This is a genomic window from Alkalicaulis satelles, from assembly GCF_008630495.1.
Taxonomy (GTDB): Bacteria; Pseudomonadota; Alphaproteobacteria; order Caulobacterales; family Maricaulaceae; genus Oceanicaulis; species Oceanicaulis satelles.
This window is the reverse complement of record NZ_VWOJ01000001.1, coordinates 1-56,216: the sequence shown is the minus strand read 5'-3', so window position 1 is coordinate 56,216 and position 56,216 is coordinate 1. Positions and strand designations below refer to the sequence as shown.

The 56,216-nt window shown below is 66.6% G+C and carries 53 protein-coding genes; 22 read left to right on the top strand and 31 right to left on the bottom strand.

Annotated elements, in window-relative coordinates:
• The first annotated feature begins 54 nt into the window (after positions 1 to 54).
• Entirely contained in the window at positions 55 to 573 is a 519-nt protein-coding gene (locus F1654_RS00265; protein ID WP_150021515.1) for an RNA polymerase sigma factor, read from the top strand.
• A 5-nt stretch (positions 574 to 578) separates the two neighbouring features.
• Entirely contained in the window at positions 579 to 1,397 is an 819-nt protein-coding gene (locus F1654_RS00260; protein WP_150021514.1) for a hypothetical protein, read from the top strand.
• An 84-nt stretch (positions 1,398 to 1,481) separates the two neighbouring features.
• Here F1654_RS00260 and F1654_RS00255 read toward each other — a convergent pair whose 3' ends face one another.
• The 9 genes from F1654_RS00255 to F1654_RS00215 all read right to left on the bottom strand — a co-directional run bounded on the left by F1654_RS00255 (position 1,482) and on the right by F1654_RS00215 (position 6,913).
• A complete protein-coding gene (locus F1654_RS00255) occupies positions 1,482 to 2,222 on the bottom strand; it encodes an ATP12 family protein (RefSeq protein ID WP_150021513.1) in 741 nt (246 codons plus the stop codon).
• Positions 2,219 to 2,905 carry an HAD-IA family hydrolase gene (locus F1654_RS00250; protein ID WP_150021512.1) on the bottom strand — a complete coding sequence of 229 codons (687 nt, stop codon included), beginning with the start codon at positions 2,903 to 2,905 and terminating at the stop codon, positions 2,219 to 2,221. The genes F1654_RS00255 and F1654_RS00250 overlap by 4 nt, the downstream gene beginning before the upstream one ends.
• A complete protein-coding gene (locus tag F1654_RS00245; RefSeq protein WP_150021511.1) occupies positions 2,902 to 3,882 on the bottom strand; it encodes an RluA family pseudouridine synthase in 981 nt (326 codons plus the stop codon). Before F1654_RS00245 ends, F1654_RS00250 begins: the two co-directional genes overlap by 4 nt.
• 64 nt (positions 3,883 to 3,946) lie before the next feature.
• Positions 3,947 to 4,354: a fluoride efflux transporter FluC gene (locus F1654_RS00240; RefSeq protein WP_150021510.1), complete on the bottom strand. Its 408-nt coding sequence runs from the start codon at positions 4,352 to 4,354 to the stop codon at positions 3,947 to 3,949.
• Complete coding sequence (locus tag F1654_RS00235; protein WP_233205031.1) at positions 4,351 to 4,725, bottom strand: fluoride efflux transporter FluC; 375 nt, start codon at positions 4,723 to 4,725, stop codon at positions 4,351 to 4,353. Before F1654_RS00235 ends, F1654_RS00240 begins: the two co-directional genes overlap by 4 nt.
• 55 nt (positions 4,726 to 4,780) lie before the next feature.
• Positions 4,781 to 5,572 carry a DUF3307 domain-containing protein gene (locus F1654_RS00230; protein WP_150021508.1) on the bottom strand — a complete coding sequence of 264 codons (792 nt, stop codon included), beginning with the start codon at positions 5,570 to 5,572 and terminating at the stop codon, positions 4,781 to 4,783.
• A complete protein-coding gene (locus F1654_RS00225; protein WP_150021507.1) occupies positions 5,565 to 5,801 on the bottom strand; it encodes a hypothetical protein in 237 nt (78 codons plus the stop codon). Before F1654_RS00225 ends, F1654_RS00230 begins: the two co-directional genes overlap by 8 nt.
• A complete protein-coding gene (locus F1654_RS00220) occupies positions 5,798 to 6,445 on the bottom strand; it encodes a MarR family transcriptional regulator (RefSeq protein WP_150021506.1) in 648 nt (215 codons plus the stop codon). The genes F1654_RS00225 and F1654_RS00220 overlap by 4 nt, the downstream gene beginning before the upstream one ends.
• 87 nt (positions 6,446 to 6,532) lie before the next feature.
• Positions 6,533 to 6,913, bottom strand: coding sequence for a hypothetical protein (locus F1654_RS00215; RefSeq protein WP_150021505.1), 381 nt, complete (start codon positions 6,911 to 6,913; stop codon positions 6,533 to 6,535).
• Between the two features lie 304 nt (positions 6,914 to 7,217).
• On the opposite strand from F1654_RS00215, the gene F1654_RS00210 reads away from it, so the two are divergent.
• Positions 7,218 to 7,793, top strand: coding sequence for a DUF805 domain-containing protein (locus F1654_RS00210; protein ID WP_150021504.1), 576 nt, complete (start codon positions 7,218 to 7,220; stop codon positions 7,791 to 7,793).
• On the opposite strand, the gene F1654_RS00205 is transcribed toward F1654_RS00210, so the two are convergent.
• Positions 7,790 to 9,100, bottom strand: coding sequence for a replication-associated recombination protein A (locus F1654_RS00205; RefSeq protein WP_150021503.1), 1,311 nt, complete (start codon positions 9,098 to 9,100; stop codon positions 7,790 to 7,792). The two genes, F1654_RS00210 and F1654_RS00205, sit on opposite strands and share 4 nt — an antisense overlap.
• A 57-nt stretch (positions 9,101 to 9,157) precedes the next feature.
• Positions 9,158 to 9,355: a hypothetical protein gene (locus F1654_RS00200; RefSeq protein ID WP_150021502.1), complete on the bottom strand. Its 198-nt coding sequence runs from the start codon at positions 9,353 to 9,355 to the stop codon at positions 9,158 to 9,160.
• A gap of 89 nt (positions 9,356 to 9,444) precedes the next feature.
• On the opposite strand from F1654_RS00200, the gene F1654_RS00195 reads away from it, so the two are divergent.
• Positions 9,445 to 9,819 carry a 6-pyruvoyl trahydropterin synthase family protein gene (locus F1654_RS00195; RefSeq protein ID WP_150021501.1) on the top strand — a complete coding sequence of 125 codons (375 nt, stop codon included), beginning with the start codon at positions 9,445 to 9,447 and terminating at the stop codon, positions 9,817 to 9,819.
• An 81-nt stretch (positions 9,820 to 9,900) separates the two neighbouring features.
• On the opposite strand, the gene rpmF is transcribed toward F1654_RS00195, so the two are convergent.
• The 4 genes from rpmF to F1654_RS00175 all read right to left on the bottom strand — a co-directional run bounded on the left by rpmF (position 9,901) and on the right by F1654_RS00175 (position 15,911).
• On the bottom strand, positions 9,901 to 10,083 hold the full coding sequence (rpmF, locus tag F1654_RS00190; RefSeq protein WP_150021500.1) for a 50S ribosomal protein L32: 183 nt from the start codon (positions 10,081 to 10,083) through the stop codon (positions 9,901 to 9,903).
• 274 nt (positions 10,084 to 10,357) lie between these two features.
• The gene (locus F1654_RS00185) at positions 10,358 to 11,986 is read right to left on the bottom strand and encodes a CTP synthase (RefSeq protein ID WP_150021499.1); all 1,629 of its coding nucleotides are present in this window, start codon (positions 11,984 to 11,986) and stop codon (positions 10,358 to 10,360) included.
• Positions 11,987 to 12,067: 81 nt separating this feature from the next.
• Positions 12,068 to 14,335, bottom strand: a complete 2,268-nt coding sequence (locus F1654_RS00180; protein WP_150021498.1) for an NADP-dependent malic enzyme — start codon at positions 14,333 to 14,335, stop codon at positions 12,068 to 12,070.
• Positions 14,336 to 14,405: 70 nt separating this feature from the next.
• Positions 14,406 to 15,911 (bottom strand): NAD(P)H-hydrate dehydratase, encoded by a 1,506-nt coding sequence (locus F1654_RS00175; RefSeq protein WP_150021497.1) that lies wholly within the window; start codon positions 15,909 to 15,911, stop codon positions 14,406 to 14,408.
• Positions 15,912 to 16,049: 138 nt separating this feature from the next.
• Between F1654_RS00175 and F1654_RS00170 the strand changes: the two genes are divergently transcribed.
• The 5 genes from F1654_RS00170 to parE all read left to right on the top strand — a co-directional run bounded on the left by F1654_RS00170 (position 16,050) and on the right by parE (position 24,242).
• A complete protein-coding gene (locus F1654_RS00170; RefSeq protein ID WP_150021496.1) occupies positions 16,050 to 16,388 on the top strand; it encodes a P-II family nitrogen regulator in 339 nt (112 codons plus the stop codon).
• A gap of 48 nt (positions 16,389 to 16,436) precedes the next feature.
• Positions 16,437 to 17,840 (top strand): type I glutamate--ammonia ligase, encoded by a 1,404-nt coding sequence (glnA, locus tag F1654_RS00165; protein ID WP_150021495.1) that lies wholly within the window; start codon positions 16,437 to 16,439, stop codon positions 17,838 to 17,840.
• Between the two features lie 201 nt (positions 17,841 to 18,041).
• Entirely contained in the window at positions 18,042 to 21,284 is a 3,243-nt protein-coding gene (locus tag F1654_RS00160; protein ID WP_150021494.1) for an autotransporter outer membrane beta-barrel domain-containing protein, read from the top strand.
• A 208-nt stretch (positions 21,285 to 21,492) separates the two neighbouring features.
• Positions 21,493 to 22,098 carry a transglycosylase SLT domain-containing protein gene (locus F1654_RS00155; RefSeq protein WP_150021493.1) on the top strand — a complete coding sequence of 202 codons (606 nt, stop codon included), beginning with the start codon at positions 21,493 to 21,495 and terminating at the stop codon, positions 22,096 to 22,098.
• 62 nt (positions 22,099 to 22,160) lie between these two features.
• A complete protein-coding gene (gene parE / locus F1654_RS00150; protein WP_150021492.1) occupies positions 22,161 to 24,242 on the top strand; it encodes a DNA topoisomerase IV subunit B in 2,082 nt (693 codons plus the stop codon).
• 3 nt (positions 24,243 to 24,245) lie between these two features.
• Here parE and F1654_RS00145 read toward each other — a convergent pair whose 3' ends face one another.
• Entirely contained in the window at positions 24,246 to 26,246 is a 2,001-nt protein-coding gene (locus F1654_RS00145) for a TonB-dependent receptor (protein WP_150021491.1), read from the bottom strand.
• A gap of 181 nt (positions 26,247 to 26,427) precedes the next feature.
• Between F1654_RS00145 and F1654_RS00140 the strand changes: the two genes are divergently transcribed.
• The 3 genes from F1654_RS00140 (at position 26,428) to F1654_RS00130 (ending at position 31,823) form a co-directional block, all read left to right on the top strand.
• Positions 26,428 to 29,013, top strand: a complete 2,586-nt coding sequence (locus F1654_RS00140) for a M14 family zinc carboxypeptidase (RefSeq protein WP_150021490.1) — start codon at positions 26,428 to 26,430, stop codon at positions 29,011 to 29,013.
• A 179-nt stretch (positions 29,014 to 29,192) separates the two neighbouring features.
• Positions 29,193 to 30,662 (top strand): DEAD/DEAH box helicase, encoded by a 1,470-nt coding sequence (locus F1654_RS00135; RefSeq protein ID WP_150021489.1) that lies wholly within the window; start codon positions 29,193 to 29,195, stop codon positions 30,660 to 30,662.
• A 108-nt stretch (positions 30,663 to 30,770) separates the two neighbouring features.
• Positions 30,771 to 31,823, top strand: a complete 1,053-nt coding sequence (locus tag F1654_RS00130) for a GGDEF domain-containing protein (RefSeq protein WP_150021488.1) — start codon at positions 30,771 to 30,773, stop codon at positions 31,821 to 31,823.
• Here the strand turns inward: F1654_RS00130 and F1654_RS00125 are convergent.
• A complete protein-coding gene (locus F1654_RS00125) occupies positions 31,778 to 32,482 on the bottom strand; it encodes a glutathione S-transferase family protein (RefSeq protein ID WP_150021487.1) in 705 nt (234 codons plus the stop codon). The genes F1654_RS00130 and F1654_RS00125 overlap by 46 nt on opposite strands.
• A gap of 155 nt (positions 32,483 to 32,637) precedes the next feature.
• Here F1654_RS00125 and F1654_RS00120 point away from each other — a divergent pair, with 155 nt between their 5' ends.
• Positions 32,638 to 33,372 carry a TMEM175 family protein gene (locus tag F1654_RS00120; protein WP_150021486.1) on the top strand — a complete coding sequence of 245 codons (735 nt, stop codon included), beginning with the start codon at positions 32,638 to 32,640 and terminating at the stop codon, positions 33,370 to 33,372.
• On the opposite strand, the gene F1654_RS00115 is transcribed toward F1654_RS00120, so the two are convergent.
• The 9 genes from F1654_RS00115 to F1654_RS00075 form a co-directional block, all read right to left on the bottom strand.
• Positions 33,360 to 33,965, bottom strand: coding sequence for a glutathione S-transferase N-terminal domain-containing protein (locus tag F1654_RS00115; protein WP_150021485.1), 606 nt, complete (start codon positions 33,963 to 33,965; stop codon positions 33,360 to 33,362). The genes F1654_RS00120 and F1654_RS00115 overlap by 13 nt on opposite strands.
• 80 nt (positions 33,966 to 34,045) lie before the next feature.
• Entirely contained in the window at positions 34,046 to 34,405 is a 360-nt protein-coding gene (locus tag F1654_RS00110; protein WP_150021484.1) for a HesB/IscA family protein, read from the bottom strand.
• 15 nt (positions 34,406 to 34,420) lie between these two features.
• Complete coding sequence (locus tag F1654_RS00105; protein ID WP_150021483.1) at positions 34,421 to 34,852, bottom strand: SUF system Fe-S cluster assembly protein; 432 nt, start codon at positions 34,850 to 34,852, stop codon at positions 34,421 to 34,423.
• 11 nt (positions 34,853 to 34,863) lie between these two features.
• Complete coding sequence (locus F1654_RS00100) at positions 34,864 to 36,108, bottom strand: cysteine desulfurase (protein ID WP_150021482.1); 1,245 nt, start codon at positions 36,106 to 36,108, stop codon at positions 34,864 to 34,866.
• Positions 36,105 to 37,196, bottom strand: coding sequence for a SufD family Fe-S cluster assembly protein (locus F1654_RS00095; RefSeq protein ID WP_150021481.1), 1,092 nt, complete (start codon positions 37,194 to 37,196; stop codon positions 36,105 to 36,107). The genes F1654_RS00100 and F1654_RS00095 overlap by 4 nt, the downstream gene beginning before the upstream one ends.
• Positions 37,196 to 37,960 (bottom strand): Fe-S cluster assembly ATPase SufC, encoded by a 765-nt coding sequence (gene sufC, locus F1654_RS00090; protein WP_150021480.1) that lies wholly within the window; start codon positions 37,958 to 37,960, stop codon positions 37,196 to 37,198. Before sufC ends, F1654_RS00095 begins: the two co-directional genes overlap by 1 nt.
• Before the next feature lie 269 nt (positions 37,961 to 38,229).
• Positions 38,230 to 39,735, bottom strand: coding sequence for a Fe-S cluster assembly protein SufB (sufB, locus tag F1654_RS00085; RefSeq protein WP_150021479.1), 1,506 nt, complete (start codon positions 39,733 to 39,735; stop codon positions 38,230 to 38,232).
• Between the two features lie 22 nt (positions 39,736 to 39,757).
• Positions 39,758 to 40,903: a cysteine desulfurase family protein gene (locus F1654_RS00080; RefSeq protein WP_150021478.1), complete on the bottom strand. Its 1,146-nt coding sequence runs from the start codon at positions 40,901 to 40,903 to the stop codon at positions 39,758 to 39,760.
• A complete protein-coding gene (locus F1654_RS00075) occupies positions 40,900 to 41,355 on the bottom strand; it encodes an Rrf2 family transcriptional regulator (protein WP_150021477.1) in 456 nt (151 codons plus the stop codon). Before F1654_RS00075 ends, F1654_RS00080 begins: the two co-directional genes overlap by 4 nt.
• A gap of 232 nt (positions 41,356 to 41,587) precedes the next feature.
• Here F1654_RS00075 and F1654_RS00070 point away from each other — a divergent pair, with 232 nt between their 5' ends.
• A complete protein-coding gene (locus F1654_RS00070; protein ID WP_150021476.1) occupies positions 41,588 to 42,271 on the top strand; it encodes an alpha/beta hydrolase in 684 nt (227 codons plus the stop codon).
• Between the two features lie 848 nt (positions 42,272 to 43,119).
• On the opposite strand, the gene F1654_RS00065 is transcribed toward F1654_RS00070, so the two are convergent.
• Together F1654_RS00065 and F1654_RS00060 are read right to left on the bottom strand one after the other, a co-directional pair.
• Positions 43,120 to 44,226 carry an anhydro-N-acetylmuramic acid kinase gene (locus tag F1654_RS00065; RefSeq protein ID WP_150021475.1) on the bottom strand — a complete coding sequence of 369 codons (1,107 nt, stop codon included), beginning with the start codon at positions 44,224 to 44,226 and terminating at the stop codon, positions 43,120 to 43,122.
• Complete coding sequence (locus tag F1654_RS00060) at positions 44,223 to 47,741, bottom strand: DUF3971 domain-containing protein (RefSeq protein ID WP_150021474.1); 3,519 nt, start codon at positions 47,739 to 47,741, stop codon at positions 44,223 to 44,225. The genes F1654_RS00065 and F1654_RS00060 overlap by 4 nt, the downstream gene beginning before the upstream one ends.
• 94 nt (positions 47,742 to 47,835) lie before the next feature.
• On the opposite strand from F1654_RS00060, the gene bcp reads away from it, so the two are divergent.
• The gene (bcp, locus tag F1654_RS00055; protein WP_150021473.1) at positions 47,836 to 48,303 is read left to right on the top strand and encodes a thioredoxin-dependent thiol peroxidase; all 468 of its coding nucleotides are present in this window, start codon (positions 47,836 to 47,838) and stop codon (positions 48,301 to 48,303) included.
• Here the strand turns inward: bcp and F1654_RS00050 are convergent.
• Positions 48,300 to 49,091 carry an exodeoxyribonuclease III gene (locus tag F1654_RS00050; RefSeq protein ID WP_150021472.1) on the bottom strand — a complete coding sequence of 264 codons (792 nt, stop codon included), beginning with the start codon at positions 49,089 to 49,091 and terminating at the stop codon, positions 48,300 to 48,302. The two genes, bcp and F1654_RS00050, sit on opposite strands and share 4 nt — an antisense overlap.
• Before the next feature lie 24 nt (positions 49,092 to 49,115).
• On the opposite strand from F1654_RS00050, the gene F1654_RS00045 reads away from it, so the two are divergent.
• Positions 49,116 to 49,499: a hypothetical protein gene (locus tag F1654_RS00045; RefSeq protein ID WP_150021471.1), complete on the top strand. Its 384-nt coding sequence runs from the start codon at positions 49,116 to 49,118 to the stop codon at positions 49,497 to 49,499.
• Between the two features lie 3 nt (positions 49,500 to 49,502).
• Here F1654_RS00045 and F1654_RS00040 read toward each other — a convergent pair whose 3' ends face one another.
• Both F1654_RS00040 and F1654_RS00035 read right to left on the bottom strand, forming a co-directional pair.
• Complete coding sequence (locus tag F1654_RS00040; protein WP_150021470.1) at positions 49,503 to 50,483, bottom strand: threonine ammonia-lyase; 981 nt, start codon at positions 50,481 to 50,483, stop codon at positions 49,503 to 49,505.
• A 55-nt stretch (positions 50,484 to 50,538) separates the two neighbouring features.
• A complete protein-coding gene (locus F1654_RS00035) occupies positions 50,539 to 51,294 on the bottom strand; it encodes a uracil-DNA glycosylase family protein (protein WP_199200398.1) in 756 nt (251 codons plus the stop codon).
• Between the two features lie 214 nt (positions 51,295 to 51,508).
• Between F1654_RS00035 and F1654_RS00030 the strand changes: the two genes are divergently transcribed.
• The 6 genes from F1654_RS00030 to F1654_RS00005 all read left to right on the top strand — a co-directional run.
• Positions 51,509 to 53,143, top strand: a complete 1,635-nt coding sequence (locus tag F1654_RS00030) for a long-chain-fatty-acid--CoA ligase (protein WP_199200397.1) — start codon at positions 51,509 to 51,511, stop codon at positions 53,141 to 53,143.
• A gap of 59 nt (positions 53,144 to 53,202) precedes the next feature.
• Positions 53,203 to 53,463, top strand: coding sequence for a helix-turn-helix domain-containing protein (locus F1654_RS00025; RefSeq protein WP_150021468.1), 261 nt, complete (start codon positions 53,203 to 53,205; stop codon positions 53,461 to 53,463).
• 6 nt (positions 53,464 to 53,469) lie between these two features.
• Positions 53,470 to 53,817 (top strand): hypothetical protein, encoded by a 348-nt coding sequence (locus tag F1654_RS00020; protein ID WP_150021467.1) that lies wholly within the window; start codon positions 53,470 to 53,472, stop codon positions 53,815 to 53,817.
• Between the two features lie 79 nt (positions 53,818 to 53,896).
• Positions 53,897 to 54,079, top strand: coding sequence for a superinfection immunity protein (locus tag F1654_RS00015; protein ID WP_150021466.1), 183 nt, complete (start codon positions 53,897 to 53,899; stop codon positions 54,077 to 54,079).
• Between the two features lie 33 nt (positions 54,080 to 54,112).
• Entirely contained in the window at positions 54,113 to 55,510 is a 1,398-nt protein-coding gene (locus F1654_RS00010) for a 2OG-Fe(II) oxygenase family protein (RefSeq protein ID WP_150021465.1), read from the top strand.
• Between the two features lie 152 nt (positions 55,511 to 55,662).
• A partial coding sequence (locus tag F1654_RS00005) for a GTP-binding protein (RefSeq protein ID WP_150021464.1) occupies positions 55,663 to 56,216 on the top strand: 554 nt, incomplete at its 3' end.

Genomic DNA, 56,216 nt, shown 5'->3' with positions numbered 1-56,216 from the left:
CAACATATTGATTGTTTCAGACGTCATACATACGAGCGACTGGACACTGAGCGCATGAACGCCAAAGACCTCAGCCGGATCATAGCCCGCCATCTCACCGCCATGCGGCGGTTCGCGCGCGCCCTCACGGGCAATGCGTTCGATGCCGATGATCTGGTTCAGATCGCCGCAGAGACGGCCATCCGCAAGCGCCGCCAACTGCGCCAGCCTGACCGTGCGCGCAGCTGGCTGATGACCATTGTCTATCGCGCTCATCTCGATCTGCGCCGCCAGGCCGCCCGGCGCGAGGCGCCCCTGAACGATCCCGAATCCGCGCCTGTCCAGCGCACCGCCTCCAACCAGGACGCACGCCTGGCCTGCGCCGAAGCGCTTGATGCGCTGGACGCCCTGCCCGCAGAGCAGCGCGCGGCGCTGACCCTGGTGGCGGTGGAAGGTCACTCCACCGGGGAAGCCGCCCGCATTCTCGGCGTCAAGGAGGCCACCTTGCGTTCCCAGATCTCGCGCGCCCGCTCCGCCCTGCGCGAAGCTGTGGACGCCGAGCCCGTCCGTCCGCCCGTGCGCGTTGTGAGGTGATCTCCATGAAACATTTGCCCGACACGCTTCAGGACACTGACGCCGGACCGCTGGATGCGCTGGCCCGCGACTGGCTGGACGGCGCTCTGGATCCGGACTCGCCCGAAGCCGCCCTCGCCCGCCAGGCCCTTGAATCCGATAGCGGACTGGCTGCGCGCATCGAGTCTGACCGCGCCGCAGAGCAGCGCCTGGCCGCCGCTCTGGACGCCTATGCCCGTCCGCAGGAAAGCGGGCGCGCGCCCGCCCTGATCGCCCGCGCCGCCCGGCGCGCTGAAGCCGCCGACCGCTGGGTGCGGCGCACAGGCGCGGCGGCGGCGGCCATTCTCGTCTTCGCCGGCGGCTGGATGGCGGGCAGCCTGCCCGCGTCGGATCCCGGCCAGCCGCCGTCCGAACTGGTGATGCTCGGCGGACAGGCTGCAGACGCCACCGCCTTCCAGGCCGGGCTGGCCAATGAGCCGGTCATGGCCCCGCCGGAACTGACCGGCCATGGCCTGCAGCTGACGGCATCGATCACCCGTGCGGCGCCGGACGGCGCCCTCAACGCGCTGGAATATGCTGGTCCGCAAGGTGAAACCGTGCGGATCCTGGTGCGGCGCACCGGGCCGGCGCCAAGCGAGACGCTGCATCAGGCCTCGATGGATGGCGACCCGCTGGTGTGGTGGCGCGAGGGAGACCATGTGATCGGCGTAACCGGTCCGCTGAGGCGGGACGCCCTGACCGCCATCGCTGAAGACGTGCGCCTGCAGGCGCGCGGCGCGCCGGTGGTGGCCGATTTCTCACCCGCGCCGGAGCTGGGCGTACAAGTGGTCAGCGATCCGGGCTGAGCCGGGCTGACACCCCTCCAAGCCTGGCGCTATCCCCCGAATTGCGTACCGAAAGGCCCTTTTTGGCGTCAGGCCCATCCAAGCTCATACAGTATCGGTATCTAGAGCCCGGAACAGGGTCTCGCAGCCCAGAAGATCGCGCCGGGCATTGGCCCGGGCCTCTGCGGCTTCGGCGTCCTCGCCCCAGCGTTCGGCCTGCCACAGCTCTTCAAGGCGCGCAGCCGTGAACAGGACCTCGCCCGTGTCTTCGCCTTCCAGCAGCGCAAACGCCAGCACGGCCGAGCCCAGAAGCGGCGCGGCGCTGACGAGGCCGGTGAGGCGGACATCGTCCAGCGCCAGCGCCCGGCGCTCCAGCGCTGCGATGGAGGTTTCAGGCTGGGCCAACGCCGTGATGGAGGCTGCGGCCTTGAGCGGCGCGTCCAGCGCCTTGGCCGACCAGTCGAGCCAGGGATCCCAGGCTGCGGCCTGACGCGCGGCCAGCTCTGCGTCATCGGCGCGATGGCTCAGAAGATCGGTACGGGCGAATTTGGCGACCTCCGCGGCGGCTTCGGCGCGCACCGCGCCCATCCGGTCCAACGCCACATGGCATAGCCGGGTGACGGGCATGGTGAAGGGATTGATGTGTTCGCCTTGCGCGGCCCACTCGGCGGCCACCGCACGCGCCAGCGTCTCCCCGGGCAAGGCGAGAACGGATTTGGCCGGGGTGCGCACCTGGCGTCCGTCCAGCAGCACGCGCCAGCCCTCCGCACCGGGCGCAGCGTTCACCTCTGCATAGAAGCGACGCGGCAGAGGCCGGTTCTCGGCTTTGGCTTTCGACATGCTCATGCGGCGCTCCGCGTGCTGGCGAAAAGGTCGAGGGCGGCGTTAAGGGCCGCGAAGTCGTGATGGATGGCGTGGGCGCCGGCATCCATGATCTCATCCGGGGTGTGAAAGCCCCAGCTCACCCCGAGCGCATGGACCTCGGCATTGCGCGCCATGGTCATGTCCCAGCCGGTATCGCCGATCACCACCGTGTCTTCGGGCCGCACGCCGGTTTCGGCCATGGCGTCGAGCACCATGCGCGGATGAGGCTTGCCCGGCCCGCCATCGGCGGTCTGAAGCGTCTGGAAATGGCGGTGCAGATCATGATGGCTGAACACGATGTCCAGCCCGCGCCGCGCCTTGCCGGTGGCCACGCCCAGAAGCCAGCCTTCATCGCACAGGCGCTCCACCGTCTCACGCGCGCCCTCATAGAGCGGCTCGGAAAAGCCGCGTTCGGCGCGCTGCTCCACGAAGGCCTCCTTGTAAAAGCCGGTGAGCGCAATCACGCGCGCCTCGCCAAAATCGGGCGGCGCCAGGCGCGCCACGGCTTCAGACAGCTCCAGCCCCACAATCGTGCGCACCCGGTCATAGGCGATGGGTCCGAGCCCTGCGCGCTCGAAGGCGCGGGTCATGGCCGCGTGGATCACCTGGCGCGAATCCACCAGCGTGCCGTCCACATCAAACACCGCCAGTTTGAGACCGCTCACCCCAGCGCCTCCTCGGCCGGGCCGGCGGCGTCAAAGTCGAAGCCCAGGGCGGCGAAGGTCTCGCTCATGTGGACGGGCAGCTCCGCCTCGATGACGACCGGCGGCTTGCCCGGGCGCGGGATCTCCACCCGCCGTGCGTGCAGGTGCAGCTTGCGCGACAGGCCTTCGGGCGTGGGAATGTCGCAGACATATTTGCCGTCGCCCAGAATGGCGTGGCCGAATTCGGCCAGATGTACGCGCAGCTGGTGGGTGCGCCCGGTCTCCGGGCTCAGCACCACCCAGCTCACCCGGCGCCCGGCATGGTCGGCGACGGAATAGTGGGTGACGGCGTGCTGGGCGCCCTCCTCGCCGTGACGGGCGGCGACCATGCGCTCGCGGTCGCCTTCGGCGCCGCCGGACTTCTTCAGGAAGCCGCTGATCTCGCCCACATGCGGGGCGGGCACGCCCAGCGCCACCGCCCAGTAGACTTTCTTCACGTCGCGGGTCTGGAACAGGCGCGCCAGCCGGCGCGCGCTGTCGGCGGTGCGCGCCACCACCAGAACGCCGGACGTGTCCTTGTCCAGCCGGTGCACCAGGCGCGGGCGCTCATCGCCCTTGCCGAAGGCCTCGAGCAGGCGATCCACATGGCGCGTGGTCTTGGACCCGCCCTGCACGGCCAGGCCATGAGGCTTGTTCAGCGCGATCAGATCAGCGTCCTTGTAGATCACCAGAGATCGGGCATAGGCCGCATCCTCGCGCGTCAGCGGCGCCTCGGCCTTCACCGCGCCGGGCTCGGGCATGGGCGGCACGCGCACGATCTGGCCCGCCTCCAGGCGCTGATTGCCCTTGGCGCGCGCGCCGTCCACGCGCACCTGTCCGGTGCGCAGGAATTTCTCCACCCGACCGTGGGGGATGTGGGGGAAATGCTTCTTGAACCAGCGGTCGAGGCGCATGTCCGCCTCGGCCTGGCTCACTTCGATGGTCTGAACAGCGCTCATGGGCGTTGGGATAGGCGCGCACGCGCCTGCGGGCAAGGGGCGCCTGCCGGTGCGGGCCGCGCGCTTAACGCGGGCCGGACGCGCCGAACCGCTCGCCCGTCGCGGCCCCCGCCCACACCGCCGCCATCCAGATCAGGGCCGAAGCCGCGATCAGCAGGCCCGCCAGCCCCGCCGCGCCGGACTGGATGAGCTCAAGGGCTTCCAGCGAGAAGATCGAAAACGTGGTGAAGCCGCCGCAAAACCCGCCCATGACGAAGACGCGCTGCACCGGCCCGGCGGACCAGCGCCCGTCAGGCCCCGCAAGCGCGGCGTACAGCCCGATGGCGAACGCGCCCAGCGCATTGACCGTGAGCACGCCCCAGGGAAAGCCCGGCCCCATGAGCGCCAGCATGGCGCCAGAGGCCAGATGGCGCGCCGCAGCCCCCAGCGCGCCGCCCGCAGCTATCGCCAGATAGAGGGGAAGCTGTTTCATAACGCCGCCCCCAACGCGTAACCGCCCGCCGCCGCCAGCAGCGACAGGGCGAAGGAGGCGGCCATGTTCAGCACAGCTAGCCCAAGGCGGCGGGCCTTCAACAGGCCCAGCGTGTCCAGCGTAAAGGCCGAGACAGTGGTGTAGCTGCCTAGAAGCCCGATGGCGAAGAACGCCCAGACGGCGGACAGCGCCGTTTCGCCCGCGCCGGCAAACGCGCCCGCCAGCACGCCCAGCAGCGCCGCGCCGGAGATATTGACCGCCAGCGTGCCCATGGGAAACGCGCCGCCGGCCAGGCGCTGCACCGCGCCCGCCGCCCACAGGCGCGCCGCCGCGCCCAGCGCGCCGCCCAGCATGATCAAGAGCCACTGCATCATACCCGCAGCGTTAGGCCGCCCCGCCCGCCCCGGCAAGGGCGCGCACGCCCGCTCACAGGCGTTGCAGGGCCTCTGCAGTCAGGACGGCGGCGCCCGCCGCCCAGCTGAAACTCGCCAGCGTGCCGATGATCACATATTCGCTGTGGCTGCGGTCGCGGGCGTACTGGAAGCGCAGCACCGACTTGGCCGCGATCAGAAAGCCGATGGCCGCGAACTGACCCGCCAGCACCAGGACGAACACCGCTGTGCGCTCCAGGAGGCCGATCCAGGCGCCGCCCTCCTTAAGGCCCTGGTCCGCGCTGGGGTCCGTGGTCTCCAGATCCGGCAGCTCAAAACGCTCTATGAACAGGGCGATGGCGAACTGGCCCGTGCGCGTGGCGATGATGAAGCCGGCGCCCAAGGCGTAAGCCATGGCGAGCCCCGCCCCCGCATCGGGCAGGCGCCAGGCCCATTCGCCCATGGCGAATGCGTTGGGGAACGCGAAGGCGGCCAGCGCGATGAAGCCCAGATGGGCCAGCTGATCGAGACTGAAAGCGGCGAACTTGCGGCGAGGTCCCGGAGCGCCCTGCGGCTCCAGAATTCTGGCGATGAAGCCCGGCATGCGGCCCCAGGTCTTGAGCCCATCCACGAGCGCGTGGCTCACCAGCACCAGCCCCACCGCCGCCCAGACCTCTCCCGGCGTCCCCAACCATAATCCCAGCGCCGCCGCCGCCGTGACCCCGACGATCAGGGCGTGAAGGGCGAAGGCCCAAGGTTTGCGCTTGTTGGCGATGATCCAGTTGAACTGGAGCACGAAATCGGCCAGCGCATGGGCGGCGAGCAGGGCCAGCGCGGTTTCAAGCATGGCCCGATAACAACTTTTTTCGGTTGTTTTTGTGGATTACAACCCTCTTCGGCTGTTCTCCTGCGGGCCTGAATAACAGCCCTTTTCGGCTGTTTTCCTCGATTACAGCCTTTTCCGGCTGTTGGGTGGCGCGCGCATAACAGGCTTTTTCGCCTGTAATCCTGAAATACAGGCTTATTCGCCTGTAATTTGGAATAACAGCCTGTTTCGCCTGTGACGCCTCACTCATGCCGAGGCCTCCATTTGCTCCAGAACCGCCAGCAGGGCCGGGCCTTCAGCGCTCTCGAAATGGTCCTGCACGGTTTGCTGGGATATGCCGAGCTGGACGCCCAGGGCCGCCTGGGTGGGCGCATCGAGCAACAGGAGATGGCGCATCACTTGCGCCTGCCGGGGCGTCCATCGCGCGCTGAGCGCGCCCGCCAGCCCGAACGCGGCCGGCGCCCAGCCCCCGATATCCGGCCCGGCGGAGGTTGAAACGCGCGCGCTCATGCGCAGGGCCTTGGGCATGGATTCAAGGCCGTGGCCGGACAGGACGAAGGCCTCGCCCTCGCCGGCGCCCAGAGCGCCGTCTTTCGGAATGGCTTTTACCGGCCCCAGCCCGGCGCACAGGCGCGTCGCGGCGGTCTTGCCAGTGGCGCGCACCGCCGCGCTGTAGAGGCACGCCGCGCGCAGGGCCAAAAGCGGTTCAAGCACCATGGCCTGCCAGCCATCCCCGCGAAAGCGCTCAAGGGCCGGCGCGCCGGCCTCGCCCGGCCAGGCGCGAATCGCCCGGTCCGCCTCAGCCAGCGCGTCAAAGGCGGCATGGGTCGACGCCGCGCCCGCCCGGGTGGACCCGATGAGATCGCCCGTCAGAACAGCGCAGGTTTTGGGCACAGGGACGCCTCCTCAGCTCACAGCCGGGTGACCTTGGCGCCCCTGCGCAGCGTGCGCAACGCCCGCAGGCCTTGCCCTTCGCCCGCCTCAGTCCGAGGTACGCGCGCGCAGGGCCAGCACGAGCATCAGCACGGTAGCCGCGATCACCAGCATGGCCGACACGCCGAGAACCGGGCCGAGCGCCTCGTCTCGGCTCATCGGGCCGTAATAGAAATACAGCGCGATGATCATGACCAGAGATCCCACATGGTGCAGGCCGGTCTGGATCCAGGCCAGCAGGCCCTGGGCCAGCCCAAACGCGCGGTAGACCAGAGCCCAGAGCACCGGCAGCACCCCGCCCACCAGCATGGCGTGGGCGTGGGTGGGCATCTGGCTGTGATCGCCGGTGCGGCCCATATGCTCGCCCAGAGCCATGCCCGCGATCAGCCAGACCAGCCCCAGAAGCAAGTGAATGCGAATCGGATTCATGATGGCCTCCCCTGAAAAACCATGAGGATGCGTGTACTGATACCGCCCGTCCAAATCAATTAGATTGTCTATATTGGATAAAATAAATACGCGCCGGTTTAGTTTTTCACACGCGCTGATCTGTGTGCGCATGCACAATTTAGTCAGGCCCCATGCTGCAACTGCACACGACCGGCTTTCGGTCTCTCTGGCGGCATGTCGGGAGAGATGGATGTGCGAGATGGAGCGCCAACCGGTTGCCTTGAGGGCCCGGCGGCGCGCAATCTGACCGGGGTGGGCAACCGCCGCCAAGGAGGGAGGGCATATGCTGGTCTGGCTGATAACGCGCAACCATGAGCACTTTCATCCCTCGGCCTTTCTGGCCGCGTCCAACCCGCAGGGCCGCGCAGCGCAGCCCATGGTGGGATTCACCGGCTCGGCCGCATATTTTGCGGTCTGTATCCGGATTGGCCTCGTTTTCTTGTTGGGCGGGATCGCCGCCATACTGACGAGCCTTGTCTTGCTTTGGTTGGCGGTTGGGATTCACCCTCTTCTGGCGTTCTCCTCCTTCACGCCCATTGTGCTGTTCACACTCCTCTGGCGTCTGGATTTTTTCTTCTGGCTGATCCGGCGCGCCCATGATCATGGGCGCAGCTGGGTCTGGGCCATCGGGCCGTTGTGTGCGCCCCCGATCACTCTGTTGAGTATAGGGCTCGCGCTGTTTCTCGGGGGGCTGGTGGCCGGCCTGATCACGGCCGCACTTGTTATTCTGTGCGTTGCCATACCTGCCATAGCCTATGTGTACCACCTGATGCATGCGCCCGGCCAGGCCGGCCCCAACCGATATGGCCCGCCCGATACGCCCATCCCTGATCACTGGCTCAAAAGGAAGACGCCCTAACCGCCCCGGCGCTCCTTACGCAGGGCCCGCCAGCGCGCGAGGCGCTCTTTCAGCTGGGCTTCACGGCCGCGGTCACCGGGCTGGTAGAAGACCGGGCGCTCGCCCATTTCGTCGGGGAAATAGTCCTGGCCGGAGACGCCGTCTGGTGCGTCGTGATCGTATTCATAGCCCGCCCCATAGCCTTCGGCCTTCATCAACTTGGTCGGCGCGTTGAGGATGTGCTTGGGAGGATTGAGCGAGCCGGTGGCCTTCGCCGTGCGCTGCGCAGCTTTCCAGGCGGCGTAGACCGCGTTGGATTTGGGCGCGCAGGCCAGATGCACCACCGCCTGGGCCAGCGCCAGCTCGCCTTCGGGACTGCCAAGAAAATCATAGACGTCCTTGGCCGCCAGCGCCGCATGCACTGCGCCGGGATCGGCCAGGCCGATATCCTCATTGGCCATGCGCACCAGACGGCGCGCCAGATAGAGCGGGTCCTCGCCCGCCTCCAGCATGCGCGCCAGCCAGTAGAGCGCCGCGTCCGGGTCCGATCCGCGCACCGATTTGTGCAAGGCGGAGATAAGATTGTAATGGCCCTCGCGGTCCTTGTCGTAGACCGGCGCGCGGCGCTGGACGAGCGCGCCGAGCCCCGCCGGATCCAGCGCCGCCTCCGGCTCGGCGGTGAAGACCTGTTCGGCCAGGTTGAGGAGATAGCGCCCGTCCCCATCGGCCAGCGCAATCAGGGTCGCGCGCGCGTCCGGGTCCAGCGGCAGGGGCCGGCCCTCATGGGCTTCGGCGCGGGCCAGAAGCTGCTCCAGCGCAGGCGCGTCCAGGCGCTTGAGCACCATCACCTGACAGCGCGAGAGCAGCGCGGCGTTGAGCTCGAAGCTGGGATTCTCCGTGGTGGCGCCGACCAGCGTCACCACCCCCGCCTCCACCACGGGCAGGAAGCCGTCCTGCTGGGCGCGGTTGAAGCGGTGGATCTCGTCGACGAACAGCAAGGTCCCCTGCCCCGAGGCGCGCCGGGCGCGGGCGCGCTCGAAGGCTTTTTTCAGATCCGCCACACCGGAGAACACCGCCGAGAGCGGCTCGAAGGCCAGACGGGTCTCCTCGCTCAAAAGCCGCGCAATCGTGGTCTTGCCCACGCCCGGCGGGCCCCACAATATGATGGAGGAGAGCGCGCCCCGCGCCAGCATGCGGCCCAGCGGCGCGTCCGGGGCCAGAACATGGTCCTGGCCGACGACGTCTGTCAGCGATTGCGGGCGCAGCCGGTCGGCCAGCGGGCGCGGCGCATCCGTCTCAAGGCCGGCGGACTGGAACAGGTCACTCATGGGCGCAAGACTGGGCGCGCGAACGCCCGGCGCCAAGACGGCGCGCGCATATGCTCGTTAACCGCTCACCCCGAAATGCTCGCTGGCCAGCATCACCGCGCCCAGAACCCCGGCGATGACAGCGCCATAGCCGAACCACGGCTCCCAGCCGCGCGCAAAGGCCAGCGCCATCACAGCCAGCCCGCCCAGCACGGGCAGCGCCCAGATCAGGACGGTGACCGGAGTGACCGGCTTGCGGGTCGGTTTGTCGTTCATGACAGGGCTCTCGCAATCAGCAGCGCGGCGCGGTTCCCATGAGCTGCGCCTTTCGTGTATATGGCCCGCCACGCTCAGGTCAGGAAGCCATGTCTGCATTCGTACTGGAAATCTCGAAGGACTTCACCTTCGACGCCGCTCACCATTTCAGCCACAAGGACGCCGCCCATCCCTTCTCGCGGATGCATGGCCATTCCTTCGCGGGCACGGTGACCCTGTCGGGCGCGCCCGCCAGCGAGAGCGGCATGGTGCGCGATTTCTGGGAGATTGACGCGCAGATCGCCAAGGTGCGCGACCAGCTGGATCACCGCCTCCTCAACGAGGTGGAGGGGCTGGAGCATCCCTCGCTTGAAGCCATTGCACGCTGGGTGTTCGAGAAACTCGACCCGGTCCTGCCCGGCCTGGTCAGCGTGGAAATCCGCCGCCCGAGCTGCGGCGAGAAGGCCGTGCTGCGCCGCGCCTGACCAGACTGTTCCCCGGCCCAACGCAAAACCCCCGCGCGATGGCTCGCGCAGGGGCTTTCAAACCGGTCCGTTATGGACAGATCAGTCTTCTTTCGGCGTCAGAATCTGCTTGCCGCGATACATGCCCGACTTCAGGTCGACATGGTGCGGACGGCGCAGCTCGCCAGTGTCCTTGTCCTCGATATAGGCCGTGGTGCCAATGGCGTCGTGGCCACGGCGCATATTGCGCTTGGACGGGGAGGTTTTGCGCTTGGGGACCGCCATGGGTCTCTCCTACAAATTCAAAGCTGATCCGGTCTTGCGCGCGCGGCCTGACAGCGCACGCAGGCAATGAGCGGCGGGCTATACCGGTTTCGCACCGGGCTGGCAATGGGCGCTGTGCGGTGGGGGCTATCACCTGAACGCCTGGCCCCTCAATCCGCGTTTCCCCGTCGAAAGACGGGGCCCACTTGCAGCGCGGAGTCTGGATCCCGTCTTGCGACGGGAAAACGCATGGGGAATGGAGGGCAGAATTACGTCGGAAGGAGGCTCAGCCCCCCTACACCAACCGTGAATGCTCCACCGCCGCGGCGATGAAGCTGGCGAAGAGCGGATGGGGCGCGAAGGGGCGGGATTTGTATTCGGGGTGGAATTGCACGCCGATGAACCAGGGATGGTCGGGGTATTCCACGATCTCGGGCAGGACGCCGTCGGGCGAGAGCCCTGAGAAGACGAGCCCTTCCGCCTCGAGCCGCTCGCGCCAGGCGATATTGACCTCATAGCGGTGGCGGTGGCGCTCCTCGATGCGCTCTGCGCCATAGATCGCGCGCACGCGCGAGCCGTCTTTCAGCGCCGCCGGGAAGGCGCCCAGACGCATGGTGCCGCCCAGATCCCCGCCAGCATAGCGGCGCACGGTCTCGTTATCCTTCACCCATTCGGTGAGCAGGCCCACCACCGCCTCTTTGGGCTGGCCGAACTCGGTGGTGCCTGCGCCCTCCACCCCGGCCAGATGGCGCGCGGCCTCGATCACGGCCATCTGCATGCCGAAGCAAATGCCGAAATACGGCACTTTGCGCTCGCGCGCGAAGCGGGCTGCGGCGATCTTGCCTTCCGCGCCGCGCTCGCCGAACCCGCCGGGCACCAGAATGGCGTGCACGCCTTCCAGCGCGGCGAAATTGTCGGGTTCTTCGAACTGGCTGGAGTCCAGCCAGCGCACGCGCACCTTCACCGCGTTGGCGATGCCGCCATGGGTGAGCGCTTCCAGCAGGGATTTATAGGCGTCGGCGAGCACGGTGTACTTGCCCACCACCGCAATGGTGACCTCGCCATCAGGATTGTGCACGGCTTGCGAGATGCCTTCCCAGACCGACAGGTCGGGTTCTGGCGCGTCGGCGATGCCGAAGCGGTCCAGGATCACCGAATCGAACCCTTGGGCGTGGTATTCCAGCGGCACGTCATAGAGCGAGGCCGCGTCGCGCCCCTCGATCACGGCCTTTTCGGGCACGTTGCAGAACAGGGCGATCTTGCGCTTGTCGCCGGGCTCGATGGGTATCTCGCACCGGCACAGGAGGATGTCGGGCTGGATGCCGATGGAGCGCAGCTCCTTGACCGAGTGCTGGGTCGGCTTGGTCTTCATCTCCCCGGCGGCCTTGATATAGGGCAGAAGGGTGACGTGCACGAACACCGCCCGGTCGCGGCCGAGTTCCTGGCCCAGCTGGCGGATCGCCTCGAAGAAGGGCAGGCCCTCGATATCGCCCACCGTGCCGCCGATCTCGCACAGCACGAAATCCACATCCCCCGCATCCGACAGGACGAAGGCCTTGATGGCGTCGGTGACGTGGGGGATCACCTGGACGGTGGCGCCCAGATAATCGCCCCGGCGCTCACGCGCCAGAATGTCCGAATAGATGCGCCCGGTGGTGATGTTGTCGCTCTGGGCGGCGGGCACGCCGGTGAAGCGCTCGTAATGGCCCAGATCGAGATCGGTCTCCGCCCCGTCATCGGTGACGAACACCTCGCCATGCTGATAGGGCGACATGGTGCCCGGATCGACATTGAGATACGGGTCCAGCTTGCGCAGGCGCACGGAATACCCACGCGCCTGCAACAGGGCGCCGAGGGCGGCGGAAGCGAGGCCTTTTCCAAGAGAGGAGACCACGCCGCCGGTGATGAAGATATATCGCGGCATGGGCGGACGGTTTAGCGCAGAATCACCGGACGCAAAAGCGCTCAGGCGCCCTTGCTGCTGCCCCTCGCTACAACAACCGCCTCAGCTGCGCTGGCTGAGATCAAAGCTGGCCATGCCCGCCAGATTGACGATGTCGGACACGGGCGAGCCCACGCGCGCGATCTGGACCGATTTTTCCAGGCCGATCAGCAGGCCCTCGATCACCGTCGCCCCGCCCGCCGATTTGAGCAGGCGCGTGGCGATGGAAGCCGAGTGCACGGCGGGCATGACCAGCACATTGGCCGCATCGGTGAGGCGCGAGAACGGATAGACCTCGTGATGGTCCGGATTAAGGGCGATGTCGGCGGCCAGCTCGCCTTCATACTCGAAGGTCACGCCGCGCTCGGTGAGGATTTCCACCGCGCGCTGGACCTTGGCGGTGCGCTCGCCTGGCGGATTGCCAAAGGTGGAGTATGACAGGAAGGCCACGCGCGGCGACAGGCCCAGCCGGCTGGCGGCGTGGGCTGCGCCCTCGGCGATTTCGGCCAGGCCTTCGGCGTCCGGGAACTCGGTGACATTGGTGTCGGCGATCACCAGCGTACGGCCTTTGGCCAGCGCCACCGACAGGCCGATGATCCGCCCGCCGGGCGCGGCGTCCAGCACCAGGCGGATGTCGGACAGGGTGTTGGTGAAATGGCGCGTGACGCCGGTCACCATGCCGTCCGCATCGCCGAATTTGAGCATGCAGGCGGAAAACACGTTGCGGTCATTATTGACCAGGCGCTGCACGTCGCGGCGCAGATAGCCCCGGCGCTGCAGGCGGTCATAGAGCCAGTCGGCATAGTCCGCATTGCGGTCCGAAAGCCGGGCGTTGCAGATATCCAGCTCGTCCTCGGGCAGGCCCAGCTCGCGCATATTGCGCCGGGCGATATCGTCGCGCGCCACCAGCACGGCCTGGCCCAGACCCTGGGACTGGAAGGCGTGGGCGGCGCGGATGACGCTGGGCTCCTCGCCTTCGGCGAACACGATGCGCTTGCCCGTGCCGCGGATGGAGGCGGTGACGCGCTGCTGCAGGGCGGCGGTGGGATCGAGCCGGCGGGCCAGGCGCCGTCCATAATCCTGGGGGTCTTTCAGCGCAATGCGCGCCACGCCTGAGTCCACCGCCGCGCGCGCCACATAGGGCGGCACGAAGCTGATCAGGCGTGGGTCGAAGGGCGAGGGAATGATGTAGTCGCGCCCGAATTTCAGCGCGCCCGACTTGTTGGCCGCGGCCACCTCGTCGGGCACGTCCTGACGGGCCAGATCAGCCAGCGCATGGGCGGCGGCGAGCTTCATCTCCTCATTGATGGTCTTGGCGCGCACGTCCAGCGCGCCACGGAATATATAGGGGAAGCCCAACACATTATTGACCTGATTGGGGAAGTCGGACCGGCCCGTGGCGATGATGGCGTCCGAACGCACCGCCTTGACCGCGTCGGGCATGATTTCCGGCGTCGGGTTGGCCATGGCGAAGATGACCGGGTCGGCGGCCATGGATTTGACCATGGCGGGCGTGACAATGCCGCCTGCCGACAGGCCCAGCATCACATGGGCGTCAGCCATGGCCTCGTCCAGCGTGCGCAGATGGGTCTTGCGCGCATGGCGGCGCAGCTTGTCGTGCAGATCATTGCGATCAGCGTGCACCACGCCCTTGAGGTCGATAATGGTGACATTGTCGTCCTGGACGCCCAGCGACTTGATCAGTTCAAGCACGGACAGGCCCGCTGCGCCCGCGCCGACCAGCACCACGCGCACCTCTTCCAGCTTACGCCCGGTGAGATGGCAGGCGTTCATCAGGCCCGCCGCCGCGATGATGGCCGTGCCGTGCTGGTCGTCATGAAAGACCGGAATGTCGAGCTGTTCGCGCAGGCGCGTCTCGATCTCGAAGCATTCCGGGCTCTTGATGTCTTCCAGATTGATGCCGCCGAACGTGTCGCCGAACCCGGCCACGCAGTCCACGAAGCGGTCCGGGTCGGTATAGGCGATCTCCAGATCGAACGCGTCGATATCGGCGAAGCGCTTGAACAGCACCGCCTTGCCTTCCATTACCGGCTTGGAGGCGGCGGGGCCCAGATCGCCCAGGCCCAGAATGGCCGTGCCGTTGGAGACCACAGCCACCGTATTGCCCTTGGAGGTGTAGTCGTAGACCGCGTCCGGATCGGCGGCGATGGCGCGCACGGGCGCGGCCACGCCAGGGCTGTAGGCCAGCGCCAGATCGCGCTGGGTCGCCATGGGCTTGGTGGCTTTCAGGGCGATCTTGCCCGCCGGCTCGGCCCGGTGCAGGGCCAGCGCGTCTTCATCGGTCTGGGACAGGCGTTCAATTTCGGACATGGAGGGCTTTTTCAGAGCTTTATGAGGCGGCAAGGGTTGCGCCAGCTATACGATGACCCGGCGCGCGCGGCTACCGCTGCGCCGTCAGGCGCTGCAGGGCGCGCTGGCGCGCGCGCCGGTCCCGCTCGGCGGCCAGCGCTTGCGGCAGGCACGCGAGCACATCGCCCGCCGTGGCGCCCGGCCCCAGTCGCCGCCCCGCATCGCCGTGCAGCCACACCGCCGCACAGGCCGCCTCGAAGGGCGCTGCGCCCTGGGCGAGGAAGGCGCCGGTGAGCCCGGCCAGCACATCGCCGGTTCCGGCTGTGGCCAGGCGCGCGCTGGCGTGGACATTGACCCTCACAGCTCCGTTTGGAGCAGCGATGACGGTATCGGGTCCCTTGTACACAATGATGGCGTGAGCCAGGCGCGCGGCCTCACGCGCAGCCTCGATCTTGTTGAGCGCGCCTTCAGCGAGACCGGGAAACAGGCGCGCAAACTCGCCCGCATGGGGGGTGAGCACGCAGCGCGGATGCAATTGGGCGAACAACGCCTCTGGCGCATCGGCGAAGACGGTCAGCGCATCAGCATCCAGCACCAGCGGGATGCGGCGTTCAAGCGCCGCCGCCACACGCACTTTAAGCGCATCGTGCAGCCCCGCGCCCGGCCCGATCACGGCGGCGTCTGCGCGCGTGTCAGAGAGATGGGCGGCCAGATCCCCCTGCCCCAGAGGACGGCTGACCAGCAACGGATCCGAGGCCGGCGCGGCGTCTGACGGCAGGGCGAGGGTTACGAACCCGGCGCCGCCCAGAAGCCCGGCCCGCGCCGCCAGCTGCGCCGCACCGCCTGAGCCAGCCGGGCCGGACAGAATAGTCAGCCGCCCGCGCCGGTGCTTGTGGGTTTCAGCCTCCAGCTCCAGCCCCGGAACCGGCCACAGATCGGGATGGTTGAGCTGCGCGCACGGCGCGGCCTCAGCCTCCCAGCCATCGGGAATGCCGATATCGGCGCAGACGATCTCCCCGCACAGCACCCGTCCCGGCTGCAGCACATGGCCGGGCTTGAGGCGGTGGAAGGTGACAGTGAGGTCCGCCTTGAACGCCGCGCCCTCAGCGCGGCCCGCAGCGCCGTCGAGCCCGCTGGGCACATCCGCGCTCACCACCACCGGGCCTTCGCGGCAGGCTTCAGCCAGACGCGCCGCCTCGCCCTCCAGCGGGCGCGACAGCCCGGCGCCGAACAGGGCGTCCACCACCAGCGCAAAGCGGGCCGGATCACACGCCTCCAGCGCCTCCACCCGCCCGGTCCAGCCGCGCGCGGCCGAGGCCGCATCGCCTTTCAGCGCCGTGACCGGAACGGCGCTGAATACCTGTACCGGCCATCCGGATTTCTTCATCAGGCGCGCGGCCACCCAGCCATCCCCGCCATTATTGCCTGGCCCGCACAGCACAGCCGCAGGCCGCGGCGCCCATCGCGCTTCAATCGCCCTGACCATCGCCGCACCCGCCGCCGCCATCAGCGTCTCGCCCGACACGCCTTTCGAGACTGCATAAGCATCCGCGCGCGCCATGGCGTCCGGAGTCAGGAGGGCGTGAGGGACTCTCATGACATGGCCCTTTGCGCGATCAGCGTGCACGGGCGCCCCATAAGCGGGCGCCTTTGAGCCAAAGGCGCCGGGTTCAGCCGGGTCCGGTTGCGGCGCAGCGGCGCGTGGCTAGCGTACGCAGCGATACGGAGACCCGCGATGAAGAAAATCGAAGCGATCATAAAACCGTTCAAGCTCGACGACGTGAAGGAAGCCCTGCAGGAAATCGGCCTGCAGGGTCTGACCGTGACCGAGGCCAAGGGCTTCGGGCGTCAGAAAGGCCATACCGAACTCTATCGCGGGGCGGAGTACGTCGTCGACTTCCTTCCGAAGATCAAGATCGAGCTGGTGCTGCCTGACGCGCGCGTGGATGCGGCGGTGGAAGCCATCATCAACGCCGCCCAGACCGGGCGCATCGGCGACGGCAAGATTTTCGTCCTGCCGGTCGAGGCGGCCATCCGCATCCGCACCGGCGAAACCGGCGATGACGCCCTCTAGAGGCTCACCGCCCCGCCCTGACCATTCCCAAACTCTGGAGCCTGACCCATGTCTGACAAGATCCTGAAACTGATCAAGGAAAACGACGTCGAGTATGTCGACCTGCGCTTCACCGACCCGCGTGGCAAGCTGCAGCACGTCACCTTCCACACCGACATGGTTGACGAGGATTTCTTCGAAGACGGCCAGATGTTCGACGGCTCCTCGGTGAGCGGCTGGAAAGCCATCAACGAGTCCGACATGAATCTGAAGCCGGACGTGGACACCGCCCATATCGACCCGTTCTTCCAGCAGACCACGCTGAACATCATCTGCGACGTGCTCGATCCGTCCACGGGCGAAGCCTATAGCCGCGACCCGCGCACCACCGCCAAGAAGGCCGAGAAATTCCTGGCCGCCTCTGGCATTGGCGACACCGCCTATTTCGGCCCGGAAGCCGAATTCTTCGTCTTTGACGATGTGCGCTGGAGCGTGAAGCAGAACGATACCGGCTATGTCCTGGACTCCGAAGAAGGGCCCTATAATTCCGCCAAGAAGTATGAAGGCGGCAATCTGGGTCACCGTCCGGGACCCAAGGGCGGCTATTTCCCGGTGCCGCCGATCGACTCCTTGCAGGACATGCGCTCGGAAATGCTCACCGTGATGAAGGAGCTCGGCCTTGAGCCCGAGAAGCATCACCACGAAGTGGCGCCGTCCCAGCATGAGCTGGGCATGAAGTTCTCCACCCTGACCGCCATGGCCGACCGCATGCAGCTCTACAAGTATGTGGTCCACAACGTGGCCGCCGCCTATGGCAAGACGGCCACCTTCATGCCCAAGCCGGTCTATGCCGACAACGGTTCGGGCATGCATGTGCACCAGTCGATCTGGAAAGGCGGCCAGCCGCTCTTCGCCGGCGACAAATACGCCGACCTGTCGGACATGTGCCTGTATTATATCGGCGGCATCATCAAGCATGCGCGCGCCATCAACGCCTTCGCCAACGCCTCGACCAACTCCTACAAGCGTCTGGTGCCGGGCTTCGAGGCGCCGGTGCTGCTGGCCTATTCGGCGCGCAACCGCTCGGCCTCGATCCGCATCCCGCACGTCACCTCGCCCAAGGCCAAGCGCATCGAGACGCGCTTCCCCGACGCGGCGGGCAATCCCTACCTGACCTTCGCCGCGCTTTTGATGGCGGGCCTGGACGGCATCGAGAACCGCATCCATCCCGGCGAGGCCATGGACAAGGATCTCTACGACCTGCCGCCTGAAGAGCTCAAGGACATCCCCACCGTCTGCCGCTCGCTGCGCGAGGCGATGGAATCGCTCGATGCCGACCGCGCCTTCCTGAAGAAGGGCGGGGTGTTCGATGACGACCAGATCGACGCCTATATCGATCTGAAAATGGAAGAGGTGACCCGCATCGAGCATCACCCCCACCCGGTGGAGTTCGAACTCTACTACAAGGTCTGACGCGTCACGCGCCGGGTTTGGCGAACGCCAGCGGCCGGTCCGGATCATCCGGGCCGGCCGTTTGTTTTTTGCCACATGCGCGCCCGGCTGGGCGCCATCAGCCTGACTGCGGTGTCGACGTGCGCCAGGTCATGGGCTAGACACTTGAATTGAAATCCCGCGCCTGCACGATGTCGGGCGATCTGACCGGAGTTACGACGCATGCGCCGCAGCCTTCTCGCCGCCGCTTCGACCCTGGCGCTCGCCGCCGCCCCGGCTATCGCCGAAGAAACACGCATCGAGGACGAGCGCACCAGCCCGATCAACACGGCAAGCGCGGGCAATATCGTCATCGCCCAGAACGGCCGGGTGACCCTGACGGGGCAATCCGGGCCGGCGGTGCGGGTCAATTCGGACAACACCGTCACCACTGAAGTGGGCTCGCGCATCGAGATCACCGACGAGGACGGTGCGATCGGCATCCAGGTTGATCCGGGCGTGGAGGGCGGCGTCAGCCATGGCGGCGCCATTGTGCTGGGCGACAGTTTCGAGCCGGAAGATGAAAATGAGGACGGCGTTCCCAGAGGCCCCTTCGCCGAAGACCGCAACAAGACCGGCATTCTGATCGGGACCGTGGACGGCGATTTCAATCCCGTTGCAGGCCAGGACCCGGTTACCGGTTCAATCACCGCCCTGCCCGCCAGCCGCATCGAAGTGGTGGGCCAGGACAGCTTCGGCGTGCGCAGCGTGACCGATGTGGACGGTGACATGCTTCTGGCTGGCCAGATAACTATCCGCGGCGAGCGCTCTATCGGCGTCTCGGTGGAAGGCGATGTCAGCGGCGATGTGGAAGTGTCGCGCATCTCCGCCCAGGTCCCGGAGGGCCATGGCGTTTCGCTTCAGGGCGATGTGGGCGGCGGCGTGCGCCTGACCGGTCAGATCGAGGTCAGCGGCTACCGCGTACAAGGCCGCGTGGCCCAAGCCATCTTCGAAAATCTTACCGCCGGTGAGGACGATATTGATTCCGGCGCGGCCGTTCTGATCGCCGGTTCGGTGCAGAACGGCGTGTTTATCGCCTCCAGCGGCTCCATCGCCAGCATCAGCGGCGGGGGCGCCGGGGTGGAGATACGGCCGGGTGAAGGCGCCAGCGAAGACCAGGTGATCGGGGAGGCTGTGCTGCCGCCCAATTACGGCCTGCCCGAAAGCGAACAGGACGAGGACGCCGTCGAGGAGGCGCTGGGCTATAGCGTGGTCAATCGCGGCACGGTGGCCGCGCGCGGGATTTTTGACGGCAAGAACGCCACCGCCTTCCTGATCGCCGGGCGCGACGTGAACGGCGATATGCGCGCGGTGATCCTGACCGAGGACGGCTTCCTGAACACCGGCTCCATTGATGCGCTGGCCTATGACGCCGACGCCATCGGCCTGCATGTCGGCGCCGGCGCCCAGATGGACACCTTCCATAACCGCGGGGGGGAGGTGCGCGCCTCGGCCCTTCTGGGTTTTGAAGATGACGGCTTCGCCGATGACGACCATGGCGAGGGTCGCGCCTTCGCCCTGGTGCTGGACGAGGAGTCCCAGATCCGGCGCATCCTCAATGAGCGCGGCTCCATCATAGCGCGCGTGGAGCGCGGCGGCACGGCGGCGACCGCCATCACGGTCAATACCGGCTCGCTTGAACGCATCGACAATTCCGGCGTGATATCAGCCCAGGCGATCGATCTGGTGGAGGGCGCCAGCGTTGAGACCATCGCCATCGACGCGCGTAATCACCATAATGGCCTGATTATTCGTCAGACAGCCCCGGTTGATGATGAAGGCGAGCCGGTCGCCAATCTGAACGCCGCTATTGTCGGCGATGTGCTCCTGGGCGACGGGGACGACACCATCGAGCTGCTCTCGGGCCAATTGCTGGGCAATATCGCTTTTGGAGGCGGCAACGACACGCTGATCATCAATGGCGCGCGCATGACCGGCTCGATTTCCAACAGCTCGGGCGATCTGGATGTCTCGGTGACGGACGGGCGCATCACCCTGACCGGCACCGACACGGTGGAGCTGACCAACGCGATCTTCCACAATGGCGGCGTGCTCGATCTGCGCATTGAGTCTGACGACCGCACCCAGACCTTCATCAATGCCAGCGGCGAGATATCCTTCCTGGAAGGGTCCGACCTGTCGATCAGCCTGTCCCAGCTGGTAGGCTCGGGGCGCGACTTCCAGCTGATCACCGCCCAGTCCCTGGTGATTGACGATGAAAACGAAATCCTGAGCATTCAGGATGCGCCGTATATTTATAACGCCCGGGTCCGGCGCGATGAAAACGACCCCAACTCCCTGATCCTGACGCTGGAGCGCAAGACGGCGGACGAGCTGGGCTTCGACGCTAACCGCTCCGCCGCCTATAACGAGGCGCTGGCCGTGTTTGACGCGGTGACCGGCCTGAACCAGGCCATTGCCAGCCTGAGTACGCAAAGCGAGTTTTTCGGCGCCTATGACCAGCTTCTGCCCGATTATGTGGGCAGCGCCATCGAGTTTGCGCTGGCGTCCAATGACGCCACGGCTGGCGCGCTGGCCGCCCGGCTGGAGAACGCCCGGCGCGCGCCGGACCAGCTGGCGGGCGTGTGGGTGCAGGAATTCGCCTATTTCATCGACCGCGCAGGCGGCATCACCCGCGATCCGGGCTATCGGGGCCAGGGCATCGGCCTGGCGGCCGGCGTCGACATCCCCTGGGGCCCGTTCTACGCGGTAGGCCTCAGCGTGTCGGGCTCGGCCAGCGACGTGCGCCGGCATGAGGGCTTCAACGATCCCATGGTGGCCCTGACCGGCCAGTTGGGCGCGTATTTCGGCATGGATCTGGGCGGCGTGGACGTCTCCGGCTCCATGGGCGTGGGCTTTGACCGCTTCGAAACAGAGCGGACCATCCGCATCCAGGATTTCAGCGCCATGACGCTGGCTGACTGGAGCGGCTGGCACTTCACCGCCTCGGGCCGTGTGGGCCGCGACTTCAATCACGGGCGCTGGCTGATCCGTCCGGAAGCCACCCTGACCTATCTGACCTTGTTCGAGAGCGCCTATAACGAGACCACGGACGGCATCAATGCCGACGCCAGCGCGCCGCTGGCCCTCTATATCGAGGATCGCGATTCCTCCACGCTCCTGGGCGCGGCCACCCTCACCGCAGCGCGCCGCTTCGGCAATGACACCTCCTGGTGGCTGCCCTCTCTGCGCGTCGGCTATCGCGGAGAGTTCTCCAGCAATACGCCTGAAACCGTGGCGCGTTTCGGACCGGACGGCGCGCCGTTCATCCTGAACCCGCGCGCCGTGCCGGGATCAGGCGTGCTCCTGGGCTTCGGGCTGTCGGCAGGGTCGAACTATTCGACCTTCACCTTCGGCTATGACGCCGATATTCGTGACGACTTCGTGCGTCATACCGCGCGCATCATCATTCGCCTCGCCTTCTAGGCGTTTTTGGTTGCACCTGTGAGAGTGCGGCATTATCCTGACCCATGTCCGGTCAGGCGTTCCCCCATGCGCGCCTCCCAGACAGCAGGCTGGCGTTCCCTTATCGCCCGCCTTGCTCCCCCGAAGCGGTTCCGGGCCCGGCCCCTGGGCCTGGAGCCGCACTTCCGGTTTCAGGCCTCATTAACCCTGACGCGCCATGGTGAAGCCCATGCTGCGCTGGCTTCCCTTCCTTGCGCTGGCCATTGCGCTGGCGCTTTCCGGATGCGCATCGCGTCCTCCGGCCCAGGCCCATGACGCCTGCCTGATCCTGGAGGACAACCGGTCCTGGTGGCGCGCCCTGCAGCGCACCGAGCGGCGCTGGGGGATCAGTCCGGGCGTCCAGCTGGCCATCCTGAAACGCGAATCAAGCTTCAACGCCCGCGCCCGGCCCGCGCGCCAGCGCCTGCTGGGCGTGATTCCCGGCTCCCGCCCCTCAAGCGCCTATGGTTACGCCCAGGCGCTGGACGGCACATGGGACTGGTATAAGCGCGACACCGGCAACCGGCGCGCCCGGCGCGACCGCTTCGCCGATGCGGTGGATTTTGTGGGCTGGTATTCCGACAAGAGCCGCCAGCTCTCGCGCATCCGGCTTGATGACCCGTACAATCTCTATCTGGCCTATCATGAGGGCCATACCGGCTTTAACCGGCGCACCTACGCCAACAAGGCCTGGCTCCAGCGCGCCGCGCGCGAGGTGGAGACCGATACGCGGCGCTATGATCAGCAACTGGCCGGATGCCGGCGATTGCAGCGGCGCTCGCGCCTGTTTTTCTGACGCCTTTCGTCTGCCAGAAGCCTTTCCAATCGCGCGCGCGGGCGTCCATTCTGCGTCCTGACATGGCTCACGATTCGCAAGACGACCTGTTCTCCGCCGGCGCGCCCGCGCCGCGCCCCGCCGCCCCGCCGCAGAAGCCTGCGCGCGAACCCGCGCCCGCCCCTGCCCCGCGCGCCACGGCCAAGGCGGCTCCCGCAGCGCCTGCTGGCGGCGCGTATGATGCATCCTCCATCGAGGTGCTCGAGGGGCTGGAGCCCGTACGCCTGCGCCCGGGCATGTATATCGGCGGCACCGACGAGCGCGCCCTGCACCATCTGTTCGCCGAGGTGCTCGACAACGCCATGGACGAGGCGGTGGCCGGCCATGCCGACCGCATCGAGGTGGTGCTGGACGATGAGGGCTATGTGGCCGTGACCGATAACGGGCGCGGCATACCGGTAGACCCGCACCCGAAATTTCCGGACAAGTCGGCGCTGGAAGTGGTGCTGACCACGTTGCACTCGGGCGGCAAGTTTTCCAGCAAGGCCTATGAGACCTCCGGCGGCCTGCACGGTGTGGGGGTCAGCGTGGTCAATGCGCTGGCCGAGCATCTCGAGGTGGAGGTGGCGCGCGAGCGCACGCTGTGGCGCCAGAGCTATGCGCGCGGCCTGGCGCTGGGCCCAGTGGAAAACGCCGGGACAGTATCCAACCGGCGCGGCACCACGGTGCGCTTCAAACCGGACCCGGAGATTTTCGGCCCGCGCGCCGCGTTCAAGGCGCCGCGCCTGTTCACCATGGCGCGCGCGAAAGCCTTCCTGCGCCGCGGCGTGCAGATCCGCTGGCGCTGCCCGGCCCATCTGGTGGAGGGGACCGACATCCCCGCCGAGACCACCTTGGCCTTCCCCGGCGGGCTGGCCGACCGGCTCGCCGAACTGACCGCAGGCGCGGGCCTGGTCACCGAGGCGTTCTCGGGCCGGGTGGAGCGCGATGGACGCATGGGCGCGGTGGAATGGGCCGTGGCGTTTGCAGAAAACGGATTCGGGGAACACGACGCCTTCTGCCAGAGCTATTGCAACACCGTGCCCACTCCCATGGGCGGCACCCATGAGCAGGGCCTGCGCGCCGCGCTGTCGCGCTCCATCCGCGGCTATGGCGAGCTGGCCGGCCAGAAGAAAGCCGCCCAGATCACGGCCGATGACGTGATGGGCGGCGCCGGCGTTCTGGTCTCGGTGTTCGTGCGCGATCCCGAGTTCCAGGGTCAGACCAAGGACCGGCTCTCAACCCCTGAAATCCAGCGCCTGGTGGAAACCGCCATTCGCGACCAGTTCGACCACTGGCTGGCCGCACGCCCCAAGGACGCTGCGCGCCTGGTGGAATGGGCCATCGAGCGCGCCGAGGAACGCCTGAAGCGCAAGCGGGAAAAAGAGGTCAAGCGCCAGTCCGCCACACGCAAGCTGCGCCTGCCGGGCAAGCTGGCCGATTGCTCCCAGAACCACGCCGAGGGCGCGGAGATTTTCCTGGTGGAGGGCGATTCAGCCGGCGGCTCGGCCAAGCAGGCGCGCGACCGCAAGACGCAAGCCATCCTGCCCCTGCGCGGCAAAATCCTCAACGTCGCCTCGGCCACACCTGACAAGATCGCGGCCAATCAGGAGATTGGCGATCTCTTGCTGGCGCTTGGCGTGCAGCCGGGCAAGAAATTCGATCTCGATGATCTGCGCTATGAGCGCGTCATCATCATGTGCGACGCGGACGTGGACGGCGCCCATATCGCGGCCCTGCTGGCGACCTTCTTCTACAAATTCCTGCCCGGCCTGATTGAATCGGGGCGCCTCTTCATGGCCCAGCCCCCGCTCTACCGGCTGACCCAGGGCGGGCGCACGCTCTATGCCGCCGATGATACGGAGAAGGACCGGCTGATCGCGTCCGAGTTCAAATCCGGCAAGGTGGAGGTGGGCCGCTTCAAGGGTCTGGGCGAGATGACCCCGCCCCAGCTCAAATCCACCACCATGAACCCGCAAACCCGCTCGCTGGCGCGCGTGATTGTGACTCCGGAGATGCGCGAGAGCGCCGACGCGCTGGTGGAAACGCTCATGGGCAAGAAACCCGAACTGCGCTTCCAGTACATCCAGGACCGCGCGCCGTTTGTGGAAGCGGTGGATGTGTGAGGGTTACCCCCGCACCCTGACCCCCACGCTCAGCTGCCGCGGTTCGCCGGGGAAGTAGCGGAAATCGCCGAAGGCGAAGTCGGCGCGTTCGGCGTAGCGGGCGTCCAGCGCGTTGCGCAGGGCCGCGAATAGCTCCACGCCCTCGCGCACGCTCCAGCGCGCGCGCAGGTGCAACAGGTCATGACCGTCATAGCGTGCGGTATTGCCCGCATCAGCCCAATAGCCGCCCACATGCACCCACTCCGCCTCGCCCTCAAAGGCGGGAAATGGCGACCAGATCAGGCGCGCATTGGCGAGCCAGTCGGGCGCGGTATCCACGCGCGCGCCATCAGCGATCACCTCGGAGAGATTGGTCAGGGGGCGGTCGAAGGCGTAGGTGTGACGCGCCCAGGTGAGCGCGCCGGCGAGTTTCAGCGTGGGCGTGAGATCAAGGCTGGCGTCCAGCTCCAGCCCCCGGTGGCGCGTGGCGCCGTCGGTGACGTTGAAGCCGTCCGCATCGCGGAAGAAGACATTGGCCTTTTCCATCACGAAGCCGGTCAGCTCCACCCGCCCGCCGGTCCAGCTGCGGCGCAGGCCCGCCTCCAGGCTGTCCAGGGTTTCAGGGCGGATCGTATCGATCTCCTGACCGGGCTGCAGGCGGTAGAGCTCGTCGGTCTGGGGGGCGCGCACGCCCCGGGCAGCCCGGGCGAAGGCCTGCCAGCCTTCTGCCGGCTCCCAGACCAGCCCGGCGCTAGGGGCGAAGGTGGTGTAGCTGTCGCTGCGGTCCGCCGGGCGGAAATAGCGGCCGATGACGCCGTCCGGCGCACGATTGTCATAGTCATAGCGTGTGGTCTCGAGCCGCGCGCCGGCCTCCACGCGCAGATTTTCGGTCAGGGCGTGACGCGCGCGCATAAAACCCGCCAGCACCAGCGCATCGACCTGATAGTCATAATGCAGGCCCTGCACGAAGGGCCCTTGCGTGGGCAGGGACTGGAACTCGTAGAGATAGCCGCGCGTCAGCTCCGCATCGATCCCGGCGGAAAGGCGCGTAGCGCCAAAGTCCGCGATCAGCTGGGTCTGGGCGCCAAGCGAGCTGTGGCCGGTGCGCTCCAGCGCGCGCGAAGGCAGGAAATGCAGGAGAAAATTCATGGTGTTGGCGCGCGCATAGACCACGCCCTGCCCGGTCAGGCCCGGCGCGAATTCCTGCTCGCCATGCAGCGCCAGGCGCACAGCGGTGGCGCGGCGGAAGGCTTCCGGATTGGGATTGCGGCGGGCCAGCGCGCGGTCGCGGAACGACCCCTCACCTTGCACGAAGGTCGCCGTGTCCTGATCGAGATGGATGAGCGCACCGCGCAAGGACCAGCTCGCCGCTCCGGCGTCGCCGTCCAGGCGCCCCTGCAGGGCCGCGCGCATCAGGCCCGCGTCATCACGCCAGCCCTGTTCGGTGCGCACCGACAGGCCGACGAATCCTGCGCCGATATCATTTGGGCCAGAGGCGGTGAGGCGTACGCGCGCCCGGCCATATTCGCCGATCTCCGCCTCGGCCAGGCGCTCACTGCGGCGCGGATCGGCGCTAATCACGTTCACAAGGCCGTGAAGCGCGTTGGAGCCGTACTGGGCCGGGCCCGGCCCGCGGATCACCTCGATCCGTCCGGCCAGATCGTCTGCGGCCTCGAACAGACCGTTCACATTGGCGAAGCCCGGAGCGCGCAAGCCCACCCCGTCTTCGAGATAGAGAAAGCTCCCCGCCCCGGCGCCGCCGGTCAGCACCGGCGAGCGGATGGCGGTCAGATGCTCGGCGCCGTTGCCGCGATGGATCATCACGCCGGGCATGCGGTTCAGCGCTTCGCTGACATGCTGGGCGCCCAGCCGCTCGATTTCGCCGGCGTCCATCACTGCCACCGGCGCCGGGCTCGCAGCGCGCGCCTCGCCCGTGCGGCTGGCGGTGACGATGATCACATCATCGCCCGCGTCAGCCGCCGCGCTGGCGGCGAGGGCAAGGAGGGCGGCAAGAGGCGCGATCATGCTTGAGTGTCTTCCTTTGCGTGACTGTCTTCGCCTCCACACATAGAGCCCCCGCCCTGAAACGGAACCCGCTTGGCTGGCGCCGGCCTGCTTGACCGGCCTCGCCCGGAGCTTACCGTGTTAGCCTGTTTCTTGCTGTGACGCCCGGCCGCGCCGGGCGATTTTGGGGAATTGACCAATCATGCTGCGCCTGATCGCCGCCAGCCTTGCGCTGGTCTTCGCCGCTGCGGCGGCCCACGCCTATGAACCCAAGCCGGCACAGGAGCTGCTCGCCCAGGACATCAGCTATGACGCCGCCATCCCCAAGCCCGAGGACATCACCGGCTTCGCCATCGGCGATGTGATCTGGACCCCGGCCATGCACGCCGAATACGCGCGCGCCATCGCCGGGCTGTCGGACCGCATGACCATCGAGACCATCGGGCGCAGCACGTTCGGGCGCCCGATCCAGCGCGTGGTGATCACCTCGCCAGCCAATCACGCCCGCATCGACGCCATCCGCGAGACCCAGCGCGGGCTCAAGCGCTCTGGCGCGTCTGCCGCGCCGGCTGATCACCCCGCCATCATCCAGACCACGTTCGGCGTCCACGGCTCGGAGCCGTCGAGCTATGATTCAGCGGCGCTTCTGCTCTATCACTTCGCCGCCGGCCAGGGCGAGGCGATGGACCGCCTGCTCGAAGAGACGGTCATTATCCTGGTCATCATGATCAATCCGGACGGCGCGGACCGCTTCGCCAACTGGACCAATATGCACCGCGCGCGCGTACCGGTGGCCGATCCCCAGACCCGCGAGCATTTCCACGAATGGCCCTGGGGGCGCACCAATCACTACTGGTTCGACCTCAACCGCCAATGGCTGCCGGTGATGCAGCCCGAAGCGCGCCTCCTGGTGCGCGCCAGCCATGAGTGGATGCCCAATATCGCCGCCGACATGCACGAGATGGGGCCGAACACGACCTATTTCTTCTCGCCCGGCCCGCTGGATGGCCTGCACCCGCTGCTCAGCCAGGATGCACTTCAGCTGAACCTGCGCATGAACCGCTTCCTGCGCGATCAGCTTGATGGCGAGGGCCAGCTCTATGTCAGCGAGGAATTGTTCGACGATTTCTATCTCGGCTACGGCTCGAGCTATCCCGGCCTGATCGGCTCGGTGCCCTATCTGTTCGAGCAATCGTCCACGCGCGGCATCGTGATGGACACCGATTTCGGGGTGCAGCGCTATGACGACAAGGTGGGCCAGCAGGCCCGCGCCCTGCTCGCCCTGATCCGCGCCGGCCAGCACTACCGCGCCGATCTGCACGCCCATATGCGCCAGTTCTTCAATGAGAGCCGGCGCCGGGCCCAGGCCGATCCGGTGACAGCCTGGGTGTTCACCTCCAATGACCGCGCGCGCCTGGCCGATTTCTTCGAGGTGCTGGATACCCATTCAATCGAGGTGCGCGAGCTGACCCAGACCCTGCGCCAGGATGGCCGCGTCTACCGGCCGGGCGAGGCCTTCATCGTGCCAGTGCGCCAGGACCAGTACCGCATCGTCCAGGGCATGTTCGAAAGCAAGATCGTTACAGACAACACCGAATTCTATGACGTGTCGGGCTGGACCCAGCCTCTGGCCTGGGGGCTGGAATATTCCGCCATACGCACCGGCCTGCTGGCGCCCAATCTCACCGGCGATCGCGTCACCGCGATCGAGCGCGCCGCGCCCGAACCGGCCCGCGCACGCGTGGCCTATGTAATGGCCTGGGACAGCTATTATGCGCCGCGCGCGCTCTACCGGCTGCAGGATGCAGGCGTCAGGGCGCAGGTCGTGCCTGACCCCATCACCGTCATCACCGATGAGGGCGAGGTGGAGGTGGGCCGCGGCGCCGTGGTGGTCCCCGTGGCGCGCCAGAGCGTTGATCCCGATGCGCTCCACGCCCTGATGGTGCGGGCCGCGCGCGAGGATTCGGTCACGGTGCACGCTGCGCGCTCCTCGCACACCCCGCGCGGGTCGGACCTGGGCGGATTTGCGCTCTCGGCGCTCACCAAACCCTCCATCCTTCTGGTCACGGGCCGCACGGTGAACGTCAATGAGGCGGGCGAGATCTGGCATATCCTGGACCGGGAAATGGCCATGCCGGTCAGCCAGATTGATGTCAGCGAGCTCTCCCGCGCCGATCTCAGCCGCTATAACCGCATCATCCTGCCCCATGGCGATTATTCCGCGCTGAACGAGTCCATGGTCAGCCGCCTCAATGAATGGGTGCGCTCGGGCGGGGTGTTGATCGCCACGCGTGGCGGCGCGCGCTGGGCGGTGAACCAGGAACTGAGCGGGGCGGAAATTTTCGAGCGCGACAGCCCGGACGAACGCCCGGCGCCGCGCGCCTACGAGGACATCAATGTGTGGGACGCTGAGGAAGCGGTCTCCGGCGCGATTTTCGCCACCGAGATCGACCTCACCCACCCGCTGGCCTTCGGCCTGCGCGAGCCGCGCCTGGCGGTGCAGCGCATTGGCGAGCACGCCTTCGCGCGCACCGGCAATCCCTTCGCCCTGCCCCTTCGCTATGCCGGGCCGGACCCGCTCATGTCGGGCTACGCCTCGCAAGGCAATCGCGAGGCTTTAGCCGGGATGGGCGTGGTGCACGCTGAGCGCCGCGGCTCGGGCGCGGTGATCCTGTTCGCCGACAATCCGGTGTTCCGCGCCTATTTCCGCGGCAGCTCGCGGGTGTTCATGAATGCGGTCACTTATGGCGAGGCGTTCCGCAATCCGCGCCGCCGCGAGGACCAGTAGCGGTCCTCACAGGCGTGCAGATAGGTCACAGCCCGCCCCGGAGCGCGCCTTGCCTCCGGGGCGCGCATTGACTTGAAAGGGGCTTTGCGTATGTTGCGGCGCACGAAACGAGCGCCCAGACGCGGCGCTGCGACTCGCCTCCGGACCGCCGGGGGCTGAACAGAGCGATCCGCTAACGTATGACTTTCGAAGACCTCGGGCTGAGCCCACAAGTGCTGTCGGCCCTCGCCGACGCCGGATATACCGCGCCCACCCCGATCCAGGCGGGGGCCATCCCCCACGCTCTGGCTGGACGCGACGTCCTGGGCATCGCCCAGACCGGCACGGGCAAGACCGCTTCCTTCACCCTGCCCATGATCGAGCGCCTGGCCCGCGGCCGGGCCCGCGCGCGCATGCCGCGCTCGCTGATCCTGTGCCCGACGCGCGAACTGGCCGACCAGGTGGCCGAGAATGTGCGCCTCTACGCCAAGAACCACAAGCTGACCATGGCGCTGCTGATCGGCGGCGTGGCCTTCGGTCCGCAAAAAGACATCCTGGACCGGGGCGCGGATATCCTGATCGCCACGCCGGGCCGGCTGCTGGATCATTTCGAGCGCGGCGGGCTGCTCCTGATGGGGGTGGAAATCCTCGTCATTGATGAAGCCGACCGCATGCTGGACATGGGCTTCATCCCCGATATCGAACGCATTGTGGGCATGCTGCCCCCGCGCCGCCAGACCCTGTTCTTCTCGGCCACCATGCCGGCCGAGATCCAGCGCCTGGTGAGCACCTTCCTGAACAATCCAGAGCGCGTGGAAGTGACCCGTCCGGCCCAGACCGCCGAGACCATCACCCAGTATCTGGTGCGCGTCAGCGACAACCAGCCCAAGACCAAGCGCGCCGCCCTGCGCGCCGCGATCAATCGCGAAGGCGTGAAGAACGGCATCATTTTCTGCAACCGCAAGCGCGATGTGGACATTGTGGCGCGCTCGCTGCAGCGCCACGGCTTTTCGGCCGCGCCGATCCATGGCGATCTCGACCAGTCGCTGCGCATGAAGACGCTGGCCCAGTTCAAATCCGGCGAGCTGCGCCTTCTGGTGGCGTCGGACGTGGCCGCGCGCGGGCTCGACATCCCGGCGGTAAGCCATGTGTTCAATATGGACATTCCGCGCAATGCCGACGATTACGTGCACCGCATCGGGCGTACGGGCCGCGCCGGCCTGACGGGCGAATCGGTGACCATCGTCACGCCCGAGGATCGCAAATCGCTGGCCAATGTGGCCAAGCTGATTGGGGGCGAGCCGAAAACACTGGAGCTGGACGGGACGGGTCAGGCGCCGTCTGCTCCCGCCAAATCCCAGGAAACCTCGGAAGCCGACGCGCCCGAGGCCGCCGCTAATGACAGCGCCGGAAACGACGCCCCGGCGCGCGAACGCGGCGAAGGCCGCTCACGCCGGCGCCGCGGCGGACGCGGCCGGTCGCGCGACCGCGCGCAAGGGGCAGGCCACGACAAGGCCCCGGCTCAAGCGCCGGTGGAAACCGTGCGCCCGGACAGCGCGCCGGCCCGGCCGCGTGAAGACCGTCCCACGCGTGGAGAGCGCGAGAGCGAAGACGCCGCGGTGGGCTTTGGCGATCACGTGCCCGAGTTCCTGCTGCGTCCGGCGATCTGAGACTCAGTCTGAAAATCAGCGTGCCGTTTACCCGATTTTACCTTTCGCGCCCTAGCCTCCTGTCAAAGCGCTACAGAAAGTGAGCGCGGCATACGGGGGACGACGGGCGTGAGCGGCAGGCTTCAGACATCCGAAGGCATCGATATTGCGCGCAAGGCGCTTGACCTTATGGCTGAGCGATCTGTGCCGCCAACGCCGCAGAACTACGCGCTCTTCACCCATTTTGCTTCCGATTCCAATCCGGGCCTGTGCGAGGAGTTGCGCAAGGCGCTGGACCAGGGCGGCCCGCTTGAATCGGCGTTTCTCGACGAGCTGTACGACCGCCACTTCACCTTCAAACGCATTCAGGACGCGGTGCTGGAAGTGGGCGGCGCCATGAGCCGTGAACTCGGCGCAGTGGTGAAAACCCTGGAAACGGCCGAGCGCGACACCGCCGCCTATGGTCAGGTCCTGGCCGGCGCCTCCGGCGAACTCCATCAGGCCACTGACGAGGCGTCCATCAAGCGCATGATCGAGGGCCTGGTGGCCGCCACAGCGCGCATGCAGCGCCGCTCGCGCGATCTGGAAAAGCGGCTTGTGGAAACCTCACAGGAGGTCAGCCTTCTCAAGACCAATCTGGAGAAGGTGCGCGAGGAATCCATGACCGACGCCCTCACCGGGGTGGCCAACCGCAAGCGCTTTGACGAAGCCATGCGCACAGCGCGCCGCGAGGCCGATCTCAAGAGCGTGCCGATGTCGCTGGTGCTGTGCGATATCGACCATTTCAAGCGCTTCAACGACACTTGGGGCCATCAGACAGGCGACCAGATCATCCGCTTCGTGGCCGCCTGCCTGTCGCGTTTCTCCAAGGATTACCACGTGGTGGCCCGCTATGGCGGAGAGGAATTCGCCGTCGTGCTGCCGCGCACCAGCCTGGATGAGGCGCGCGCCATCGCCGAGAAGGTGCGCTCCACAGTGGAAAGCAAGCGCCTCTTACGCAAGTCCACCAGCGAGGATCTGGGCAATATCACCGTCTCGCTGGGCGTGTCCCAGTATCGCGACGGGGAATCCATCGAGGCGCTGATCGAGCGCTGTGACACCAATCTCTACAAATCCAAGCAGACCGGCCGCAACCGCTATACCTGCGACGGCAGCCGCATGGACGGCGCGGCAGCGGCCTGAGCCTCTCTTTTTCTCATTTTCGCATCAGCGGCGGCGAAGTGCGCCAGCTGATCTGCATGCGCTTTCCTGAAAGCAGGGCGCTCCATGGCGCGCCCTGCATAGGCCCGGCACGCGGGAAAGTCCGCCAGCGCGTCAAAACGATCAGCGGTGCGCAACACATCCGACATGGCGATATCGGCGATCGAGAATGAACCAGCCAGCCATTGCCTGTCAGCGAGCACCGTATCCATGTGCTGCAACCGCTTTTGCAGGAAGCGCTCAAGCGACTCCCTGCCTGGCGAAACATTTGTGTCTTCTGCGAATTTGAAGATCAGCCAAGTCTGGCTCGCCATCTCGACCGAATTGAGCGCCGCGAACAGCCATTTGATCACATCGCTGCGCCCGCCTTCATCAGCCGGCATCAGAGCCGGACTGCGCTCGCCCAGATGCAGCAGAATGGCGCCGGTTTCAAAAATGGTCAGCTCACCATCGGTCAGCCATGGTATCTGGCCGAATGGCTGGTGTGCGAAGTGCGCCTCGCTGCGCTCATGGAACGGAACGCTTTCAACGCGATAGTCCAGCCCTGCCTCTTCCAGAGCCCACCGCACTCTCAGGTCCCGCACCAGACCGCGCGGAAACTCCGGTACCCAGTCATAAGTGGTCAGTGTGAACCTGGACATTGCGCGCTCCTGCCTGGACAAAACTGACATGAGTTGTGAAGCGAAGCCGGCAAGCGCGCAACCCGGGGCATCCGGCCACCTAGCCCGGTCCCAATTCCCGCTTTCAAACCGGTGCTATCGGGACCAGACTGGCCGGAAAGCACGGGATAGCGCTGATGGCTCGCACATATACGCTCAAGGGCGAAACCAATTTCCGCTGGCGCGGCGCCGAGGTCTCGCGGGTGGAGAACCTGTCAGACATCATCTTTGCGATGGTGCTCACACTGGCCGCCCTGCAGAGCATCCCCCAGACCTTTGGCGAACTGGCCGGGCTCTGGCGCGGGGCGCTGTCCATCGGCTTCTGCTTTGCGCTCATCCTGCTGATCTGGCGCACGCACCACATCTTTTTCCGGCGCTACGGGCTGGACGACGGCTGGGTCACCCTGCTCAACGCGCTCTTGCTCTTCCTGGTGCTGATCTACATCTATCCGCTTAAATTCATGACGGATTTCGTGGTGAATTACTTCACCGGAGCGTTCAGCGCAGATCATCAGATCGATGCGGTGCTGACCCTTGCGCAGGTGCCGTGGCTCTATGCGATCTATGGCGGGTTTTTCGGGGCTGTCTATACAGTGGTGGCCCTGCTCTACGCTCACGCCCTGCGCCGCGGAGACGCGCTGGAACTCACAGATACCGAGCGGAGCTGGACGCGCTTCGAGGTGGAGTTCGGTCTGGGAACGGCCGTGCTCAGCCTGATCGTGACCGCGCTGGCCTTCGCCCTGCCCGGCTTTATCGCGCCCTTCGCCGGGACTGCATTCGCCTTGATGGGGCTGATCGCCTGGGTCTGCTCTGCACGCGCCCAGGCGCGGCTGAACAAGCCCGCTCCTGAGATGCCCGCTCAAGCTCCCTGAGGCGGAGCGGTCTGGATGAAGCTGTCGCGGGCGAACCAGCGCTCGGCGAAACCGGCCAGTTCGGGATGGCGCTCACGCCAGCCATATTCGGCATAGCGCAGATCCATATAGCCCAGCGCCGCCGCCACCGAGAGCGCGCCCAGATCCACCGAGCGCTCGTACTGGGCGCGTTCGGCGGTCAGGGTCTCCAGCGTGCGCGCCACGGCCCGCTCCCAGCGTTCGGACCAGAAGGGCCAGCGCAGCTTGGCGTCGCGGCCCTGCTCGATGCGCCGTCCGATCACCAGATCAATCAGCCCGTCCGCCAGCGCCTGCTGGCGCAACACGGCAAACCGGCTCTCCCCGCGTGCGGGCACCCAGTTTTCTGCCGTCAGGCTGTCGAGATATTCGCAGATAAGCGGAGAATCCATCAGGGCCGGACCGCGCTCGCGCGCCAGCACCGGCACCTTGCCCAGCGGATTATGCGCCAGCAGGTCGGCGGGATCGTCCAGCGGCGCGCATTCCACGATCGAGACCTGATTTTCCAGGCTCTTTTCAATGATTAGCGCCCGGCATTTGCGCGCATACGGCGATGTCGGCGAAACATAGAGCTTCACGGCCTGCCCCCCGGAAATAAACCATACAGACTGCAAGGAGCCCTGAAAAACCAGCCGCATCAAGCCCCTGACGCAGGCGGTCAGGCGCCGAGACTGGCCTGGACCAGCGTCACGCTCTCCCCGCACCCGCACGCATCCGTCTCGTTGGGATTGCGGAACACGAATTTGGCGTGGAGCGGGGTCACTTCATAATCGAGCTGGCTGCCCAGAAGGAAAAGCAGGGATTTGGCGTCCACCACGATCTCCACGCCCTGATCCTCCACCCGCTCGTCCAGCGCATCGGGCTCGGCCACATAGTCCATGACATATTCCATGCCTGCGCAGCCGCCATTCTTCACGCCGACGCGCAAATAGCCCTTGTTCTCGCGCGCCATCAGCGCCTTGACGCGCTCGGCGGCGGCTTCGGTGAGGGTGACGGCCTTGGGACGGGGACGGGTCATGGCGAAGGCTCCAGTTCAGAGCATGTTGAGGGACAGGCGCGCTTCATCAGACATGCGCGCCGGCGTCCAGGGCGGATCAAAGGTCAGCGTGACATCGGCGCGCGTGACGCCCTCCACGCCCTCGCAGGCGTCCTTGACCCATCCGGGCATCTCGCCCGCCACCGGGCAGCCCGGCGCGGTGAGGGTCATCTCCACTTTCAGCACGCCTTCGGCTTCCAGATCGACCTGGTAAATGAGACCCAGCTCATAGATGTCGGCCGGAATCTCCGGGTCGTGAACGCTTTTGAGCGCCGCGATCACGTCATCGGTGATGCGCGCGATCTCCCCGGGAGGCAGATCGGGATCGTTTGACGTGGTGACCGCCTGGGCCGGCGCATCCACGCCGGGCGCTTCCGCCTGGGCGGTGAGATTGATAATGTCGCGCGGGGCGGCGGCGCCGGTATCCATGGTCATGGTCCTTAAATGAGGAAGCTGATCGCCTTGCGCAACGCCTCAAGGAAGGCGTCCACATCTTCGGCTGTGTTGTAGGCGGCGAAACTGGCGCGCACCGTGCCCGTCAGGCCATAGCGCTGCATCAGCGGATGGGCGCAGTGATGGCCCGCACGCACCGCCACGCCATACTTGTCCATAAGTTGGGCCAGATCATGGGGATGGGCGCCGTCCACCACGAAGGAGGCGATGGCGCCCTTGTCCGGCGTGCGCCCGATGATGGTAAGGCCGGGAATCTCCTTCAGCCCTGCTTCGGCGCGCTCCAGAAGCCCATGTTCATGTGCCGCCACTGCAGCGCGGTCCAGAGCGTTGACCCAGTCAATGGCCGCGCCCAGCCCGATGACATCGGCGATGGCGGGCGTGCCGGCCTCGAACTTGTGGGGCGGATCGGCATAGACCACGCCCGTCTCGCTCACCTCGGCGATCATCTCGCCCCCGCCCTGCCAGGGCGTCAGACGGTCCAGCCAGTCCCCGGCGGCGTAGAGCGCGCCCGCGCCATTGGGGCCGTAGAGCTTGTGGCCGGTGAAGACGTAGAAATCACACCCGATGGCGCTGACATCGAGGTCCGGCAGGTGCACCGCGGCCTGACTGCCGTCCAGAAGGATCGCCGCGCCATGGGCGTGGGCGATTTCGGTCAGACGCCGGGCCGGGTTCACCGTGCCCAGCACATTGGACATGTGAGCGACCGCTACAAGGCGCGTGCGCGGCGTGAACAAGGCCTCATAGGCGGCCAAGTCCAGGGCGCCGTCTTCGGTCACCGGAACCCATTTGATCACCACGCCCTGACGCTCGCGCAGAAAGTGCCAGGGCACGATATTGGAGTGGTGCTCCATCTGCGACAGGATGATTTCATCGCCCGGCTTCAGGCTGGCGGCGAAGCTGGCGGCCACCAGATTGATCGCCTCGGTGGCGCCGCGGGTGAACACGATCTGGCGTGCGCCCGCCGCGCCCAGAAACTTCGCGGTCTTGCTGCGCGCGCCCTCAAACGCCTCCGTCGCCTCATTGGCCAGCGTATGCAGGCCCCGGTGCACATTGGCGTAGGAATGCCGCCAGACATCGGCCACCGCTTCGATCACGGCCTCGGGCTTCTGAGCCGAGGCGGCGTTGTCGAGATAGACCAGCGGACAGTTATTGACCTGACGCGACAGGATCGGAAACTCGGCCCGCACCGCATAGGGGTCGAACAATGTTTCAGCATGCGCTGGCAGGGTCATGACACAGCCCCCAGGCTCGCGCGCAGGCGCGCCTTGAGACGCTCGCGCTCGGCTTCGTCGGCTACCGCATCCAGCGGCTCCATAAGAAAGCTCTCGGTCAGAAGCGCGCGCGCCCTGGCGTCGTCGAGCCCGCGCTGGCGCATGTAGAACAGGGCCGCGGCGTCCAGCGCGCCCAGCGCATTGCCATGGGCGCATACCACGTCGTCGGCGTAGATCTCCAGCTCCGGCTTGGCGTCGATCTCCGCGCCCTCGCCCAGCAGCAGCGCGCGGTGGTTCATCTGGGCATCGGTCTTCTGGGCCGGGCGCTCCACATGGATCTTGCCCTGGAACACCGCCCGGCCGCCCGGCGCCGCGGCGCTCTTGAACAGCTCGCGCGTGATCCCGTCCGGGCCCTCATGGCGCACGATGGTGGTCTGGTCCAGATGCAGGCCTGCGCCCACATGACAGGCGCCGTCCAGGGTCAGATGGGCGCCGCCGCCGGCATGGCGTACGCGGGTTTCCAGCCGGGCGAGCCTGGCGCCAAAACCCAGCGTGGTCTGATGCGCGCGGGCGCCTTGCGCCAGTTCCAGCTCACCCGTCAGCACGATCACGCCGTCCGGCGAGGCGTCCTGCTCGATCAGGCGGGTGAGGCGCGCGCCCGCGCCCACGCGGATCACTAGCGCGATATTGGCCAGCGCCCCGGGCGCCGCCTGATAGGTCTCGTGCAGGGCGGCCTCGGCGCCGTCCGGCACGATGACCTCGATCACCTTGTGACCCGCGCCAGCCTCGGCGCGGATATCCAGAGACAGGCGCTCGCCGGGCGCCAGCTCATACACTTCGCCCTGACCTAATGCGCCGGCCAGCCGCGCCATCAGGCGCTCGCCGTGCTCAGGTTCAGCCGTGCGGTCCGGCGAACGCGAGGCTGTGAGCGTCAGCGCGGGCGAAGCCGGATCAAACCGGGCGAGCGCGGTGCGCAGATCGCTCCATTTCCAGTCTTCCACCCGCCGGTGCGGCAGGCCACGCGCGCTCAGCTCGGCGCGAAGATCGCCCTCGGGCAGCGCCTCGGCGAGCGCTGCTTCAAAGGCGGAGAGCTTGACCAGCGCGTTCATCAGGCCGCCTCGCCCGCGTATTTGTCATAGCCCTCGGCTTCGAGCTTATGGGCGAGCTCCGGCCCGCCCGACTCCACGATGCGCCCACCGGCCATGACATGGACCACGTCGGGTTTGAGATGGTCGAGCAGGCGCTGATAGTGGGTGATCACCAGCATGCCGCGCTCAGGATTGCGCAGGGCGTTGACGCCCTCGGCCACCACTTTGAGCGCGTCGATATCGAGCCCGGAATCGGTCTCGTCGAGAATGAGAAAGCGTGGCGCCAGCATCAGCGCCTGGAAAATCTCCATGCGCTTCTTCTCGCCGCCGGAGAAGCCCACATTCACCGGGCGCTTCAACATATCGTTGGAAATACCAAGTTTTGCTGCGTTTTCACGCGCCAGCTTCATGAAGTCCGGGGCGCTGATCTCCGCCTCGCCGCGCGCACGCCGCTGGGCGTTGGCGGCTTCCTTGAGGAAGGTCAGCGTCGGCACGCCGGGTATTTCCACCGGATACTGAAACGACAGGAACAGGCCGCGTGCGGCGCGCTCTTCGGGCTCCAGCTCGCCGATATCCTCGCCCTCGAAGCGGATCGCGCCGTCGGTCGTCTCATAGCCCTCATGGCCGGCCAGCACATAGGAGAGCGTGGATTTACCGCACCCGTTCGGCCCCATGACAGCGTGCACCTCGCCCGCAGGCACGGTCAGATCCACACCCTTCAGGATCGCCAGATCCGCGCCCTCTTCCGGGTTCACGCGGGCATGGAGGTTTTTGATTTCAAGCATGTTTCATTCCGTCAAAAGCTGCGTGAAAACCGGCGACCCTTTGCTCCCCCGCTTGCGGGGTAGGTGTCCCAGACTTGACCCGGACGGAGGGGGGAAGCGCCGCCATCACCCTTCTCCTCTTTCAGCGTCATACTCCGCGTTTTCCCGGCGAAAGCCGGGACCCAGAATCGCCGCTTGCCCTGGGCCCCGGCTTTCGCCGGGGAAACGCAAGGAAGAGCGTGAGGGGCGCGATGATCCGGGCGCCTGACGCAATGGGAAAGCGCCAAACATCACCCCACGCTCCCTTCCAGCGACACTTTCAGCAGCGCCTGGGCCTCCACGGCGAATTCCATGGGCAGTTCCTGCAGTACGTCGCGACAGAAGCCGTTGACCAGAAGGGCCACCGCCGTCTCCTCATCGAGGCCGCGCTGGCGGGCGTAGAAGAGCTGGTCTTCGGAGAGCTTCGAGGTAGTGGCCTCATGCTCCAGCGTGGCGTGGGGCGTCTTGGCCTCGATATAGGGCACGGTATGGGCGCCGCACTGATCACCGATCAGCAGGCTGTCGCACTGGGTGAAATTGCGCGCGCCGGCCGCCTTGGCGTGGACGGAGACGAGCCCCCTGTAGGTCTGGTCGGAGCGGCCCGCCGAGATGCCCTTGGCGATGATGCGCGAGCGGGTGTTCCTGCCCAGATGGATCATCTTGGTGCCGGTATCGGCCTGCTGGCGGCCATTGGTCACGGCGATGGAGTAGAACTCGCCCTGGCTGTTATCGCCGCGCAGCACGCAGGAGGGATATTTCCAGGTGATCGCCGAGCCGGTCTCGACTTGCGTCCAGCTGACCTTGGAATTGCGCCCCCGGCAGTCGGCGCGCTTGGTGACGAAGTTATAGACCCCGCCCTTGCCTTCCGCGTCGCCCGGCCACCAGTTCTGGACGGTGGAGTATTTGATCTCGGCGTCATCGAGCGCCACCAGCTCCACCACGGCGGCGTGCAGCTGGTTCTCATCGCGCATGGGCGCGGTGCACCCCTCCAGATAGGACACGTACGCGCCCTTGTCGGCGATGATGAGCGTGCGCTCGAACTGGCCGGTGCCTTGGGCGTTCATGCGGAAATAGGTGGACAGCTCCATGGGGCAGCGCACGCCCGGCGGCACATAGACGAAGGAACCATCTGAAAACACCGCGCTGTTGAGCGTGGCGAAGAAATTGTCCGTCACAGGCACCACGCTGCCCAGATACTGGCGCACCAGTTCGGGGTGCGCGTGCAGCGCCTCGGAAATGGACATGAAGATCACGCCGGCCTTTTCCAGCTCGGCCTTGAAGGTGGTCGCCACCGAGACCGAATCGAACACCGCATCCACCGCCACCCGCGGGCGCTCACGCGCCTCGGCGGCGGTGACGTCTTCAGCGCCCTCCACGCCCAGCAGCACCTCGGCCTCGCGCAAGGGGATGCCGAGCTTCTTGTAGGTCTCGAGGATCTCCTCGGGCACCTCGTCCAGGCTCTTGTAGCGGGCCGCATCCTTGGGCGCGGCGTAGTAATAGGCGTCCTGATAGTCGATGGGCGGATAGCCGACCTTGGCCCAGTTGGGCTCGTCCATCTTCAGCCAGCGCCGGAAGGCGTCCAGGCGCCACTCCAGCATCCATTCGGGCTCGTTCTTCTTTTCCGATATGAAGCGCACAATGTCCTCATTGAGGCCCTTGGGCGCGAACTCCTGCTCGATCTCGGTGGAGAAGCCGTACTTGTACTTGTCGGCTTCCAGCCGGCGCACGTCTTCAATGGTTTCCTTCACCGCAGGCATGTCATCCCACCTTCTGTCTGTCTCATATCGCCGCGCGCAGGGCCGGGGCGCTTGACGCCTTGGCGTGCGCCGCGATCCAGGCCGATGCGAACGCCTCGGCCTCGTCCATGGTGCTGGACCAGCCATAGCTGACCCTGAGCGCGCATTGCGCGTGTTCGGCGCCCGCGCCCATGGCGTCGAGCACCTTGGAGCGGCGCACCTTGCCCGAGGAACAGGCCGCGCCCGCGCTCACCGCAAACCCGGCCAGATCCAGGGCGATCACCTGTATCTCGCTCAGCCAGCCCGGCGCGGACAGGCATGACGTGCCCGGCAGGCGCGGCGCATCCGCACCCCACACGGTCACATTCGCGCCCGCCTCCAGAAGCCGCGCTTCCATCGCGTCGCGTATGGCGGCGATGCGCGCCGGCTCGTCCCGGTCCGCCAACGCGGCGTCCAGCGCGGCGGCGAAACCGGCAATGCCGGGCAGGTTCTGCGTGCCCGCACGGCGGAAGCTTTCCTGCCCGCCGCCACGGATCTGGGCGTTGACCCCGGCGTCACACGCCGCGATCAGTGCGCCAACGCCCATAGGCCCGCCGCATTTATGCGCCGACAGGGCCGCGAAATGGGCCAGCGAACCGGCGAAATCAAACGGCGCCTTGCCCGCGATCTGGACCGCGTCGACGTGAAAATAATGGCCCGCTTCGCGCGCCATGCGGCCCGCTTCAGCCACGGGCTGGATCACGCCGGTCTCGTTATTGGCCGCCATCAGCACGATCAGCAGGCGCTCGTCGCCGCCGCGCGCCAGACGGTCTTCCAGCCAGTCCAGGTCAGCAACGCCCGTGCTGCGCACCGGCCAGATCTCCACGGGCAGGTCGCTGGCCGCTGCGGGCGCGATTACCGCGTCATGTTCGAACGCGGCGTGGATGATGCGCTGGGCGCCGGCCGCCTTCGCCGCCGCAATCGCAAGATTATTCGCTTCGGTGCCGCCGGAGGTGAAGATCACATCCTCGGCCCGGGCGGTCATGGCCCGCGCAATGGCGCCGCGCGCCGTCTCCAGCCGGGCGCGCGCTGCGCGTCCGTCCCGGTGCACCGAGGAAGGATTGCCGCACGCGTCCAGCGCCGCCGTGATGGCGGCGCGCGCCTCGGGGCGCAGGGGCGCGCTGGCGTTATGGTCCAGATAGACGCTCACTCAGCCGCCTCGAGCACTGGCGAGGCAAACGAAGCCCGGCCCGCCACGCGCTGGTTGATCACATCCTCCAGCGTTACGCCGGCCAGGAAGAGATGGATATGCCGGCCCAGCTCGTCCCACAGATCATGGGTGATGCAGCGCGCGCCGGTCTCCATGCAGCCCTTGGCCATGTGCTGGCAGCGGGTCACGTCAACGGGCTCTTCCACCGCGATCATGATGTCGGAGACGCGCGTCTCGCCCGCCGCCCGCGCCAGGCGGTAGCCGCCGCCCGGCCCGCGCACGGATTTCACCAGCCCCGCCCGGCGCAGCTTGGCGAACAGCTGTTCGAGATAGGACAGCGAGATTTCCTGACGCGAGGCGATGTCGGCCAGCGTCACCGGGCCTTGCGCGCCCATGCGCGCCAGATCGGCCATGGCCATCACGGCGTAACGTCCCTTGGTGCTCAGTTTCATGGCGGTGTTTCCCTTGAATGGGCGCTACAGCACGCCCGGCTCGCCCTTTGCGCCCGGCCTGTGCTAAGAGGCCGCTCCTTCTATCGAACCCCGTGGCGCACGGCGACATGTAAGTTCCCGAGCTCCACAGTCAAGTATTATACGCCGGCCTGGCGAAAACGCCGCATGTTTTCTGGACTGCTGCACCCAAGCGCTCAGGTCGGATATCTGATAACAGGACGCGTGACCCGCCATGCCCGACGTGATCATCCCTGGCCCGGCCGGCCGTCTTGAAGGCAAGTACACCCCCGCCAAGAACGCCACCGCGCCTGTGGCGCTGGTGCTGCACGCCCATCCGCGCGGCGGCGGGCATATGGAGACCCCGGTCTCCATGATGCTGTACGACCAGTTCAAGGCGCGCGGCTTTTCGGTGCTGCGTTTCAATTTCCGCGGCGTGGGCCGCAGCCAGGGCAGCTATGATCAGGGACTGGGCGAGCTCTCCGACGCCGCCACGGCGCTGGACTGGGCCCAGGCGCATAATCCCGGCGCCAGCTATTGCTGGGTGGCCGGCCACTCCTTCGGCGCCTGGATCGCCATGCAGTTGTTGATGCGCAGGCCGGAAATCGCCGGCTTCATCTCGGTGTCTCCGCCCACCAATATGTATGACTTCACCTTCCTGGCGCCCTGCCCGGCCTCGGGGCTCATCGCCCACGGCGATAGCGACGCCATCGTGCCCCATGACGACATGATCCGCGCGATGGGCAAGGTGCGCAGCCAGAAGGGCATCACCATCTCCACCGACATCATTCCCGGCGCCGGGCATCTGTTCCGCGACCACCTGACCGAGCTGGAAACCTCCGTCACCACCTATCTCGACAAGCGCCTGCCCGAAGTGGAGCGCGAAAAGGCCGAGCCGGGGCCGGTGGGGAAGAGGTAGGGCCGGACACGCGCGACATCCGTCATCCGACCAGAAGCCGCCCGGCGATCGCGCGGCCAGACGGGTGGGCGCACCTGAGCCGATACGCGCCGGGGCACACAGGCAAAGGCGCTACGAGCGAATCCATATCCGCTCTCGCAGCGCCTTTCAGCGGCCCTTTGACAGCGCTGCCGTGTCCGCCGACCGCGCCTGAATCCAGGGCGCAAAATCAATTAACGAATGGAATCGCAGAAACTATGCTCTCTAACCTCTGAACAAAATTCTCTGAACAAATCAAAATCGATTCTGCGTCCAGCACACGCTCTGCCGAACTGCCGAGAATCTGCATTATGGCGTTGAACTGCGCTGTTAAAGGCCCTTACCGCAGAATCGCTGGGTGTGCTTTCAGAATCCAACGCACGGCGCCATTGAGCAATTATATTCATTCGGCCGCTTGCTTCCGCAGCTAGATTTAAACAGTGCAACGCTTCCGTTCTGGAGATAGGGTCAGCTTGCGAAGCCGACGATGTTTCCGCCGCAGCCGAGCTCGCAAGCAGTAAGGTCGCGCCTATCATCGCAATACTGAAATTTGAGGGCATGAGGGATTCATCTCCTGATCGTTGCTGCACTGGTCACACCAATCCAAATCTATAGCATTCCCGTTGAACAGGGCAAATTGCCCCGGCAATCAGGTGAATTCAGCGATCAGAAATTTACACGCCCCAATTACGATGAAAAATTACTTCAATTAATATTTATAATTTGAATTTCACAATATGCATTGTTTAGGTTTTCCCCTTTATAATGCCTTACATTCAAAATTCGAAACCGTATTATTCAAAGATGAAGTCAAGTGACACTACGAACTTTCACACCCCCACAACCCTTCCCCCCCTCATCGCCACGTCTACCCCCGTCGTGGCCGGCCAGCTGATCGGCAGGCCTCTGGCTGTGCGCGCGGCCAGCACCGCGAAGGCTTCGGCTTCGATGAGGTCGCCGCGCCAGCCGACGGCTTCGGCTGGAACCGCAGGCACGCCACAGGCGGCGGATATGCGGGCGATCAGGTCGGCGTTCTTGCGCCCGCCGCCGCACACGATCAGGCGTCCGGGCTTGTCTGTGAGCCGGGCCAGGCCCAGCGCCACGGCCTCGGCGGTGAACTGGGCCAGCGTCGCCGCACCGTCCTCTGTGGAGAGATTGCGCGCCGCATCGATGGAAAAGTCCCAGCGGTCCAGCGATTTGGGGCCATCGAGGGCGAAATGGGGATGGGCCAGAAGCTCGGCGAGGCCGGCCTCCAGCACCCGGCCTTTGGCGGCCAGCGCGCCGCCGGCATCCATGGGCGCGCCGGTGCGCTCTTCCACCCAGGCGTCGATCAGGCCATTGCCCGGCCCGGTGTCGAAGGCGCTCAGGGTCCCGTCCGCGCCGATGAGCGTGATATTGGCCACGCCGCCGATATTGAGCACGCCGATGGGGCGCTCCAGCCCCGACCAGTCGGCCAGCAAGCGGTGATAGATCGGCGCCAGCGGCGCCCCCTGCCCGCCCGCTTCCATGTCGGCGGTACGGAAATCATAGGCCACCGGCGCGCCCAGCGCAGCCGCGAGCGCCGCGCCATCGCCCAGCTGGCGGGTGCGGCCCTTGCGGCCCTTTAAGGGCGGTTCATGCACCACGGTCTGGCCGTGAAAGCCGATGAGATCGAGCTGGTCCGGCGTCAGCCCGGCGGCGGCGCACACGGCTTCTACGGCGCGGGCGTGCGAGGTCGTGAGCACGGCCTCGGCCTGCGTGAATATCTCAGGCTCAGGCCCTTCAAAGCGCCAGGCGAGCGCTGCCTCCACCGCGGCTTTGAGAACGGCGCGTTCGTCCGGCGTGAAGGGCGTCTCCAGGCCGGGGCCGAAGCGGGTGATGGTCTTGCCATCAGTCTCCAGGATCGCCGCGTCCACGCCGTCCAGCGAGGTGCCGCTCATCAGCCCGGCGATGATCATGGGCTTTCATCCTGGGCGGGGCTGGAGCCCTCTTGAGCACCCTCTTCCCCGGCGTCTTCCGGATCAGCGCCCGGGTCTTCAGCGCCTTCATCGGCGTCGGCTTCATCCTCCGGCGGCGGACTGTCGCCTTCGGCGCGTTCGGCGGCGCGGGCGCGGCGCGCGGCGTCCAGCGCGTCCAGTTCGCGCTCGGCCGAGGTGCCCTCGAAAATCCGCCGGAGCACGCCCGGCGCCAGGGCCGAGAGCGGATTGGCGCTGACGCGCGCGCTGTTGAACGGTCCGCCCACCGAGAAGGTGATGCCTATCACCCCCTCGCCCGCACGCGAGGTCAGGAGCCCGCCAATGATCGGCAATCCGCCCAGCAGCGAGTTGAGCCCGTAGGAGGGCAGAAGCGTGCCGTCCACGTCCAGGCGCGCATCGGACATGTTCACCACCCCGCTCCAGGTCACGCCCAGGGACGGCCCCGCCGCGCGCGCCTCACGCAATTCCAGCACGCCTTCATCCCAGACGAAATCGGCGCGCAGGCGCTCGAACTCGATGCCCTGCCCGCCGCCCAAAAGACTGGCCAGCCCCTCCAGCGAGCCCGCCGCCAGGATACGGGTCAGCAGCGGCATGCGCTCCAGGGTGAAAGCGTCCGCCGACACCGAGCCGGAAAACCCGCCTGGCTCGCCCGCAGGCGGCGCCTCGGCGGTCAGGCGCAGCGCGCCGCCAGTGATATTATCATAGCCTGCGAAAGCGGTGAGCAGCTGGCCCGCATCGGGTCCTTCCGCTGAGAGCTTGCGCACGCCCGACGGCTCGGGCGTCAGGGCCACGCTGACCGGCCCACGCTCCATATTGGCGTCCAGGCGGAAGGCCTCAACATGGTCCTCGCCGGTCTCCAGCGAGAAGTCCACGCCCTCAAAGCGTACGCCGCGCACACGTACATCATCAATGGCCGCTTCAAGGATCAGCGGCCCGCCCGGTCCCGCATCCGGCCCCCCAAAGGACAACAGATCGCGGCTGTCGAGAAAGGCGCCGGTGAGGATGAAGCGCAACGGGCCGTCCTCGCCGCGCGGCCGGTCGGCGCGGGCGGCGAGATCCGCGCGTCCGACCAGCTGAAGGCGCGGCGCATCGGCGCTGATCAGCCGCCCGTCCGGCGCCAGGCGGGCTGCGCCCTCGATATCCATTCCTTCGCCCTGGAGCGTAAAGCGCTCCAGCGACACTTCCGCCTCGCCCAGCGTCAGCAAGAGCTCGGCGGCGGCGGGCTTGCCTGCAGGCTTTTCCCACAGATCGCCAGGCAGGGCGATTTCGGCGTCCTCGAGGTCCAGCGCCACTTCGATCTGTTCGAACGCAAGCCCGCGCCCGGTGATCGAGGCGTCCACGCCCACCGTCCCGTCGAGATACTGGCGCACAGGCAGGCCCAGCGCATCGAGGTGGCGTCCGTCCATCCGGGCCGTCAGGCGCATGGCGCTGGAGGCCGCGGCAGGTTCCAGCCCGAAGGTTTCAGTCCACTCAATACTTGAGCGCGCCCCGGCCAGGCGCGCGGTTCCCACCGCGGTAAGCCGGTCCTGGCTGGCATTGATCTCCACCTCGCCCTCCTCAAAGGCGAGATCGTCATAGCCGGTCTCGGCGATGACATCCGTGAAGCGTCCGCGCGCGGAGAATTTGAGATCCTCGGGCGGCACATGGCGCAGCATGGGGCGCTCGATCTCGAACTCGAATGCGCCGCGCCCGGAAAACGCGTCAGGCGTCACGTCGTAGTTTTCGGTCAAATTGATCGGCGGTTCGGCAAGCAGGGCGATGAGATCGCTGACGCCGCCCCGGCCTGTCCCGCCAAAACGCGCCGGACCGCCGCGCGGGTTGAGCTGCTTGATCTCGACAAAGATCGTCTCCGCCTCCAGCGCGCCGATGCGCCCGCCGCGCCCGTCAAGCGAGAGCGAGTTGCCGCGCAGCTCCGCGCGGCCCGACAGGCCGCGCAGGGGCGTCATGGTGGAGACATAGCGCACATCGGCGTCGGTAAAGGCGAAGCGCAAGGAGAGGTCGTCATCCTCCAGCGCGCCGCGCTCCAGCGCCTCGCCGGTGAGATTGATGTCCAGCGTCACCTCGCTCAGCGCGCCCGCCAGAATGGCGTCTGACACCCAGTCGCGCGCGCCCAGGGCGAAGTCTACGGGCCAGTGGCGCAAGATATCGCCCTGGGAGAAGGTTCCGCTGACCGGGCCGTCAAGGGCCAGGGCCGGGCGCCAGCCGCTTTCGGTCTCATCCGCGCCCACATGGCCGGTGAAGCGGGCCTCAGCGCCCGGAATGGCCGCCTCCAGCGCATCGAAGGTCACGCGCACTGCATTACGGTCAATGCGCCCGCGCGCGGAGATCGACTCCCAGCGGACCGGTTCGGGAAACACGCCAGGCGGATCCACATGGCCCGGACCGGCGCGCAGTTCATAATCGGCGAAGGACGGCAGTGCGTCCTCAAAACCCGACAGCTCGGTTATGGCGCCGCTGATATCCAAGGTGACGAGGTCGGAACGTATGCGCCCGGCCGATATCTCGATGGCGCCCGCGCCCGCATCGAAGGCCGCGCGCAGGGCCGCTTCCTCCAGAGCAAATGCTAGCCCGCCCGCACGCACCTCGCCCGGCTCGGCAGTCAGATCGATATAGGCGGTGCGAAGCCCCTCCCCGGCGCTGGCGTCCAGCACCAGCTCCAGGCGCACCGGCGCATCAAGTCCGGCCAGCAGGGCCAACGGCCCATACCGGGGGGCGATAGCCGCAGGGGTTACGTCCGACAGGCGCAAATCGACGAACACATCCTCCAGCCCCTGGCTCGCGCGCAGGTCAAGCGCTGCCTCGGCCCGGCCCGCCGAGGTGACCAGCACGCCAGCCATGGCCGCCTCCACCGCGCCCTCGTCCAGACGCAGGCGCGCGCGCGCGTCATGGACAATGAGAGAGGCGCCGGTGATATCGTCGCGCACCTGCAGGGAGACGCGGGTGAGATCCACTTCCGTCAGGCGCGCGAGCACGCCCGAGCCCAGCTGGCTGGCCAGCATTCCTGTGGGCGCCGCGCCGGCCAGGCCGCGCGCCTCGACCATGTCGGGTGAACCCAGCCCCGCCGCCGTCACGCCCGAGGCGGTGCGCACAAAGGCGAAGGCGCCGCCTTCAGCCGCAATGCGCACCGGGGCGGCGCGTCCGGTGATCAGGAGATCGAGCGCAAGCGCGGTCTCGATGGAGCGGGCGTTAATCAGCGCCGCGCCCTCTTCATCGCGAACCGACACCTCGCGGGCGGTGACCACGATGGCGGCCAGCGCCGGATCAAAGCGCAGCTCCAGCGATCCGATCTCTGCGCGATCCCCGTCCAGCGCCGCCACCAGCGCATCAGCCGCCCAGGCGCGCAAGGGTTCGGCGTCCACCGGACCGGCGGCCAGGCGCCACAGTACAGCCGCGCCGGCCACGATCACCAGCGCCAGCAGCACCGAGGCCGCCTCCAGCGTATACAGCACCGCCAGCCGCATGACGCGCCAGGCCGGGTGTGGGGGCTGTGCAGTCATCTCAGTTCCGCCCCTTTACGGGACAGGTGCAGCGGACAATCTTCGCCGCCAGAAGCGGCGGGAACGGCCCGCCGGACGAGGACAGGAGCATGTGATGGGCGATATCAAGGCCGGGGACAAGGCCCCGGACTTCACCCTGCCGGCCGATGGCGGACGCGAGGCATCTCTGGCGCAGTTCGCTGGCAAGCCGGTGGTCCTGTATTTCTATCCCAAGGATGATACCCCCGGCTGCACGAAACAGGCCATCGGCTTTTCAGAGCGGGCCGATGACTTCGCCGCCGCGGGCGCGGTGGTGATCGGGGTGTCCAAGGACACCGCCGCCAAGCACGACAAGTTCCGTGACAAACATGGCCTTAAAGTGATCCTGGCCTCCGACGCCGACAGCGATGTGTGCGAGCGCTATGGCGTGTGGGTGGAGAAGTCCATGTACGGCAAGACCTATATGGGCATCGAGCGGGCCACCTTCCTGATCGGCGCGGACGGCGCAGTGGCGAGGGTCTGGCGCAAGGTCAAGGTGCCCGGCCATGTGGACGAGGTGCTCGACGCGGTCAGAGGTCTTTAAAGATCGAACACGCCGGTGATGGGCACGTGATCGGAGGCCTTCTCCTTCGCGCGCACCGACGAATCGATGGTGACGGATTTCAGCCGGTCGGCCGCCTGCGGGCTTAGCAGCAGGTGGTCGATCCGGATGCCGTGATTCTTGTTCCACGCCCCGCCCTGATAGTCCCAGAAGGTGTACTGGTGGGCGCGCCCGTCCACTTGCTCGAACGCGTCTGAATAGCCCAGCCACTTGATGGCGCTGAAGGCGTCGCGCGAGGCCGGCAGGGTGAGCGCATCGCCTTCCCAGGCCGCCGGATCGTGCACATCGGCGTCGCGCGGGATGACATTGTAGTCGCCCGCCAGAATCACCGGCTCCTCGAACGCCAGCAGTTCGGCCGCCCGCGTGCGCAGGCGCTGCATCCAGGCCAGCTTGTAGTCATATTTCGGTCCCGGCGCGGGATTGCCGTTGGGCAGATAGATGCACGCCACACGCACCGGGCCGGACTTGGCGCTGATCACCGCCTCGATATAGCGCGCCTGCTCATCGTCCGGGTCGCCCGGCAGAGCGGTCAGCGCCACTTCCTCAATGGGCAGGCGCGACAACAGGGCGACGCCGTTATAGCTCTTCTGCCCTACTGTCTTCACATTATAGCCAAGGTCTTCCAGCTCCATGGCGGGGAAGGCCTCGTCCACCGTCTTGATTTCCTGAAGACAAATAACGTCCGGGCGCTCGGCTTTCAGCCAGTCGAGGACGTTGGGCAATCGGGCCTTGATCGAGTTGACGTTCCAGCTGGCGACGGACAGGGTCATGAGCGGGTTTCCGGGGAGGGGCTGATGAGAGACGGACTGGACGCCATCGAGACGCCGCGCATTACGGTCTTAGCAGTCTTCGCCATGGTGATGGCAAGCGTGATAGCGCTGGCCGTGGGCTGGCTCGGGTTCCAGCTGTGGATACCCAATGTCATCACCTTCTCCAACCTGATCGCCCAGAGCGCCAATCCCACCGTCGAACAGGGCGTGTACATCTTCCTGTCCGCCGGACCGCTGATGGCGGGGGGCGGGCTTGTCCTGGGCTGGTTCTCGTTCCTCATCCTGCGCCGTCCGGGAGCCGGCTGGCGCCTGACCCTGTTCCTGCCGATGATCTGGGCGGTGGCGGTGCTGGCCTATATGGCCGTGGTCTCCACCGTGTGCGAGGGCCGCTTCGCCTGCGGGCTGTAGCGCTCAGGCCAGTGCGCGTGCGAACACCGCCGGGTCCACATTGCCGCCCGAGGCGATCACCACCACGGTGCGCCCCTTCACCTCGACGCGTCCGGACAGCACCGCCGCCAGCGCCGCCGCGCCACCGGGCTCCAGCACCAGCTTGAGATGCTCGAAGGCGGCGCGCATGGCGTGCAGCGCGTCGGCATCGCTGATCACCGCCACGCCCGCAAGGCGCGTCTGGTTGATGGCGAAGGTCAGCGCGCCGGGGCTTTCAGACAAAAGCGCATCGCAAAGGGAGCCGGACTGGCGGGCATTGCGCTCGCGCCGGCCCGAGACAAGCGAGCGGGCGTGGTCGTCAAAGCCTTCCGGCTCCGCGCCCCACACCTCAGTCTGCGGCGACAGCGCGGCGGCGGCCAGATTGATCCCGCCGATCAGCCCGCCCCCGCCCAGACAGCACACCAGCGTGTCGGCGCGTAGCCCGCGCGCGGCCATATCCTCGAACAGCTCCAGCCCCGCCGTGCCCTGCCCGGCGATGATGTGGGGATGGTCGAAGGAAGGGATCAGCGCCGCGCCGGTGGTCTCGCTGATCTCGCGCGCAATCGCCTCGCGGCTCTCGGTTTCGCGGTCATAGAGGCGCAGCTCGGCCCCGCGCGCGATGACGCCGCGCTGCTTGATGGCCGGGGCGTCGGACGGCATCACGATGATCGCATGCACGCCCAGAAGGCGCGCGGCCTCCGCCACCCCTTGCGCATGATTGCCCGAGGAGAACGCCACCACGCCGCGCGCGCGCTGCGCCTCGCTGAGCTGTGACAGCGCGTTCCAGGCGCCGCGGAACTTGAACGAGCCAGTGCGCTGCAAAGGCTCGGCCTTCACCAGAATGCGCGCGCCAGTCAGCTCATCCAGCGCCGGGCTGGAGAGCAAGGGCGTACGCACGGCGTGGCCGGCCAGGCGCGCGGCGGCGGCGGTGACATCGTTGAAATCAGGAAGCCGGTGCGTGGTCATGGGCGAGGCTTACACCTCGCCAGAACGGATGCCAATCAGGGGGGCGGTGCGTGAATTACAGCCCCAGCTGTTTGCGAGCTTCATGAATGCCTGGCTGAACCATCTCTTTGAAATAAGCGCTGTCAGTTGAACTCCAGGACAGCTTACCCCGCGCCGACGGGTGCGCAACGGGAAGGAAATAGAGCCCTGATGCCGCTTTGGTTTGCTCCCAGACAAGCCCTTCTTTGCGAAAAACCTCAAGGGCCTCCCAGGCCAAGTTGCCTTGAGCGACAACCAGATTGGGCTGCAGCGCTTCAACTAGCGTCTTGATTAGTCCGGCGCTCCGCCGGGCCAACCCAGGCGTGACATGCGAATTATTCGATCCGGATTCAGGGCGGCTGATCGCGAACGGTGTTGCATTGAGCATAGCGAAGCAATCCATTAGTGGCGCATCTGTTCCATCCACACGAATGGTGAGCTCTGCTGTACCGAACCAGCTTTGCAAGGCGAGCAACGTGCCTCTCAGGTGCGGGCTGTCTGGCAATGCAGAAAAATGCTCTCCGAACTCTTCCCGGCGCTTGTCAAAATCAACTGCATCTGCGGCGCCCGCATCAGCGCTGAGTATCACGATCCGCTGCGGCCCGTGCTTTCCTTTAAGGGCATAGCGCGTGCCGACATAGGGTTCCATGAGCGCACTGACTTCCAGCTCATTGCCCGCCCGCTTGCGTGCACGCTCCAAAAGATCAGCGCTCTCCTGCTCTTTCCAGCGCGCAAAGGCAGCGCGGATGTCGCGCTCGGCGCGGGCCTGTTCGGCTTTATCCAGTTGATACATGGGCCACCTCATAGCCTGCGCCAAAGGCTGCAACGGTAGGCGCCCGTTCTGGATCAGGCAAGCACGCGCCTTCCCCCTCCCCCATCCACCCGCAAGCGGTTTTCTGCCGCATAGGGATTGCGATTCATCGCCGGTGCGCCTTTCATGGCGCCAGCTTGACGCCGACGGGCGCGCCCATGCTGGCGCGCCTGCGCCATAACGGGAGGAGACACCGATGCTGCGCGGTCAGATGATGGACCGTCCGCTTATGATTGCGGACATTCTCAAACATGCGGCCCAAAACCACGGCAAGCGCGAGATCGTCTCGCGCATGCCCGATACGGGCCAGATCCATCGCTACGGCTATGCCGACTGCCACGAGCGGTCCCAGCGTCTGGCCAACGCCCTGACCGGGCCGCTGAAGGTGAAGGCGGGCGACCGCATCACCACCATCGCCTGGAACACCCACCGCCATCTCGAACTATATTACGCGGTGTCGGGCGTGGGTGCGGTGGTGCACACCGCCAATCCGCGCATGGGCCCCGAACAGCTGGCCTGGGTGATCAATCACGCCAAGGCCAAGCATGTCTTCTTCGACGTCACCTTCGCGCCGCTGGTGGACGCCATCGCGGCCCACTGCAAGACGGTCAAGAGCTGGGTGGTGATGACCAGCCCGGCCACCCGGCCGGAGATGAAGACCAAGACTCAGGTTTACGAGACCCTTCTGGAAAACGCCTCACCGGTCTATGACTGGCCCAGCTTCGACGAGAACGCGGCCGCCGGCCTTTGCTACACGTCGGGCACCACGGGCGAACCCAAGGGCGCGCTCTATTCCCACCGCTCCACCGTGCTGCACGCCATGGCGTGCCTGGCTGAAGACGTGATCGGGGTGGGCTCTCGCGGCGTCATCATGCCGGTGGTGCCCATGTTCCACGTCAATGCCTGGGGCGTGCCCTATGCGGCGGCCATGGGCGGGGCCAAGCTGGTGATGCCCGGCGCGCAGCTGGACGGCGCCAGCCTGCAGGGCCTGATCGAAAGCGAGACTGTCAATCAGGTGCTGGGCGTGCCCACCGTGTGGCTCGGCCTGCTGCAGTATCTGCGCGAGAGCGGCAAGCGCATCGACAGTGTGGAGAACGTCCTCATGGGCGGTTCGGCCATGCCCGAGGCGCTCCTGCGCGCCTATCAGGACGAGTATGGCGTGGACATGCAGCAAGGCTGGGGCATGACCGAGATGAGCCCGCTGGGCACGGTCGGCAAGCTGCTGCCCAAGCATGACGGGCTGTCGGACGACGAGAAGATCAAGATCAAGCTCAAACAGGGCCGGCTCCTGTTCGGCGTGGAGATGCGCAGCGTCGATGACGACGGCAATGTGCTGCCGCGCGACGGCCAGTCCTCGGGCCATATCCAGGTGCGCGGCCCCTGGATCATCGAAAGCTATTTCCGCGGCGCGGGCCCGGAAGCCTTCACCGATGACGGCTGGTTCCGCACCGGCGATGTGGGCTATCTCGATGAAGACGGCTACATGACCATCACCGACCGCTCCAAGGACGTGATCAAGTCGGGCGGCGAATGGATCAGCTCCATCGATCTGGAAAACGCCGCCATGGGCCACCCGGACGTGCTGATGGCCGCTGCAGTGGGCATGCCCCATCCCAAATGGCAGGAGCGCCCGCTGCTGATCATCCAGCCGCGCCCGAACACCACGCCGACGGCCGATTCCATCCGCGAATACCTGGCCGAGCGCGTGCCCAAATGGTGGCTGCCCGAGGGGATCGAGTTCATTGAGGAAATGCCGCTGGGCGCCACGGGCAAGATCCTCAAGACCAAGCTGCGCGAGATGTTCAAGGACTATCAGTTCCCGGATGCTTGAACAGGCTGGCTCACAGCCGATAAACTGTGCGCCTGAATCGGCAGAGAGCGGAGCACGCCATGGCGGCCTCTGAATGGGGCGCGCAGCTTAGAGCCTTCCGCCAGCGCATGGGTCTTAAACAGATTGCGCTGGAGGAAGAGCTGGGCGTCAGCCAGGCTTTCCTGTCACGCTTGGAAACCGGCACGTCCGCTCCGTCCGAAGCGTTGACCGCACGCATCACCGAGTTGCTGGAGCGGCCCTGCAACCGGCTCATGTTTGACGACTGGCGCGCCACGGTGGCGCTGTCGCCGGCCCTGTCGAGCCTGCTGGCCTACGAGTAGGGCGCGGTGCGGCTTTATAATTTCTCCGCCGGCTTCCGGGCGCTGGGCGGCGCATTCAAAACCTCGCGCGAGGGCGACGCACTGGAGGGCGTGCTGGGCGAGGACGCCGACCGGCAATTCATCACCCTGCAGGGCGCGGGCGTATTCGAGGGCGAGGCGCCGGTCAGCGAGAGCTCCTGGAGCACGCGCATCGCCGGGCATGAGGACGCGCTGTACTTCCATTCGGTGTCAGTGCCGGTGCGCGATGATTTCAGGCGCTGGCGGCTGCACTCCACCCACACCCCGATCAGCCTGGCGCACTATCGTGCGCGCCTCAGGGCCGGGCTGGAGACCGTGATCCGCCCGCGGACCTGAGCGGCGCAGCCATCCCGCCCTTGCCAAGGCGTGTGGACGGGGCTACCTTTATCGAAAATCGATAAGAAGGAGCCTCCCCATGGAAATCCTCTTTGCTGTGGTCTTGTTGCACTTCCTGCCCACTGTGATCGCGCTGGCGCGCGGCCATCACAACGGGTTTGCGATCTTCCTGACCAATCTCCTGCTGGGCTGGACCGTGATCGGCTGGATCATCGCCCTGATCTGGTCCGTCACCGCAAAACAGGGCTCGGTGCGGGCGTGAGGCCCTTGCGGCGCGTCTAACGGAGCTTTGCCCATGTCCGTCAGCTTGCAGGCCATGACCAACCAGGCCCAGGCGCTGAAAAGCGCCGGGCGGATGGAAGAGGCGCTGAGCGCCTATGAGGCCGCCGCCGCGGCCTGGCCTCAGAGCGCCGTGGCGGTGCACAATCTGGCCGCTACGCTGGGTGATATGGGCCGTCATGAGGAGAGCGCACAGACGGCCCGGCGCGCCATCGCCATGGGGCTGAAAGCCGCCGAAACCCGGCTGGTGCTGGCGCGCGCCCTGATGAATACCGGTGATCTCGACGGCGCCGCCGGGGCTTTTGACGCGGCCTGCGCGGCCAATCCTTTCCTGTCTGACGCCCAGTACGAGCGCTGCCAGCTCATCTGGATGCGCACCGGCGACCGCTCAGAGGCCCTCAAGCCCCTTGAGCGCGACCGCACCGCGCGTCCTGGCTCAGGACCGCTGGATTTCGTGCGTGCGCGGGTGCTGGAATATACCGGTGATATGGACGCGGCCTGCCAGGCCATTGAAGCCTTGGCTTCGCGCGAGCCGGGCAATGTGCTGCTGCAGTGCCAGGCCGCCCACATGCTCAATCAGCATGGCCGCACTCAAGCCGCGCTGGCGCGCGCGCGCCGGGCGATGGAATTGGCGCCGGACCAGTTCGTCGCGCTGGAGGCATGGACGAATGCCTGCCTGGCCGCCGGGGACTCAGCGGGCGCCCGGGACGGGGCGAGCCGGATGCTGGCGCTGGCGCCGGACAATCAGCAGGCGGTCAATCTGCAGGCCATGGTCTGGCGCATGACGGGCGATGCACGCTTTGGCGAGGTCTATGATTACGATTCTTTCGTGCGCGCACAGACGATAGACGCCCCGCCAGGATGGTCCAGCCGGGCGGACTATCTCAAAGACCTGGCCGCTGAGCTCAAGGCCGCTCACCCCTACGCCGCCCATCCCTTTGGACAATCGGTGCGCCATGGCAGCCAGCGCCCGGACATCCTGTCGGTTCAGACCCCCGCCATCCAGGCCTTTCGCACTGCGATGAGCCCGCTGGTGGACGCCTATATCGACGGTCTGGGCGCAGGCGCGGACCCGTTGCGACGGCGGCGGTCGGCGCAATGGCGCATACACGGCATCTGGTCAGTCTGGCTGCCCCCTGGCGGGTTTCACGCCGACCATGTCCACCCGCAAGGCTGGCTGTCCTCGGCCTTTTATGTGGAGCTGCCCTCTGCGGTGGATTCGGGCGGGCGCGAGGGCTGGATACGCTTCGGGGAGTCGGGCATTCCAGCCGCCCCCGCCCAGACCGCCCAGCACTGGGTGCGTCCCGAGCCGGGCATGCTGGTGCTGTTTCCCTCCTATATGTGGCATGGCACGGTTCCGTTTGGGGGCAAGGAGGCGCGCCTGACCATGGCCATGGATATCGTCCCGGCCTGAAGCCAGATGCGGGCGCGGCCCGCTCATCACCGGGCCGCGTTTCAGGCTTGCAAGCGCGGCGCGCGGGCGCTATGCCCCGCGCTCAGTTTTCCAAGGGATGGTCCGCGCCCGGATCGTCCCCCTGCCATCACCAGCGTAAGGGTCGAGACAACATGGCCAAGGGTAAGTTTGAGCGTAACAAGCCGCACGTCAACATTGGCACGATTGGTCACGTTGACCATGGCAAGACGACTTTGACGGCAGCGATCACGAAGTATTTCGGCGAGTTCCGCGCCTATGACCAGATTGACGGCGCGCCGGAGGAGAAGGCGCGCGGGATCACGATCTCGACCGCTCACGTTGAGTACGAGACCGATGGGCGTCACTATGCGCACGTCGACTGCCCGGGCCACGCCGACTATGTGAAGAACATGATCACGGGCGCAGCCCAGATGGACGGGGCGATCCTGGTTGTGAACGCCGCTGACGGCCCGATGCCTCAGACGCGCGAGCACATTCTTCTGGCCCGCCAGGTCGGTGTTCCGGCGCTGGTTGTGTTCATGAACAAGGTGGACCAGGTCGACGATCCCGAGCTTCTGGAGCTGGTGGAGATGGAGATCCGCGAGCTTTTGTCGAGCTATGACTTCCCCGGCGACGATATTCCGATCGTGGCGGGTTCGGCGCTGGCGGCCATGGAAGGCAACAACCCGGAGATCGGCGAAGAGAA

Coding starts and splice junctions, on each gene's coding strand:
- F1654_RS00010 (WP_150021465.1), top strand. CDS start 54,113: ATGTCCGTCAGCTTGCAGGCCATGACCAACCAGGCCCAGGCGCTGAAA.
- F1654_RS00155 (WP_150021493.1), top strand. CDS start 21,493: ATGCTGCGCTGGCTTCCCTTCCTTGCGCTGGCCATTGCGCTGGCGCTT.
- F1654_RS00265 (WP_150021515.1), top strand. CDS start 55: ATGAACGCCAAAGACCTCAGCCGGATCATAGCCCGCCATCTCACCGCC.
- F1654_RS00065 (WP_150021475.1), bottom strand. CDS start 44,226: ATGATCATCGCCGGGCTGATGAGCGGCACCTCGCTGGACGGCGTGGAC.
- F1654_RS00045 (WP_150021471.1), top strand. CDS start 49,116: ATGAGAGACGGACTGGACGCCATCGAGACGCCGCGCATTACGGTCTTA.
- F1654_RS00100 (WP_150021482.1), bottom strand. CDS start 36,108: ATGACCCTGCCAGCGCATGCTGAAACATTGTTCGACCCCTATGCGGTG.
- F1654_RS00205 (WP_150021503.1), bottom strand. CDS start 9,100: ATGAGTGACCTGTTCCAGTCCGCCGGCCTTGAGACGGATGCGCCGCGC.
- F1654_RS00255 (WP_150021513.1), bottom strand. CDS start 2,222: ATGAGCATGTCGAAAGCCAAAGCCGAGAACCGGCCTCTGCCGCGTCGC.
- F1654_RS00170 (WP_150021496.1), top strand. CDS start 16,050: ATGAAGAAAATCGAAGCGATCATAAAACCGTTCAAGCTCGACGACGTG.
- F1654_RS00180 (WP_150021498.1), bottom strand. CDS start 14,335: ATGTCCGAAATTGAACGCCTGTCCCAGACCGATGAAGACGCGCTGGCC.
- F1654_RS00120 (WP_150021486.1), top strand. CDS start 32,638: ATGGCTCGCACATATACGCTCAAGGGCGAAACCAATTTCCGCTGGCGC.
- F1654_RS00200 (WP_150021502.1), bottom strand. CDS start 9,355: ATGAACGACAAACCGACCCGCAAGCCGGTCACTCCGGTCACCGTCCTG.
- F1654_RS00215 (WP_150021505.1), bottom strand. CDS start 6,913: ATGAATCCGATTCGCATTCACTTGCTTCTGGGGCTGGTCTGGCTGATC.
- F1654_RS00105 (WP_150021483.1), bottom strand. CDS start 34,852: ATGGATACCGGCGCCGCCGCCCCGCGCGACATTATCAATCTCACCGCC.
- glnA (WP_150021495.1), top strand. CDS start 16,437: ATGTCTGACAAGATCCTGAAACTGATCAAGGAAAACGACGTCGAGTAT.
- sufB (WP_150021479.1), bottom strand. CDS start 39,735: ATGCCTGCGGTGAAGGAAACCATTGAAGACGTGCGCCGGCTGGAAGCC.
- F1654_RS00125 (WP_150021487.1), bottom strand. CDS start 32,482: ATGTCCAGGTTCACACTGACCACTTATGACTGGGTACCGGAGTTTCCG.
- F1654_RS00075 (WP_150021477.1), bottom strand. CDS start 41,355: ATGAAACTGAGCACCAAGGGACGTTACGCCGTGATGGCCATGGCCGAT.
- F1654_RS00185 (WP_150021499.1), bottom strand. CDS start 11,986: ATGCCGCGATATATCTTCATCACCGGCGGCGTGGTCTCCTCTCTTGGA.
- bcp (WP_150021473.1), top strand. CDS start 47,836: ATGGGCGATATCAAGGCCGGGGACAAGGCCCCGGACTTCACCCTGCCG.
- F1654_RS00095 (WP_150021481.1), bottom strand. CDS start 37,196: ATGAACGCGCTGGTCAAGCTCTCCGCCTTTGAAGCAGCGCTCGCCGAG.
- F1654_RS00260 (WP_150021514.1), top strand. CDS start 579: ATGAAACATTTGCCCGACACGCTTCAGGACACTGACGCCGGACCGCTG.
- F1654_RS00070 (WP_150021476.1), top strand. CDS start 41,588: ATGCCCGACGTGATCATCCCTGGCCCGGCCGGCCGTCTTGAAGGCAAG.
- sufC (WP_150021480.1), bottom strand. CDS start 37,960: ATGCTTGAAATCAAAAACCTCCATGCCCGCGTGAACCCGGAAGAGGGC.
- F1654_RS00030 (WP_199200397.1), top strand. CDS start 51,509: ATGCTGCGCGGTCAGATGATGGACCGTCCGCTTATGATTGCGGACATT.
- F1654_RS00035 (WP_199200398.1), bottom strand. CDS start 51,294: ATGTATCAACTGGATAAAGCCGAACAGGCCCGCGCCGAGCGCGACATC.
- F1654_RS00235 (WP_233205031.1), bottom strand. CDS start 4,725: ATGCAGTGGCTCTTGATCATGCTGGGCGGCGCGCTGGGCGCGGCGGCG.
- F1654_RS00225 (WP_150021507.1), bottom strand. CDS start 5,801: ATGAGTGAGGCGTCACAGGCGAAACAGGCTGTTATTCCAAATTACAGG.
- F1654_RS00175 (WP_150021497.1), bottom strand. CDS start 15,911: ATGAGAGTCCCTCACGCCCTCCTGACTCCGGACGCCATGGCGCGCGCG.
- F1654_RS00230 (WP_150021508.1), bottom strand. CDS start 5,572: ATGCTTGAAACCGCGCTGGCCCTGCTCGCCGCCCATGCGCTGGCCGAT.
- F1654_RS00135 (WP_150021489.1), top strand. CDS start 29,193: ATGACTTTCGAAGACCTCGGGCTGAGCCCACAAGTGCTGTCGGCCCTC.
- F1654_RS00195 (WP_150021501.1), top strand. CDS start 9,445: ATGTCTGCATTCGTACTGGAAATCTCGAAGGACTTCACCTTCGACGCC.
- F1654_RS00145 (WP_150021491.1), bottom strand. CDS start 26,246: ATGATCGCGCCTCTTGCCGCCCTCCTTGCCCTCGCCGCCAGCGCGGCG.
- rpmF (WP_150021500.1), bottom strand. CDS start 10,083: ATGGCGGTCCCCAAGCGCAAAACCTCCCCGTCCAAGCGCAATATGCGC.
- F1654_RS00025 (WP_150021468.1), top strand. CDS start 53,203: ATGGCGGCCTCTGAATGGGGCGCGCAGCTTAGAGCCTTCCGCCAGCGC.
- F1654_RS00110 (WP_150021484.1), bottom strand. CDS start 34,405: ATGACCCGTCCCCGTCCCAAGGCCGTCACCCTCACCGAAGCCGCCGCC.
- F1654_RS00040 (WP_150021470.1), bottom strand. CDS start 50,483: ATGACCACGCACCGGCTTCCTGATTTCAACGATGTCACCGCCGCCGCC.
- F1654_RS00210 (WP_150021504.1), top strand. CDS start 7,218: ATGCTGGTCTGGCTGATAACGCGCAACCATGAGCACTTTCATCCCTCG.
- F1654_RS00160 (WP_150021494.1), top strand. CDS start 18,042: ATGCGCCGCAGCCTTCTCGCCGCCGCTTCGACCCTGGCGCTCGCCGCC.
- F1654_RS00060 (WP_150021474.1), bottom strand. CDS start 47,741: ATGACTGCACAGCCCCCACACCCGGCCTGGCGCGTCATGCGGCTGGCG.
- parE (WP_150021492.1), top strand. CDS start 22,161: ATGGCTCACGATTCGCAAGACGACCTGTTCTCCGCCGGCGCGCCCGCG.
- F1654_RS00015 (WP_150021466.1), top strand. CDS start 53,897: ATGGAAATCCTCTTTGCTGTGGTCTTGTTGCACTTCCTGCCCACTGTG.
- F1654_RS00050 (WP_150021472.1), bottom strand. CDS start 49,091: ATGACCCTGTCCGTCGCCAGCTGGAACGTCAACTCGATCAAGGCCCGA.
- F1654_RS00245 (WP_150021511.1), bottom strand. CDS start 3,882: ATGAGCGCTGTTCAGACCATCGAAGTGAGCCAGGCCGAGGCGGACATG.
- F1654_RS00140 (WP_150021490.1), top strand. CDS start 26,428: ATGCTGCGCCTGATCGCCGCCAGCCTTGCGCTGGTCTTCGCCGCTGCG.
- F1654_RS00240 (WP_150021510.1), bottom strand. CDS start 4,354: ATGAAACAGCTTCCCCTCTATCTGGCGATAGCTGCGGGCGGCGCGCTG.